Annotated in this window: 53 protein-coding genes, 1 tRNA gene and 1 riboswitch (2 of these 55 only partly in view); of the genes, 20 read left to right on the top strand and 34 right to left on the bottom strand. The window is 68.0% G+C overall.

All coding sequences use genetic code 11. From position 1 onward, the window contains the following. Positions 1 to 2,997 carry the 3' portion of an AAA family ATPase gene (locus ABNQ40_RS12975; protein ID WP_109050502.1) on the top strand. The gene continues 789 nt to the left of window position 1, outside the view, so only the last 2,997 of its 3,786 coding nucleotides appear in the window; its start codon lies beyond the left edge, outside the window; the stop codon is at positions 2,995 to 2,997. Between the two features lie 18 nt (positions 2,998 to 3,015). On the opposite strand, the gene ABNQ40_RS12980 is transcribed toward ABNQ40_RS12975, so the two are convergent. From ABNQ40_RS12980 to ABNQ40_RS13040, 13 genes are all read right to left on the bottom strand, one after another. Next, the gene (locus ABNQ40_RS12980; RefSeq protein ID WP_109050503.1) at positions 3,016 to 3,858 is read right to left on the bottom strand and encodes a MoxR family ATPase; all 843 of its coding nucleotides are present in this window, start codon (positions 3,856 to 3,858) and stop codon (positions 3,016 to 3,018) included. 26 nt (positions 3,859 to 3,884) lie between these two features. Beyond that, entirely contained in the window at positions 3,885 to 4,217 is a 333-nt protein-coding gene (locus ABNQ40_RS12985) for a DHCW motif cupin fold protein (protein ID WP_391346784.1), read from the bottom strand. 74 nt (positions 4,218 to 4,291) lie between these two features. Then, positions 4,292 to 6,961, bottom strand: a complete 2,670-nt coding sequence (gene alaS / locus ABNQ40_RS12990) for an alanine--tRNA ligase (protein WP_391346785.1) — start codon at positions 6,959 to 6,961, stop codon at positions 4,292 to 4,294. 170 nt (positions 6,962 to 7,131) lie between these two features. Further along, positions 7,132 to 7,920: a twin-arginine translocase subunit TatC gene (gene tatC, locus ABNQ40_RS12995; protein ID WP_109050505.1), complete on the bottom strand. Its 789-nt coding sequence runs from the start codon at positions 7,918 to 7,920 to the stop codon at positions 7,132 to 7,134. Between the two features lie 15 nt (positions 7,921 to 7,935). Beyond that, complete coding sequence (gene tatB, locus ABNQ40_RS13000) at positions 7,936 to 8,490, bottom strand: Sec-independent protein translocase protein TatB (protein ID WP_391346788.1); 555 nt, start codon at positions 8,488 to 8,490, stop codon at positions 7,936 to 7,938. Positions 8,491 to 8,565: 75 nt separating this feature from the next. Then, positions 8,566 to 8,805 carry a twin-arginine translocase TatA/TatE family subunit gene (locus ABNQ40_RS13005; RefSeq protein ID WP_391346790.1) on the bottom strand — a complete coding sequence of 80 codons (240 nt, stop codon included), beginning with the start codon at positions 8,803 to 8,805 and terminating at the stop codon, positions 8,566 to 8,568. A 161-nt stretch (positions 8,806 to 8,966) separates the two neighbouring features. Beyond that, the gene (gene scpB, locus ABNQ40_RS13010) at positions 8,967 to 9,584 is read right to left on the bottom strand and encodes an SMC-Scp complex subunit ScpB (protein ID WP_391346791.1); all 618 of its coding nucleotides are present in this window, start codon (positions 9,582 to 9,584) and stop codon (positions 8,967 to 8,969) included. Further along, positions 9,577 to 10,407 carry a segregation and condensation protein A gene (locus ABNQ40_RS13015; RefSeq protein WP_391346793.1) on the bottom strand — a complete coding sequence of 277 codons (831 nt, stop codon included), beginning with the start codon at positions 10,405 to 10,407 and terminating at the stop codon, positions 9,577 to 9,579. Before ABNQ40_RS13015 ends, scpB begins: the two co-directional genes overlap by 8 nt. An 11-nt stretch (positions 10,408 to 10,418) precedes the next feature. Continuing rightward, the gene (locus ABNQ40_RS13020) at positions 10,419 to 11,096 is read right to left on the bottom strand and encodes a site-2 protease family protein (protein WP_109049774.1); all 678 of its coding nucleotides are present in this window, start codon (positions 11,094 to 11,096) and stop codon (positions 10,419 to 10,421) included. Between the two features lie 16 nt (positions 11,097 to 11,112). Next, positions 11,113 to 12,228, bottom strand: coding sequence for a beta-N-acetylhexosaminidase (nagZ, locus tag ABNQ40_RS13025; RefSeq protein ID WP_391346796.1), 1,116 nt, complete (start codon positions 12,226 to 12,228; stop codon positions 11,113 to 11,115). Next, a complete protein-coding gene (locus tag ABNQ40_RS13030; protein ID WP_391346799.1) occupies positions 12,200 to 13,285 on the bottom strand; it encodes an SPOR domain-containing protein in 1,086 nt (361 codons plus the stop codon). The genes nagZ and ABNQ40_RS13030 overlap by 29 nt, the downstream gene beginning before the upstream one ends. Then, positions 13,282 to 15,042, bottom strand: coding sequence for an arginine--tRNA ligase (gene argS / locus ABNQ40_RS13035; RefSeq protein WP_109049777.1), 1,761 nt, complete (start codon positions 15,040 to 15,042; stop codon positions 13,282 to 13,284). The genes ABNQ40_RS13030 and argS overlap by 4 nt, the downstream gene beginning before the upstream one ends. A 58-nt stretch (positions 15,043 to 15,100) precedes the next feature. Continuing rightward, positions 15,101 to 16,300, bottom strand: a complete 1,200-nt coding sequence (locus tag ABNQ40_RS13040; RefSeq protein WP_109049778.1) for a deoxyguanosinetriphosphate triphosphohydrolase — start codon at positions 16,298 to 16,300, stop codon at positions 15,101 to 15,103. A gap of 190 nt (positions 16,301 to 16,490) precedes the next feature. Here ABNQ40_RS13040 and erpA point away from each other — a divergent pair, with 190 nt between their 5' ends. From erpA to ABNQ40_RS13060, 4 genes are all read left to right on the top strand, one after another. After that, complete coding sequence (gene erpA, locus ABNQ40_RS13045; protein WP_109049779.1) at positions 16,491 to 16,847, top strand: iron-sulfur cluster insertion protein ErpA; 357 nt, start codon at positions 16,491 to 16,493, stop codon at positions 16,845 to 16,847. A gap of 50 nt (positions 16,848 to 16,897) precedes the next feature. Then, positions 16,898 to 17,671 (top strand): exodeoxyribonuclease III, encoded by a 774-nt coding sequence (gene xth / locus ABNQ40_RS13050; RefSeq protein WP_109049780.1) that lies wholly within the window; start codon positions 16,898 to 16,900, stop codon positions 17,669 to 17,671. Between the two features lie 129 nt (positions 17,672 to 17,800). Further along, positions 17,801 to 18,373, top strand: a complete 573-nt coding sequence (locus ABNQ40_RS13055) for a hypothetical protein (RefSeq protein ID WP_109049781.1) — start codon at positions 17,801 to 17,803, stop codon at positions 18,371 to 18,373. A gap of 73 nt (positions 18,374 to 18,446) precedes the next feature. Beyond that, positions 18,447 to 18,536 (top strand) — tRNA-Ser (locus ABNQ40_RS13060). Positions 18,537 to 19,023: 487 nt separating this feature from the next. Here the strand turns inward: ABNQ40_RS13060 and tnpC are convergent. The 3 genes from tnpC to tnpA form a co-directional block, all read right to left on the bottom strand. Further along, positions 19,024 to 20,649, bottom strand: coding sequence for an IS66 family transposase (gene tnpC / locus ABNQ40_RS13065; RefSeq protein ID WP_109047195.1), 1,626 nt, complete (start codon positions 20,647 to 20,649; stop codon positions 19,024 to 19,026). Between the two features lie 82 nt (positions 20,650 to 20,731). Next, entirely contained in the window at positions 20,732 to 21,079 is a 348-nt protein-coding gene (gene tnpB, locus ABNQ40_RS13070) for an IS66 family insertion sequence element accessory protein TnpB (protein ID WP_109047194.1), read from the bottom strand. Next, positions 21,076 to 21,468 carry an IS66-like element accessory protein TnpA gene (gene tnpA / locus ABNQ40_RS13075; RefSeq protein WP_158285515.1) on the bottom strand — a complete coding sequence of 131 codons (393 nt, stop codon included), beginning with the start codon at positions 21,466 to 21,468 and terminating at the stop codon, positions 21,076 to 21,078. Before tnpA ends, tnpB begins: the two co-directional genes overlap by 4 nt. A gap of 310 nt (positions 21,469 to 21,778) precedes the next feature. On the opposite strand from tnpA, the gene ABNQ40_RS13080 reads away from it, so the two are divergent. From ABNQ40_RS13080 to pepN, 7 genes are all read left to right on the top strand, one after another. Further along, entirely contained in the window at positions 21,779 to 22,855 is a 1,077-nt protein-coding gene (locus ABNQ40_RS13080; RefSeq protein ID WP_391346804.1) for an IS5 family transposase, read from the top strand. Between the two features lie 218 nt (positions 22,856 to 23,073). Beyond that, positions 23,074 to 24,168 carry a helix-turn-helix transcriptional regulator gene (locus ABNQ40_RS13085; RefSeq protein ID WP_146255404.1) on the top strand — a complete coding sequence of 365 codons (1,095 nt, stop codon included), beginning with the start codon at positions 23,074 to 23,076 and terminating at the stop codon, positions 24,166 to 24,168. A 10-nt stretch (positions 24,169 to 24,178) separates the two neighbouring features. Then, the gene (locus ABNQ40_RS13090) at positions 24,179 to 24,649 is read left to right on the top strand and encodes a hypothetical protein (protein ID WP_109048176.1); all 471 of its coding nucleotides are present in this window, start codon (positions 24,179 to 24,181) and stop codon (positions 24,647 to 24,649) included. A 98-nt stretch (positions 24,650 to 24,747) separates the two neighbouring features. Beyond that, positions 24,748 to 25,272: a hypothetical protein gene (locus ABNQ40_RS13095; RefSeq protein ID WP_247879585.1), complete on the top strand. Its 525-nt coding sequence runs from the start codon at positions 24,748 to 24,750 to the stop codon at positions 25,270 to 25,272. A 14-nt stretch (positions 25,273 to 25,286) separates the two neighbouring features. Continuing rightward, positions 25,287 to 25,601: a response regulator transcription factor gene (locus ABNQ40_RS13100; protein WP_282187165.1), complete on the top strand. Its 315-nt coding sequence runs from the start codon at positions 25,287 to 25,289 to the stop codon at positions 25,599 to 25,601. A 111-nt stretch (positions 25,602 to 25,712) separates the two neighbouring features. Beyond that, a complete protein-coding gene (locus tag ABNQ40_RS13105) occupies positions 25,713 to 26,174 on the top strand; it encodes a response regulator transcription factor (RefSeq protein WP_109048173.1) in 462 nt (153 codons plus the stop codon). 322 nt (positions 26,175 to 26,496) lie between these two features. Beyond that, positions 26,497 to 29,154 carry an aminopeptidase N gene (gene pepN, locus ABNQ40_RS13110; protein WP_109048172.1) on the top strand — a complete coding sequence of 886 codons (2,658 nt, stop codon included), beginning with the start codon at positions 26,497 to 26,499 and terminating at the stop codon, positions 29,152 to 29,154. A gap of 122 nt (positions 29,155 to 29,276) precedes the next feature. On the opposite strand, the gene ABNQ40_RS13115 is transcribed toward pepN, so the two are convergent. The 3 genes from ABNQ40_RS13115 to ABNQ40_RS13125 all read right to left on the bottom strand — a co-directional run bounded on the left by ABNQ40_RS13115 (position 29,277) and on the right by ABNQ40_RS13125 (position 31,099). Beyond that, positions 29,277 to 29,657, bottom strand: a complete 381-nt coding sequence (locus tag ABNQ40_RS13115) for a cytochrome c family protein (protein ID WP_109048171.1) — start codon at positions 29,655 to 29,657, stop codon at positions 29,277 to 29,279. A gap of 129 nt (positions 29,658 to 29,786) precedes the next feature. Continuing rightward, on the bottom strand, positions 29,787 to 30,488 hold the full coding sequence (locus tag ABNQ40_RS13120; protein WP_109048170.1) for a carbon monoxide dehydrogenase subunit G: 702 nt from the start codon (positions 30,486 to 30,488) through the stop codon (positions 29,787 to 29,789). 158 nt (positions 30,489 to 30,646) lie between these two features. After that, the gene (locus tag ABNQ40_RS13125) at positions 30,647 to 31,099 is read right to left on the bottom strand and encodes a hypothetical protein (protein ID WP_109048169.1); all 453 of its coding nucleotides are present in this window, start codon (positions 31,097 to 31,099) and stop codon (positions 30,647 to 30,649) included. 218 nt (positions 31,100 to 31,317) lie between these two features. Here ABNQ40_RS13125 and folK point away from each other — a divergent pair, with 218 nt between their 5' ends. The 3 genes from folK to ABNQ40_RS13140 all read left to right on the top strand — a co-directional run bounded on the left by folK (position 31,318) and on the right by ABNQ40_RS13140 (position 32,809). After that, positions 31,318 to 31,851 carry a 2-amino-4-hydroxy-6-hydroxymethyldihydropteridine diphosphokinase gene (gene folK, locus ABNQ40_RS13130; protein ID WP_109048168.1) on the top strand — a complete coding sequence of 178 codons (534 nt, stop codon included), beginning with the start codon at positions 31,318 to 31,320 and terminating at the stop codon, positions 31,849 to 31,851. 124 nt (positions 31,852 to 31,975) lie between these two features. Beyond that, entirely contained in the window at positions 31,976 to 32,356 is a 381-nt protein-coding gene (locus ABNQ40_RS13135; protein ID WP_109048167.1) for a hypothetical protein, read from the top strand. A gap of 294 nt (positions 32,357 to 32,650) precedes the next feature. After that, on the top strand, positions 32,651 to 32,809 hold the full coding sequence (locus tag ABNQ40_RS13140; protein WP_167421726.1) for a hypothetical protein: 159 nt from the start codon (positions 32,651 to 32,653) through the stop codon (positions 32,807 to 32,809). A gap of 190 nt (positions 32,810 to 32,999) precedes the next feature. On the opposite strand, the gene ABNQ40_RS13145 is transcribed toward ABNQ40_RS13140, so the two are convergent. The 5 genes from ABNQ40_RS13145 to ABNQ40_RS13165 form a co-directional block, all read right to left on the bottom strand. Beyond that, positions 33,000 to 33,380, bottom strand: a complete 381-nt coding sequence (locus ABNQ40_RS13145; RefSeq protein ID WP_109490736.1) for a response regulator — start codon at positions 33,378 to 33,380, stop codon at positions 33,000 to 33,002. Between the two features lie 13 nt (positions 33,381 to 33,393). Further along, a complete protein-coding gene (locus ABNQ40_RS13150; RefSeq protein ID WP_109048166.1) occupies positions 33,394 to 36,534 on the bottom strand; it encodes an efflux RND transporter permease subunit in 3,141 nt (1,046 codons plus the stop codon). A 4-nt stretch (positions 36,535 to 36,538) separates the two neighbouring features. Further along, positions 36,539 to 37,693 carry an efflux RND transporter periplasmic adaptor subunit gene (locus tag ABNQ40_RS13155; RefSeq protein WP_109048165.1) on the bottom strand — a complete coding sequence of 385 codons (1,155 nt, stop codon included), beginning with the start codon at positions 37,691 to 37,693 and terminating at the stop codon, positions 36,539 to 36,541. Positions 37,694 to 37,796: 103 nt separating this feature from the next. Continuing rightward, positions 37,797 to 38,150 (bottom strand): hypothetical protein, encoded by a 354-nt coding sequence (locus ABNQ40_RS13160; RefSeq protein ID WP_109048164.1) that lies wholly within the window; start codon positions 38,148 to 38,150, stop codon positions 37,797 to 37,799. Between the two features lie 96 nt (positions 38,151 to 38,246). Further along, a complete protein-coding gene (locus tag ABNQ40_RS13165; RefSeq protein WP_109048163.1) occupies positions 38,247 to 39,083 on the bottom strand; it encodes a glycosyltransferase family 2 protein in 837 nt (278 codons plus the stop codon). 471 nt (positions 39,084 to 39,554) lie between these two features. Between ABNQ40_RS13165 and ABNQ40_RS13170 the strand changes: the two genes are divergently transcribed. Next, a complete protein-coding gene (locus ABNQ40_RS13170; RefSeq protein WP_109048162.1) occupies positions 39,555 to 40,181 on the top strand; it encodes an ATP-dependent Clp protease proteolytic subunit in 627 nt (208 codons plus the stop codon). A gap of 137 nt (positions 40,182 to 40,318) precedes the next feature. Beyond that, positions 40,319 to 40,756, top strand: coding sequence for a PRC-barrel domain-containing protein (locus tag ABNQ40_RS13175; protein WP_109048161.1), 438 nt, complete (start codon positions 40,319 to 40,321; stop codon positions 40,754 to 40,756). 69 nt (positions 40,757 to 40,825) lie between these two features. Here ABNQ40_RS13175 and ABNQ40_RS13180 read toward each other — a convergent pair whose 3' ends face one another. Together ABNQ40_RS13180 and ABNQ40_RS13185 are read right to left on the bottom strand one after the other, a co-directional pair. After that, complete coding sequence (locus ABNQ40_RS13180; protein WP_098737565.1) at positions 40,826 to 41,122, bottom strand: hypothetical protein; 297 nt, start codon at positions 41,120 to 41,122, stop codon at positions 40,826 to 40,828. Between the two features lie 67 nt (positions 41,123 to 41,189). Continuing rightward, complete coding sequence (locus ABNQ40_RS13185) at positions 41,190 to 42,377, bottom strand: OpgC family protein (RefSeq protein ID WP_109048160.1); 1,188 nt, start codon at positions 42,375 to 42,377, stop codon at positions 41,190 to 41,192. Between the two features lie 722 nt (positions 42,378 to 43,099). Here ABNQ40_RS13185 and ABNQ40_RS13190 point away from each other — a divergent pair. Continuing rightward, positions 43,100 to 43,735 (top strand): peptidoglycan-binding protein, encoded by a 636-nt coding sequence (locus tag ABNQ40_RS13190; RefSeq protein WP_109048159.1) that lies wholly within the window; start codon positions 43,100 to 43,102, stop codon positions 43,733 to 43,735. A 113-nt stretch (positions 43,736 to 43,848) separates the two neighbouring features. Here ABNQ40_RS13190 and ABNQ40_RS13195 read toward each other — a convergent pair whose 3' ends face one another. The 8 genes from ABNQ40_RS13195 to ABNQ40_RS13230 all read right to left on the bottom strand — a co-directional run bounded on the left by ABNQ40_RS13195 (position 43,849) and on the right by ABNQ40_RS13230 (position 53,321). Continuing rightward, entirely contained in the window at positions 43,849 to 45,690 is a 1,842-nt protein-coding gene (locus ABNQ40_RS13195) for a chloride channel protein (protein ID WP_109048158.1), read from the bottom strand. Positions 45,691 to 45,751: 61 nt separating this feature from the next. Beyond that, positions 45,752 to 47,152, bottom strand: coding sequence for a hypothetical protein (locus tag ABNQ40_RS13200; RefSeq protein WP_109048157.1), 1,401 nt, complete (start codon positions 47,150 to 47,152; stop codon positions 45,752 to 45,754). A gap of 126 nt (positions 47,153 to 47,278) precedes the next feature. Beyond that, complete coding sequence (locus ABNQ40_RS13205) at positions 47,279 to 47,980, bottom strand: ABC transporter ATP-binding protein (protein WP_109048156.1); 702 nt, start codon at positions 47,978 to 47,980, stop codon at positions 47,279 to 47,281. Further along, a complete protein-coding gene (locus ABNQ40_RS13210; RefSeq protein WP_109048155.1) occupies positions 47,977 to 49,692 on the bottom strand; it encodes an ATP-binding cassette domain-containing protein in 1,716 nt (571 codons plus the stop codon). The genes ABNQ40_RS13205 and ABNQ40_RS13210 overlap by 4 nt, the downstream gene beginning before the upstream one ends. After that, complete coding sequence (locus ABNQ40_RS13215) at positions 49,685 to 50,557, bottom strand: branched-chain amino acid ABC transporter permease (RefSeq protein WP_109048154.1); 873 nt, start codon at positions 50,555 to 50,557, stop codon at positions 49,685 to 49,687. The genes ABNQ40_RS13210 and ABNQ40_RS13215 overlap by 8 nt, the downstream gene beginning before the upstream one ends. Before the next feature lie 4 nt (positions 50,558 to 50,561). Next, positions 50,562 to 51,713 (bottom strand): ABC transporter substrate-binding protein, encoded by a 1,152-nt coding sequence (locus ABNQ40_RS13220; RefSeq protein WP_109048153.1) that lies wholly within the window; start codon positions 51,711 to 51,713, stop codon positions 50,562 to 50,564. Between the two features lie 81 nt (positions 51,714 to 51,794). Continuing rightward, a riboswitch (TPP riboswitch) is annotated at positions 51,795 to 51,909 on the bottom strand. 33 nt (positions 51,910 to 51,942) lie between these two features. Continuing rightward, positions 51,943 to 52,857: a DMT family transporter gene (locus ABNQ40_RS13225; protein ID WP_109048152.1), complete on the bottom strand. Its 915-nt coding sequence runs from the start codon at positions 52,855 to 52,857 to the stop codon at positions 51,943 to 51,945. Positions 52,858 to 52,988: 131 nt separating this feature from the next. Then, positions 52,989 to 53,321 (bottom strand): ferredoxin, encoded by a 333-nt coding sequence (locus ABNQ40_RS13230; protein ID WP_098737555.1) that lies wholly within the window; start codon positions 53,319 to 53,321, stop codon positions 52,989 to 52,991. A gap of 186 nt (positions 53,322 to 53,507) precedes the next feature. Between ABNQ40_RS13230 and ABNQ40_RS13235 the strand changes: the two genes are divergently transcribed. After that, positions 53,508 to 54,659 carry an ABC transporter permease gene (locus tag ABNQ40_RS13235; protein WP_109048151.1) on the top strand — a complete coding sequence of 384 codons (1,152 nt, stop codon included), beginning with the start codon at positions 53,508 to 53,510 and terminating at the stop codon, positions 54,657 to 54,659. A gap of 3 nt (positions 54,660 to 54,662) precedes the next feature. Next, on the top strand, positions 54,663 to 55,475 hold the 5' portion of the coding sequence (locus ABNQ40_RS13240; RefSeq protein ID WP_109048150.1) for an ABC transporter permease. 162 nt of this gene lie beyond the right edge of the window; only the first 813 of its 975 coding nucleotides appear in the window; it begins with the start codon at positions 54,663 to 54,665; the stop codon falls past the right edge of the window.

Genomic DNA, 55,475 nt, shown 5'->3' on the forward strand with positions numbered 1-55,475 from the left:
TGGCATGAGCGCGACAGCCAGCTCGCCGCAGCGGAAAGCAAGGCGGTCGAGGCGGCCGAAACGGCGGAGCGCGCGTGGAGCGACGCGGAGGAGCGGCGCAACACGGCTGTCGCGCTGCGCGGGTTGCAGTCGCTGCGGCCGGTGCTGGCGGACGCCGACCGCGCGCGCGACGAGGCGGCGGAGGCCGCGGCGGCAGTGGAGCGGGCGGAGACGGCCCTGGCCGCGGCGCGGTTGGCGGTGGATGAGGCGACCGGCCGCCATGGCGAGGCCCGGCGTCGCTTCGAGGCGGCATGTGCCGAGCAGGCCAGGGCCGAGCCCAATCTCGACCGCGCGGTCGACCTGGATGGACGGATCGCAACCCTGACCGGCGAGCAGGGGACCGCCGACGCGGCGGTGAAGGTCGCGGTCCAGCGCAGCGTCGCGCTGCGGAAGGCAATGCAGGACGTCGACGCCACGCTGTCCTCGGCCCGCACCGATGCCGCAAGGCTGGAGGTCTGGCTGCGCGAGCAGGCTGGCTTCGCGGCGGTGGCCGGACAGTGGGAGCGCTGGGACCGGCTGCTGGCGCGCATCGTCGCCGATGGACGGAGCGGAAAGGCCGCCGCGCTGGAGCGCCAACGGCTGGAGCGGGAGCTTGCGGCGACCGAAGCCGCGGCACACACCGTGGAAGGCCGGCAGGCCGAGGCGCGGGAGCGCTGCCGCTCGGCCGAGCAGGCGCTGGAAAGCTTGCGCGGCATAACGGTGCCGTCGCTGGAGGAGGCGCGGCAAGCGCGGTCGGAGGCCGGACGACGGCGTGACGGGCTGCTGGCGCTGCTGGCCACCGGAGAGGCGCGGCAACGGCTGGAAGCCGAGCGCACCGCCGCGGACGGAGAGCGGCTGCGGCTGCTGGGAGAGGCGGAACGCGACGGAACATCGGCGCGGGAGCTTGCCGAAAGCCGGGCCGGACGGCAGGCCGCGGTCGATGAAGCGGAACGTACCCTGCAACGGCTGCTGCTGGCCCAGCGCGAGGATGTCGAAAGCCTGCGCGGCCGGCTGGTCGAAGGCGAGCCCTGCCCGGTCTGCGGATCGGCGGATCACCCCTGGGCGGGCGCCGGAGCGACACCGCTGGGCCGGGTGACGCGGGATCAGGAAACGCATCTTGCCGGATTGCGCGAGGCCCTGGCCGCGACGGTGGCCCGGCATGCAGCACTGGAAGCGGCGGAACTAGCGGCGCGCAAGGGGGCCGAGGCGCTGACCGCGCGGCTGGCGGCGATGGCGCGGGAGGCCGACGGGCTTGAAGCGCGCTGGACCGTGCAGGCGGCGGCCGTCGATTGGGATGCCGAGGGCGGAACGCTCACCGACACACACACAGACATCCTTATGGCGATCCGAGGGCAAGTCGATGCGGTGGACCGCCGGATGGCCGCCATCGCACAGGATGAGGAGCGGGCGCTCGACCATCGCCGGCGGCTGGATGCGGCGCAGCTGGAGCATCGGCGGCTGGAAACCGCGGCCGCCGGTCTGGCAAGCGAGTGCGAGGCGACCCGGCAGCGGCTGGCCGACGGTCGGCAGGCCCTGGCCCTGGCGGCGGCGGCGCTGGAGCGGGCGGAGGCCGACCGGGACTCCGCGCTGGCCGAGCTGGCTGACGGTCTGGCGGGAGAGGCCGGGTGGCAGGCGCTGCTGGAGCGGGACCCGGAGGGCTACCGGGCCGCTTTGGCAAGGCGGGTGAGCGACTATCGCGAGAAGAGCGACGGTCTGGCCCGTGCCGCCCGGGAGGTCGAGCGGGCGAGCGGCGAGCGGGCGGTGCAGAGCGCCGAACTTGAGGCCGCGCAGCGGGCGGAGGAAGAGGCGCGGAATCGGGCAGCCGATCTCGCCGGACGGCTGGCGGAGGCCCGGACGGCGCGCGGCGCAGTGCTGGGCGGACGGCCGGTGTCGGAGGTGCGGACGGCATTGGCCGCACAGAAGCACGAAGCCGAAGCGCTGGTCGAGAAGGCCACCTTCGCCAGGCAGGACGCCATCGCCCGACTGTCGGCCGCGGAGCAGGAGCGAGAAACCCGCGGCGAGGCGGCGAGACGCTGCACCGATAAGGCCCGGACCGCCGGCGAGCGGCTGGACCGCGCGGTCGCCGAGCGCGGGGTCGGGCTGGAAGAGGTCCGCCGGCTGCTGGCGGCGCCCGAAAGCGAACTGGATGCGGAAGAGCTTGCGCTGGCGGTGCTGGAGCGGGCACGCGGCGATGCCGCTCTGGTGGTCGCCGAACGGCGGCGTCAGCGCGGCGACCATCATGCCGCGGGTCGTCCGGCACAGAGCGTCGAGGACGCTGCGGCTGCGGCGGAGAGCATCCGTGCGGTGCTTGAGCGCGACCGCGACCGCTTGGGCTCGACGCGCGGACGGCTTGAGGCGGACGATGCCAACCGGCAGCGGCTGGCCGGGCTGATGGCGGCCATCGACACGCAGCAGGCGCGCTGTGCACTGTGGGGCAAGATGGCGCAGCTGATCGGTTCGTCGACCGGGCAGAAGATGCGCAACTTCGCCCAGAGCCTGAGCCTGGACCTGCTGCTGACCCATGCCAACCGGCATCTGGAGGATCTCGCCCGCCGTTATCGGCTGGAACGGGTGGCCGGGGCCGATCTGGAGATCCAGGTGGTCGACCGCGAAATGGGCGACGAGCGGCGCGGCGTGCACAGCCTGTCGGGCGGCGAACTGTTCCTGGTCTCGCTGGCCCTGGCGCTCGGGCTGTCGGCGATGGCGGCGGGGACTTCCGGCGGGATCGGTACGCTGTTCATCGACGAGGGATTCGGCACGCTCGATCCCGACAGCCTGGACGTGGCGCTGTCCTGCCTGGAGGCGCTACAAGCCGGCGGGCGTCAGGTCGGCGTCATCAGCCACGTGCCGGCAATGGTCGAGCGCATCGGCACGCAGATCCGCGTGTTGCCGCTGGGCGGCGGGCGCAGCCGGGTGACGGTGCAGTCGGTCGCCGGAACGGCGCTGGGGCTGGCGCTGGAGGAGGTTGAGGGGGTTTGAAGAGCAGGCGGCAGCCCCTCACCGCCCCCGCTTGGCCAGGAACGCCAACCGTTCCAGCGTGTGCACGTCCTGCTCGTTCTTCAGCAGCGCACCGCACAGCGGCGGGATCAGCGTGCGGGCATCCTTGGCGCGCAGGGTCTCCGGATCGACATCCTCGACCATCAGCAGCTTGATCCAGTCCAGCAGTTCCGAGGTGGAGGGCTTCTTCTTCAGGCCCGGAACCTCGCGCAGGTCATAGAAGAGGTTCAGCGCCTCGCGCAGCAGGGCCGACTTCAGGCCGGGATAATGAACCTCGACGATGCGCTCCATCGTCTCGCGCTCGGGGAAGCGGATGTAGTGGAAGAAGCAGCGGCGCAGGAAGGCGTCCGGCAGTTCCTTCTCGTTGTTGGAGGTGACGATGACGATGGGGCGCTTGGCCGCCTTGATCGTCTGGCGGGTTTCGTAGACGTGGAACTCCATGCGGTCGAGTTCCAGCAGCAGGTCGTTGGGAAACTCGATGTCGGCCTTGTCGATCTCGTCGATCAGCAGGACCGGGGACTCCGGCGCTTCGAAAGCCTCCCACAGCTTGCCGCGGACGATGTAGTTGGCGATGTCATGGACCTTCGCCTCGCCCAGCTGGCTGTCGCGCAGCCGGCTGACCGCGTCGTATTCGTAGAGGCCCTGCTGCGCCTTGGTGGTCGATTTGACGTGCCAGGACAGCAGCGGCTTGTTCAGCGCCCGGGCGATCTCCACCGCCAGCACCGTCTTGCCGGTGCCCGGTTCGCCCTTCACCAGAAGCGGCCGCTCCAGCGTTATGGCAGCGTTGACCGCCACCATCAGATCGTCGGTGGCAACGTAGCGGTCGGTACCGGTGAAGCGCATGATCGGGCTCCCTCAAGCAGAAAGCTTCAGTCGACGATAAACAGGGTGGCGCCGATTTCGGTCGAGGAGCGGTGCGGATGGTCGCCGAAATCGGACACCTGATAGCTCATGCCCGCGGTCAGGACGAGGCGGCGGCCATCCTTCAGCTCGGTGATCAGCTCGCCGCTGACCACGAACAGCACATGGCCGCGGTCGCACCAATGGTCGGCCAGATAGCCCGGCGTGTATTCGACCAGCCGCACCCGCAATTCCCCGGCGTGGAAGCTGCGCCAGCGGGCAAGCCCGGTCTCGCCCGGATGTTCGGTGACGGGAACGGCGGACCAGTCGGTCACGGTGAAGGGAAGAGTCGGGAGTTCCATCGCCGGACCTTATCAAGACGGCACAAACAGAAAAACGGCCCCCGGAGCGATCCGGGGGCCGGTGTTCATCGCGATCAGGAGGTCTTCCTGGCCGCAATCGCCTTTTCGATGGCCTCGATGGCCGCCAGCGCCAGCGAGGCGTCGGGGCCGCCGGCCTGTGCCATGTCCGGCCGGCCGCCGCCGCCCTTGCCGCCCAGCGCCTCGGCGCCGACACGGACCAGATCGACGGCGCTGAGGGTCGCGGTCAGGTCGTCGGTCACGCCGATGACGATAGAGGCCTTGCCCTCGTTGGACGCGATCAGCACGACGACGCCGGAGCCGACCTGCTTCTTCAGTTCGTCGGCCATCGGCTTGAGGTCCTTGGCCGGCAGGCCTTCGACCACGCGGGCGGCGACCTTGACGCCGGCCACATCCTTGGCCTCGTTGCCGCCGTCGGCCTTGGCGCCGCCTCCCATGGCGACCTGACGGCGCAGGTCGGCCAGCTCGCGTTCCATCTTGCGGCGTTCCTCGACCAGCACGGCCACGCGGGCCGGAACCTCGTCGGGCTTGACCTTGAGGACGCTCGCCGCCTCGGTCAGCAGATGGTCGCGCTCGGACAGCCACGCCTTGGCGCCGGTGCCGGTCAGCGCCTCGATGCGGCGGACGCCGGCGGCGACAGCGCCTTCGGAGACGATCTTGAACACGCCGATGTCGCCGGTGCGGCGGACATGGGTGCCGCCGCACAGCTCGATGGAGTAGTCGCGATCCTGCTCGCCGTGCCGGCCGCCCATCGAGACGACGCGGACCTCATCGCCGTACTTCTCGCCGAACAGCGCCATGGCGCCCTGGGCGCGGGCCTCGTCCGGGGACATCAGGCGGGTGATGACCTCGCTGTTGGCGAGCACGCGGCGGTTCACCTCGTCCTCGATGGCGGCGATGTCGGCACCGGTCAGGCCGGTCGGCTGGCTGATGTCGAAGCGCAGACGCTCGGGTGCCACCAGCGAGCCCTTCTGGGTGACATGGTCGCCCAGGCGGTGGCGCAGCGCCTCGTGCAGGAGGTGGGTGGCGGAGTGGTTGGCGCGGATGGCGGAGCGGCGCCCGGTGTCCACGCGCAGTTCGACCACGTCGCCGACCTTGAGCGTGCCCTTGTTGACCGTGCCGACATGGGCCCACACGGCACCCAGCTTCTTCAGCGTGTCGGACACCGCGACCTCGGCCCCGCCGGCAGAGAAGATCACGCCGGCATCGCCGACCTGACCGCCCGATTCGCCGTAGAAGGGCGTCTGGTTGACGACGACCAACACCTGATCGCCGATGCCGGCGGCCTCGACACGGGCATCGCCCTTCACGATGGCGGTCACCTTGCCCTCGGCGACTTCGGTGTCGTAGCCGAAGAACTCGGTGGCGCCCAACTCATCCTTGATCTCGTACCACAGCTTCTCAGTGCCGACCTCGCCCGAGCCGGCCCAGGACTCGCGGGCCTTGCGGCGCTGCTCGTCCATCGCCGCCTTGAAGCCGGCCTCGTCGACGCCGCGGCCCTGGCCGCGCAGCACGTCCTGCGTCAGGTCGAGCGGGAAGCCGTAGGTGTCGTACAGCTTGAAGGCGACGTCGCCGGCCAGCGGCTGGCCTTCGCCCAGATGGCCGACCTCGTCCTCCAGCAGGCGCAGGCCGCGCTCCAGCGTCTGCTTGAAGCGGGTCTCCTCCAGCTTCAGCGTCTCGACGATCAGGGCGCGGGCGCGGTTCAGCTCCGGATAGGCGTCGCCCATCTGCTGGATCAGCGCCGGGACCAGACGGTGCATCAGCGGCTCGCGCGCGCCGATCATGTGGGCGTGGCGCATGGCGCGGCGCATGATCCGGCGCAGCACATAGCCGCGGCCTTCGTTCGACGGCAGCACGCCGTCGGCGATCAGGAAGGAGGTCGAGCGCAGATGGTCGGCGATGACGCGGTGCGACACGGCATGCGCGCCGTCCGGCGAGGTCTTGGTCGCCTCGGCCGACGCCATGATCAGCGCCCGCATCAGGTCGATGTCGTAGTTGTCGTGCTTGCCCTGCAGGACGGCGGCCAGACGCTCCAGCCCCATGCCGGTGTCGATGGACGGCCTGGGCAACGCCACCAGATTGTCCGGACCCAGCTGTTCATACTGCATGAACACGAGGTTCCAGATCTCGATGAAGCGGTCGCCGTCCTGGTCGGGGCTGCCCGGCGGGCCGCCGGCAATCGACGGGCCGTGGTCGAAGAAGATTTCCGAACACGGGCCGCAGGGGCCGGTGTCGCCCATGCGCCAGAAATTGTCGTCGGTCGGGATGCGGATGATGCGGTCGTCCGACAGGCCGGCGACCTTGCGCCAGATGCCCGCCGCGTCCTCGTCGGAGGTGTGGACCGTCACCAGCAGCTTGTCGGCGGGCAGACCGTATTCCTTGGTGATCAGGTTCCAGGCGAACGCGATGGCGTCGTCCTTGAAATAATCGCCGAAGGAGAAGTTGCCCAGCATCTCGAAGAAGGTGTGGTGCCGCGCGGTGTAGCCGACATTGTCGAGGTCGTTGTGCTTGCCGCCGGCGCGCACGCATTTCTGCGAGGTGGTCGCACGCTTGTAGGGCCGCGTCTCGGCACCGGTGAAGACGTTCTTGAACTGGACCATGCCGGCGTTGGTGAACATCAGCGTCGGGTCGTTGCGCGGCACGAGCGGCGACGAATCGACCTTCTGATGGCCCTGCTTGGCGAAGAAATCCAGGAACGTGCGACGGATGTCGTTGGCGGTCTGCATACGGTCAAGGCTCCGGGTACGCGGCTGAGGCCTTTTGTTGGCCGAACCGTGCTTTTAGCGCGAGAATGGCGGCATGTCCACGACGGACGGATTATTACCCTAGGTCACGGCGGGCATTTTGCCAGTGGCGAATTGCCCCTGGCAAAATGATGCGGGCGCGTTGCCGCCGATCACTCGGCTTCCGCTGCGGCCCGTGCCTTTTCGATCCGGCGCCCGATGATGATCGCGATCTCGTAGAGCGCGATCAGCGGCAGCGCCAGACTGACCTGGCTGATCACGTCGGGCGGGGTCAGCACCGCAGCGGCGATGAAGGCGCCGACGATGGCATAGCGCCGCTTCGACGCCAGGGCGTCGGTGCTGATGATGCCGACGCGGACCAGCAGGGTCAGCAGCACCGGCAGCTGGAAGGCGATGCCGAAGGCGAAGATCAGCGACATCACCAGATGCAGGTATTCGCCAACGCGCGCCTCGAACTCGATGGGCAGGGCGTTGCTGCCGTCCGGGTGGAACTCGAAGCCCAGGAAGAAGCGCCAGGCCATCGGGAAGATGAAGTAATAGACGATGCCGGCACCGGTCAGGAACATCACCGGGGTGGCGATCAGGAAGGGCAGGAACGCCTTGCGCTCGTGCTTGTAGAGGCCGGGCGCCACGAACATCCAGATCTGGCTGGCGATCACCGGGAAGGAGATGAAGCAGCCGGCCCAGAACGCCACCTTCACATAGGTGAAGAAGGCTTCGGTCAGGCCGGTGTAGATCATCCGGCGCCCCTGCCCCGCCAGGATGTCGGCCAGCGGCTGGACCAGGAAATTGTAGATCTTGTCCGAAACCGCATAGCACAGCAGGAAGGCGATCAGGATTGCGCCGATCGCCCACATCAGCCGGTTCCGCAGCTCGATCAGATGATCGATCAGCGGCATCTTGCTGTCTTCGAGTTCGTCCTGCTGCGTATCGCCGGTCATGGGCCGTCTTTGTCTTCAGGTCTGCTTGTCGGTCGGCTGGGCGGCGGCCACGGCGTCCGGCCGCAGGGCCGGAGCGGGCTGCGGCACCGGGGCCGGCGGAGCGGGTTCGGTGGTGATCGGAGCGGTCGTGATCGGCGACGGCGCGCCGGCCGGCCCCACGCTGTCCGTCACCGCCAGAGCAGCCGGGGTCGGCGGCTGCGGGGCCGGCGCCTGGGGCAGGTCCGGTTCCGGCGTGCTGCCGGCATGGCCATTTAGGCCCGAATCAAATCCCTTGGCGTCGAATTCCTTGGCGTCGAAGGCCTTGCCCACCTCCCCCTTCGGGTCGATGGTGTCCTCCATCATCTTCTTGATGTTCAGGTCGCGGGTCTTCAGCGCTTCCTTGCGAAGCTCGTCCAACTCGGTTTCCCGCATCATGTCGTCGATGTGGGTCTGGAACTCGCGCGCGACGACCCGCGCCTTACGCACCCATTTGCCGAGCGTGAAGATCGCCTTGGGCAGATCCTTGGGTCCAATGACCACAAGGGCGATGACGGCGATCACCATCAGTTCGGACCAAGCGATGTCGAACATGTTCTTCCGGCTTCACGAATGCGGTGGGCAGGGTGGCGTGCGGCGCTCGGGAAGAGGCGGCCGCGCGCCTGCCGGTCAGCTGCGGACCGCCTCGTCCTTCTTGGCCGTGGTCTCGGCCGTGTTGGCAGGCTGGTTCGGGATGGTCTTGGCGTTGGCTCCCGGGGCGGCATCATCGCTGTCGTCCTGCAGCCCCGCCTTGAAGGACTTCACGCCCTTGGCGAGATCGCCCATCACCTTCGGCAACTTACCGGCGCCGAACAGCAGAAGAACGATCAGAAGAACGATGATCCAGTGCCAAATGCTGAAAGAACCCATGGCGCGCCTATCACGTTTGAACGGCCTTTGCGGCGGGCCGGCACTATGGCAGAAAGGCCAGGGTGCCGCAACGTTCGCCCCACCATCCTTAACCGGTTGTCATTGAGGTTTCACGGGAATTCGCTCGGGCTCCGGAGAAAAACCGAGCTGCCGCCTGCGGCTTATGTCTCGTCGCCCGTCCCGAGCGCGCTGTCGTCGGCCGTCGCCCCCAGCCCCAGCAGCACCGGACGGCTGTCCAGCAGGCCGGCGGCGCGCAGGTCGTCGACGCTGGGCAGATCGCGCAAGGTCTCCAGCCCGAAATGGTCGAGGAAATGGTCGGTGGTGATCCAGGTCAGCGGCCGGCCCGGCGTCTCCCGCCGCTTGCCCGGCCGGATCCAGCCATGCTCCATCAGCAGGTCAAGCGTGCCCTTGCTGGTCGCGACACCGCGGATGGATTCGATCTCGCCGCGGGTCACCGGCTGGTGGTAAGCGATGATCGCCAGCGTCTCGATGGCGGCGCGGGAGAGCTTGCGCGACACCTCCTCCTCGCGCCGCAGTTCCGGCGCCAGATCGACCGCGGTGCGGAAGGCCCAGCCGCCGCCGGTGCGCACCAGGTTGACGCCGCGGGGGGCATAGTGGGCGCGCAGTTCCTCCAGCAGCAGGCCGACCTCCGGCCCGATGCGGCCGGCCAGCGTCTCCTCGTCCAGCGGCTCGGTTGAGGCGAACAGCAGGGCTTCCAGCAGGCGCAGCTTGCCGATGCGGGCCTCCGCCTCGTGGGCGTCGGTGACTTCCTTAATCATGCGATTGCGCTTCTTCCGAAATGTCGCCGTCCTGGGAACCGGGAGCCCGCCCGCGGACATAGAGCGGGGCGAAGGCACCCTCCTGGCGCAGTTCGACCCGGCCGGCCTTGGCCAGTTCCAGCGTCGCGGCGAAATGCGCGGCGAGCGCCGAGCGGGTCAGCAGCCCGCCGCCCTCGCCGCCCGGCAGGAAGCTCGCCAGCGTCGCCCAGTCCGGCATGCGGCCCAGCAGCGAGGACAGGCGCCGCACCGCCTCCTCCATCGAATAGAGGCGGACCGGGGCGATGTGCAGGACGCCCGATTCCTTGCGGGCGCGCTGCTGACCGTAGGCGCGCAGCAGGTCGAACAGCGTGACCTCGTAGACCGACTTGCGGCGCAGGTCCAAATCCTCCGGCGCGCCGCGCGGGTGGAGGTCGATGCCCAGCCGCGGGCGGGCGAACAGCTTTTCAGCGACACCCTTCATCGCTTCCAGCCGTTGGAGTTGGAAAGCGAGGGCGGCGGCCATGTCCTCGCCGGACGGCTCCTCCCCCTCCGGCTCGGGCAGCAGCAGCCGCGACTTCAGGTAGGCCAGCCACGCCGCCATCACCAGATAGTCGGCGGCCAGCTCCAGCCGCAATTTCCGCGCCTCCGCCACGAAGCGGAGATACTGGTCGGCCAGTTCCAGGATGGAGATGCGCGTCAGGTCGACCTTCTGGTCGCGCCCCAGCGCCAGCAGCATGTCGAGCGGCCCTTCGAAGCCGTCCAGAACCAGCAACAGCTGTTCGGACGCCGACTCCTCCGCGATTGCAGAGGTGTCGGCCTCGCGCTCGGCCAGCAGATCGGCCATTCGATACCCTATCAGTCGTTGCCGGTCAGGACGCGGATGAAGTCGATCACCGCATCGACGGGCGGACCCAGCACCCAATGCATGACGCTGAGGTCCATGCCGATCTGGCGCCCCAGCATCGGCAGCAGGAAGAAGGCCGCCATCAGGATCAGCAGCCCGAAGCGCTCCAGCTTCGCCAGCGGCACCGCCAGGACATCGGGCAGGATGCCGACCGCGACGCGCCCACCGTCCAGCGGCGGCAGCGGGATCAGGTTGAACACCATCAGGATGACGTTGACCAGGACCGAGACCTCGGCGGCGGAGCGGATCCACAGCTCGATATAGCTGTTTTCCGGATTGACCAGCCGCCAGATCACCGCCGACGCCACCGCCAGCAGGAAGTTGGTCCCCGGACCGGCCAGCGCCACCCACACCATGTCGCGGCGCGGATGGTCCAGCCGGGCGAAATTGACCGGCACCGGCTTGGCCCAGCCGAAGACGAAGCCGGTGGTGAAATACATCAGCGCCGGCAGCAGCACGGTGCCGAACGGGTCGATGTGGCGGATCGGGTTGAAGGTGACGCGGCCCAGCCGATAGGCGGTGTCGTCGCCCAGCCTCCAGGCGACGAAGCCGTGCGCCGCCTCATGCATGGTGATGGCGAGGATGGCCGGCAGGGCCACGGCCGTCACCTGGAAGATCCATTCCTCCATCGTCCGCTCCCGTCCGTCAGGTCTCAGCCGTGCCGAGAAGCTCGGCCAGCCGGTTCGTCAATGCCGCGATGTCCGCCGCCTCCGGCGCATGGCGCATCGCTTCCGCCCGCGCCCAGCGCTCCGCCGCCACACCGCTCAGCAGCGGAACGGCGCCAAGGATCGACCGCATCTCGGCCAGATCGCCGTTGCAGTGGAGCACGACATCCATGCCGGCCGCCAGCACCGCTTCGGCCCGCGCCCTCGGGTCGCCCCGCAGCGCGTTCATCGACAGGTCGTCGCTGAACAGCAGGCCGCCAAAACCGATGGACGGCCCGCGCACCACCTCGCGCACCACAATCGCCGAGGTGCTGGCGGGGGCGGTTGGGTCGATGGCCTTCAGCACCACATGGGCCACCATCGCCAGCGGCAGGTCGGCCAAGGCGCGGAAGGGGGCGAAGTCGGTGGCCTCCAGCGCCGCGCGGTCGGCCTCCACCACCGGCAGCTCGGCATGGCTGTCGGTGAAGGCCCGGCCATGGCCGGGGATGTGCTTGATCACCGGCAGCACGCCGCCGGCCAGCAGCCCGTCGGCGGTGGCGCGGGCGAGGTCGATCACCAATGCTGGGTCGCGCGAGAAGGCGCGGTCGCCGATGATGTCGTGTGCGCCCTCCACCGGAACGTCGCAGACTGGCGCGCAATCCACCGTGATGCCGACCTCCGTCAGCATGTGGGCGAGCAGCCGGCCGTTGATCCAGGCGGCCTCTTGGGCGGCTTCGCGCCCAGCGGCGGCATCGCGTTCGCCAAGCGCGCCGATCGCGCCCATCGGCGGATGGGCCGGCCAGTGCGGCGGGCGCATGCGCGCGACCCGGCCGCCCTCCTGGTCGATCAGGATGGGGGCGTCCGCCCGGCCGACGCTGGCGCGCAGATCGTCGACCAGCCGGCGCATCTGGTCGCGGCTGTCGCAGTTGCGGCGGAACAGGATGAAGCCGAGCGGATCGGCATCGCGGAAGAAGGCGGCCTCGTCGGCCGTCACCCCCAGCCCGGCGCAGCCGAAGACGACCGCGCGCGGGTGGGTGACCGGGGTGGAACTCACCGAATCGGAACCTAAAAAGTCAGGGCCAGAAAAATCAGGGACGGACAACCACACACCCCACATTTTGCGCGCGCAGCTGGGCACAGGCCGACTTGGCCCGCGTCTCGTCGGCGCCGGCGCCCTGCACCCGATAGAAGATGCCCTTCTCGCCCAGATCGACCTTGGCGACCTGCATCGACAGCCCGCCGAGCGCGTCGGGGTGGCGGCCGGCAAGGCGGCGCCATTCGGCCGCGGCCTCGCCCTCGCTGCGCACCGACGCCAGCTGGACACGCCAGCCGCCGCTGCCGCCGGCCGCCGGAGCGGAGGCGGGAGCGGACGCCGCCGCGGGCTTGGCCGGCTGGGGAGCGGCCTTGACCGGAGCGGCCGGCATCGAGGCCGCTTCCAGCTTGGCGATCAGCTGACCCATCGACGGGGCGGCATTCTGCTGCGCCGGCGGCGTTGCCGGCGGGGCGGGAGGCTTGGCGACCGAAGCGACCTGCTGCTGGGGAGCGGGAGCCGGCTTGGCCGGAGGCTGCTGCAGCTTGGCGGCGGCGCTGGAAGGAGCCTGAACCGGTATCGGAGCGGTCGCCACCGGGGCCGTCGTCGTGGGAACTGTCGCCGTGGAAGGGGGCAGACCCGGCACCGGTTCCGGCGCAGCCAGCGGAGCCGCCGCCGCGACCGCCGCGGCAACGCTGTCGCGCGGAACGGTGGCGGTCGCGCCCGGCGGCAGCTGGGCCACCGACGCCACCGAGGGCAGCGGCACCACGGCCGGCATCTGCGGCGTCACCACCGGGCGCGGCAGCGGCACCTCCGGCGGCGGCAGCAGCCGTTCCACCTGATTGCCGCGGCCGCCGTCATGGTCGCGCAGCCGCTCATAGGCCAGGATGTCCTGGTGCGGGACCTCCATCCCGCCCGGCTGGTCGGGACGGGCCTTGGACGGGCCGGCTTCCGCGGTCAGCAGCGGCGGCCCGTCACCGGACAGCCGCGACGGGCCCCGCAGCCCGATCACCGCCGCACCGGCGAACGTCACGACGCCGACCACGGCGAAGCCGAGCGCCAGCAGCCCGCGCCTGTTCGCGGACTGTCGGGGCGGCATCCCATAGGGATTGGCCGCGTAGTTGACGTCGCCGTCGTACTTCATGAACGCAATTCCTCCACCGGTTCCACGCCCATCACCGTCAGGCCCGAGGCGATGACCGTCGCCACCGCGGCGATCAGCGCCAGACGGGCCGTCGTCAGCTCCGCATCGCCCTCGATCAGGAAGCGCAGCGAGGCATCGTCGCGACCCCGGTTCCACAGAGCGTGGAAGTCGCTGGCGAGGTCGTAGAGGAAGAAGGCGATGCGGTGCGGCTCATGCGCCTCCGCCGCCGCCTCGACCACGCGCGGCCAGGTGGCCATCCGCTTGGCGAGCGCCATCTCCTCCTCGGCGTCCAGACGGGCGAGGTTCGCCGCGGCGGCGAGCGAGGCCGGCGTCTGGTCCAGCTGCGGCAGGGCGGTCGCGGCATGGCGCAGGACGGACCGGCAGCGGGCGTGGGCGTACTGCACGTAGAAGACCGGGTTGTCCTTCGACTGCTCCGTCACCTTGGCGAAGTCGAAGTCCAGCGTCTGGTCGTTGCGGCGGGTCAGCATGATGAAGCGGACGACATCCTTGCCGACCTGATCGATGACGTCGCGCAGCGTCACGAAGGTGCCGGCGCGCTTGGACATCTTCACCGGCTGGCCGTTCTGCATCAGATGGACCAGCTGGCACAGCTTCACGTCCAGCTCGGCCTCGCCGCCGGAGATCGCCCGCGTCGCCGCCTGCATGCGCTTGACGTAGCCGCCATGGTCGGCGCCCAGCACGTCGATCAGCGACGCGGCACCGCGCCGGTACTTGTCGTAGTGATAGGCGATGTCGTTGGCGAAATAGGTGAAGGAGCCGTCGGACTTCTTCAGCGGCCGGTCGACGTCGTCGCCGAAGTCGCTGGACTTGAACAGGGTCTGCGGGCGCGGCTCCCAATCGTCGGGCTTCTTGCCCTTCGGCGGCTCCAGCACGCCGGTGTAGATCAGGCCGCGTTCCTCCAGCGCCGCCAGCGCCGTCTGGACGGCACCCGCCGTCACCAGCGCGCGCTCGCTGCTGTAAACGTCCATCGTGACGCCGAGAGCGCCCAGATCCTCGCGGATCCAGCCCATGATCATGCCGATGGCGAAGTCGCGGCAGGCCGGCAGCCATTCGGACTCGTCGGTGCCGACCCAGCGGTTGCCGTCGCGTTCCGCCAGGGCCTGGCCGACCTCCTTCAGATACTCGCCGGGATAGAGGCCGGCCGGGATCTCGCCCACCTGCTCGCCCAGCGCCTCGCGGTAGCGGATGAAGGTGGAGCGGCCCAGCACGTCGACCTGCGCGCCGGCATCGTTGATGTAATATTCGCGGGTGACGGCATAGCCGGCCTTCTGAAGCAGCGCGGCCAGCGCGTCGCCGAACACCGCGCCACGGCCATGGGCGGCATGCAGCGGGCCGGTCGGGTTGGCCGACACATACTCCACATTGACCGGGGTCTTGGCCCCCAGCTCGCTGTCGCCATAGGCGGCGCCGGCGGTCAACACGTCGCGGATGCGGTCGCGCCAGACGTCCGGCGTCAGGCGCAGGTTGACGAAGCCCGGACCGGCGATCTCGACCGACGCCACGTCGGCGCGGCCCTTCAGCTTGGCGACCAGCAGTTCCGCCAGGGCGCGCGGCGCCATCTTCGCCGGCTTCGCCAGGATCATCGCGGCGTTGGTGGACAGGTCGCCATGCGAGGCCTCGCGCGGCGGCTCAACCGTCAGACGGCTGCTGTCCAGACCGGCGGGGATGGCACCCTCGGCGGCCAGCTCTTCCAGCAGCTTGCGAATATCGGTCTCGAAGGCCTTGAAAATATTCATCGTCTCAGGTCGTCTTTTCAGGAGGTCACAGGAGCCTCACGGCTCAGGTCTTCACGTTTCAGGTCTTTACATGCAGGTCGAACAGCCGGTCATGTTCGGCCAGCGCGTAGCGGTCGGTCATGCCGGCGATGTAGTCGGCCACATGACGGGCGCGCACCGCAAGATCGGCGTCGCCCCCATTTTTGGCGATATCGCGCTGCCATTCGGTCGGCAGGGTGTTGGGCTCGTCCATGAACAGCTGGAACAGGACGCGCACCACGCGCTTGCACTTGCTCATCTCGCGGTTCACGCGATAGTGCCGATACATGCGCTGGCGCAGGAAGGCGCGCAGGGGCCGCTGCGCCTCCAGCATCCCGTCGGAGAAGCTGACCATCGCCAGCGGCAGCGCGCGCAGCTCGGCGGCGCTGCCCGGCTTGTGCTCCGCCAGCCGCCGCCGCGTTTCCGTCACCAGATCGACAACCATGGCGTTGATCATTCGCCGGATCGTCTCGTGGATCAGGCGCGAGCGTTCCAGCCCCGGGTAGCGGTCGCAGACCTCGCGGACGAGCGGGCCGACCAGCGGCAGCTCCGCCACCTCGTCCACCGTGAACAGGCCGGCGCGCAGCCCGTCGTCGATGTCGTGGTTGTTGTAGGCGATGTCGTCGGCCAGCGCCGCCACCTGGGCCTCGGCACCCGGATTGGTGTGCAGTTCCAGATCCCACTCGCCCTGGAAGGCGGCGATGGTGGTCGGCAGGCGATGGCCGGGACGCAGCGGCAGCAGCGGGCCGTTGTGCTTGACCACGCCCTCCAGTGCTTCCCAGGTCAGGTTCAGCCCGTCGAACTCGGCATAGCGCCGCTCCAGCCGCGTCAGGATGCGCAGAGTCTGGTCGTTGTGGGCAAAGCCGCCGAACGGCTCCATGCAGGCGTTCAGCGCCTCTTCCCCGGCATGGCCGAAGGGGGTGTGGCCGAGGTCGTGGGCCAGCGCCACCGCCTCCGCCAGATCCTCGTTCAGCCCCAGCGTGCGGCTGATCGAGCGGGCGATCTGAGCCACCTCCAGGCTGTGGGTCAGCCGGGTGCGGTAATAGTCGCCCTCGTGATAGACGAAGACCTGCGTCTTGTGCTTCAGCCGGCGGAAGGCCCCGGAATGCACGATGCGGTCGCGGTCGCGCTGGAAGCACGAGCGCGTCGGGCTTTCCGGCTCCGCCACCAGCCGCCCGCGCGTGTCCGCCGGGTTGCAGCCATAGGGAGCCAGCCGATCGTGGGAACAGTCCGCCGTCATGGGGCGGACACTACCGGCGGGGAAACGCAGGTGCAACGGCGAAGGCGTGCTATGCCCAGGCGTTGGGCCAGCCGGCGGCGGAGCGTGCCAGATGCGCAACGCTTTGGCGCAAACGTGCCCACGCTTTGACGAAGGCACCGATCCCCCTTACATTTGTGGCAACTCCCGCACCGCACCAGAGGGGCCTTCCATGCCCGACACCGCACTCCCCACCAAAACCCGCGTCCTCGGCGTCAGCGAAAGCGCCGCCAAGCGCGTCGCCTTCCTGATCGAGCAGGAGGGCAATCCCAACCTGATGCTGCGCCTGACCGTGTCCGGCGGCGGCTGCTCCGGCTTCCAGTACGGCTTCACCTTCGACGAGACCGCGACCGACGAGGATCATGTCTTCGAGAAGGACGGCACGAAAGTGGTCACCGACGACGCCTCGCTCGACCTGCTGGCCGGCGCGACGCTGGATTATGTCGAGGACCTGATGGGCGCCGCCTTCCAGATCAAGAATCCGAACGCCACCGCGTCCTGCGGCTGCGGCAACTCGTTCGCGGTCTGAGGCCGCCGTCCGACCTCAGAAGACAAAAATAAAGAAGGCAGGCCTTTTTCGTGAAGATCGCCACCTGGAACGTCAACTCGGCGAAGGCCCGCCTTCCGCTGATCACCGACTGGCTGCGCACGGCGTCCCCGGACGTCGTGCTCTTCCAGGAAATCAAATGCGAGACCGCCGCCTTCCCGACTGCGGCCTTCGAGGAGCTCGGCTATCACGTCAATGCCGTCGGGCAGAAGGCCTACAACGGCGTCGCCTTGCTGTCGAAGGCCCCGGCGGAAGACGTGCTGACCCGCCTGCCGGGCGAGCCGGAGGACGAGCAGGCCCGCTATGTCGAGGCCACCGTGTCCGGCGTGCGCATCGCCTCGCTCTACCTGCCCAACGGCAACCCGGTGCCGGGCGAGAAGTTCGCCTACAAGCTGCGCTGGATGGACCGGCTGTACGACCACGCCCGGACTCTGCTGGCGCAGGAAATCCCGGTGGTGCTGGGCGGCGACTACAACATCATTCCCGAGGCGCGCGACGTCTTCTCGCCGCAGGCCTTCGCCGGTGATGCGCTGTTCCGGCCGGAGTCCAAAGCCAAGTTCCGCGCCCTGCTGAACCTCGGCCTGACCGAGGCCTACCGCGCCCTGCATGACGACGACCGCGCTTATACCTTCTGGGATTATCAGGCCGGCAGCTGGCCGCGCGACAACGGCCTGCGCATCGACCATTTCCTGCTCTCGCCGCAGGCCGCCGACCGTCTGGCCGGCTGCACCATCGACCGCGGCCCGCGCGGGTTGGAAAAGGCCTCCGACCACACTCCAGTGATCCTGGAACTGCGCGACGCCTGAGCGGCGCAGATGCGCCGGCTGTGGAAAGTCCGTGATGAAAGCATTTCGTTAAAAGTTTCGCTTCTACGATGACCGTGTCGCCCGGCCGAAAGCCGGCTTGACGCGGTCATCGGGGAGTGCGGAGCGGGCATGGCGTGGGGGCGCGACAACGGCCGGGAACGGGTGAAGTCTCTGCTGGCGGCATTGGAGCGTCAGGCGACCGAAGCCTCCCAGCTTGCCGACCGCGCCCAGCGCGACATGGGCGAAGACCGCTTCGCCTCTTTCCTCGACTTCCGCCGCAAGGTGGAGGAGATCCGCGCCCTGTTTACCCTGACCGAGGAGCATCTCCAGGGCGTGAACGAATCGCGCCTGACAGACCTGCGCGCCGAGTTCGAGCGGATGGATCTTCTGCTGGCCCGCATGCTGGCCCGCACGATGCGCAATTACTTCTCCAGCATGCGCGAGGATCAGGTTCTGCCGATTGGTGCCCGCGAGCTGTTCGAGCCCGAACTGCGCAGCATCGACCAGATCCGCACCCGCCTGCTGAGCCCCCGCTATGCCGACCGCGTGGCGCCGGAGATTCTGGACGATCTGGACGCCACGGCCGAGCTGATCCGCAAGACGATAGCCCGCGCGCCTGCCCTGCCCGACTTCTCCGACAGCCCCAGCCCGCCGAAACCGACCCGCCGCCTGCGCACGCTGGGCCGCCCGATCCGAAATTAAGGGGCAAATAGCAGCACCTTGCGCGCGACACTTGACCCACTGCGACGCATTCGCTACTTCCGTGGGCTGCGCGGGATGGGTGGCCGAGTGGTTTAAGGCAGCGGTCTTGAAAACCGCCGTAGGTGTGAGCCTACCGTGGGTTCGAATCCCACCCCATCCGCCATGCAATTGAGCTAGGACGTTGATTTATTTGATAAATCAGTCTTCACTCTTTCTCCTCCCCCACATTTGGTTTCCTCTGGGTACGATCTCCAAAGAACTATTACGGCTGATGCGGGTCTTCTGGCGAAGACAAACGCACGCCTGCGAACCATCAATATCACAGCCACTAGGCAACCACTTCAAAGCGATTATCGCGGTGTTTCTGCCGTAGACACCTTGAGGTCAGGCAATCCTGGGAGATGCGTCGGCAATCCGCAGGAGTGCCGTGGTGGGCTTCGATTCGACTGCACATCCGCTGCCAAACCGCAGCGGCATCGCCGCACGTCGACCGCACTTCAGCACCCCGGCGGCCGAGCAGATCAGCGGCACCATACCGGGGGCGATGCTGGCTTCGGCCAGTTGGCGGACGGCTGACGTATAGAATCGTCGCCAGCCACAACGGGAATGCCGTGCCGGCTTACGACGTAAGCATCCGGTGAGTGCCGCTGTCAGGCCACTTTCGTCTGCTCGCGGATTGCCTTCCAGTTCCAGGGCAGCAGTTCGTGCAGGCGGGTTTGGGGGATGTCGTTGATGCGGGCCAGCACGTTGGCGAGCCACACCTGCGGGTCAACGTCGTTGAGCTTGGCCGTGGTGATCAGGCCATACATGATCGCCGCCCGCTGCCCGCCGCGATCGGAGCCGCAGAACAGCCACGCTTTCCGGCCCAAAGCGATCCCACGCAGGCCGCGTTCGGCGGCGTTGTTCGTCAGGCATAGCCTGCCGTCGCCGAGGAACCGAGTGAAGCCGTCCCATCGGGTCAACATGTAGTCCATCGCCTTGGCCACGGGGGCATGGCGGGAGAGCCGGGCGCGCTCCGTCCGCATCCAATCCTCCAGCGCGGCTACCAGGGCGACGCCGTGCTCCTGGCGGGCCGCCAGCCGCTCGGCCGCCGGCTTGCCGTTCAGGGCGCGCTCGAGATCAAAGATGGCGTCGATGCGCTTCACGGCTTCCAGTGCCAGCGGTGAGAGCGGCGGGGCGTCCTTGCCGCGCCTGGTGTTCGCGGCGATGTCGGCCAGCTTGAAGAAGCCCCGCCGGGCATGCGCCCAGCACAGCACGTCGCGGATCGGCCCCGGCTTGCGGTCGGGTTCGTACAGCCGGTTGTAGCCGGCGAACGCATCGGCCTGCAGCCAGCCCGTGAAGCCGGCCAGGTGCCGTTCGGGATGCTCGCCCTTGCGATCTCGCGAATAGTGGAACAGTGCTGCCGGTGGGGCTTGGCCGGCAAACGGCCGGTCATCACGCACATACACCCACAGCCGCCCGGTGTCGGTCTTGCCCTTGGCCAGCACCGGCACCGGCGTGTCGTCTCCATGCAGGCGATCCGCCGCCATCACATGCGCGGCGATCAGGTCGTGCAGCGGCTTCAGCACCGCGGCGGCGGTGCCCACCTGGTCGGCCAGGGTGGACAGGCTGAGCGGCACACCCTCCCGCGCGAAGCGTTCGGCCTGCCGGTTCAACGGCTGATGCTGGCCGAACTTCTCGAACAGGAGGGTGGCCAGCAGGTGGGGGCCGGCCCAGCCCCGCGGGGTGGTGTGGAAAGGCGCCGGCGGCTGGCTGATCGTCTCGCAGGCCCGGCAGGAGAACCGCTCGCGCACCGTCTGGATCACCTTCCATTGGCGCGGGATCACCTCCAGCGTCTCGGTGATCGTCTCGCCCAGCTTGCACAGCTTGTCCGAGCCGCAGCACGGGCAGCTCACCGGAGCCGCCACAACGACGCGCTCGCGCGGCAGGTGGTCGGGAAAGGGCTGGCGCGACGGCCGCTTGCGGGTGAAGGCCGCCACCGCGGTGGTTTTGGCAGCGGCCTGCTCGGCCGCCAACTCGTCCTCGCTGGCCGTTGCTTCCAGCTCTTCGAGCTGGAACTCCAACTGATCCAGCAGGCGCGCCTTACGCTCGGAGCGCGTGCCATAGAGTTCGCGCCGGAGTTTCTCGATTTCCAGCTTCAGGCCGGCGATCAGCGCCTCGGTATTCGACGCTATCGCCTTGGCCCGCGCCGCTTCGGCTTCGGCCGCGTCCGCCCGCGCCTCGGCCTGCGCCAAGGCGGCGCGCAGGCTGGCAATGTCGTCGGGCAAGGCGTCCATAGGGCCGGATTATACCCTGAAACCCGTATCAATCCTTGCTCTTCCTGCCGGATGACGGCGGGCTGATTCACTGTGCCGCAGCCTATCCGGCCGAGCGTGGCCTCCAGGTTTGCTGGGGATTGCGCCAGTCGATTGCGTCGAGCAGATACGCGAGCTGAGACGCGGAAATGGCCACGGCTCCGTCAGCCGGACTGGGCCAAATAAAGCGGCCTCGCTCAAGCCTCTTCGCGTACAGCGACATGCCGAGCCCATCGTGCCACAGGCACTTCACCATGTCGCCGCGACGCCCACGGAAGACGTATAGATCGCCGGCATGAGGGTCCCGGCCAAGCCCTTCCTGGACCTTCAGCGCCAGCGAGTTCATTCCACAACGCATGTCGGTGACCCCGCCGGCCAGCCAGACCCGCACGCCTGACGGCACCGGGATCATGCTGACCGTCCCGACAACGCGGCGATCACCGTTCCGACCAGAGCCGGATCGGCCGGGCCGGTGATCCGCAGGCGGGCCGCAGCGAACTCAACCTCGATGATGCCGTCGGGCGGAGTGCAGGAGGCTGGGGTCGGTTCCGGCGCGTCCTCCAGCGACGGCTCATCGGTGGCGACGGTGATCGGCATGAAGGCCGGCAGCCGGGGTTGCGGACCGAAGAACTGGCGGCGCCAGCGGTACAGCAGGCTGACGTCCACGCCTTGGCGTCGGGCAACCTCAGTCGCTTTGACGCCGGGCTGGAACGCTTCTTCGACCAGCCGCAGCTTCTCCTCATCAGTGAACTGCCGCCGCTTCTCCAGACCCGTAATCACCTCGACGCGTTGGATAGTCATAGGGACTGCCATAGGGATAGCCATAGGGACAGGCCCCATGATTCAGCTTCCCCGCTCGGTCACAAGGCGGCGCTCGGCGGAGGGGTACCTTACGACACGGCGAAGATCACCATTATTCCCAAGACTCAGCGGAATACATGATGAGGCCGTATGCTGCTGTTTGTTGCGAGTCTCATGCGGGAACCCCTCTCGGAATATGCAACGGCATTAAAGAGTATGCGGAAGCTTAGCAGGGTGCGGAAAAAGGCTATGCCCGTCCTGCGGGCCGTGATTCTCTCCGTTCGAAGAGAATGCGGCCGACGAGGGGACGATGCGGGGATCGGACGAACACAGCGAGGGTCTGTTCAGCTATGTGAGCTGCGAGGCCCGTGTTCCTGCGAGGCATCCTCTACGAGCGATCCGGGCCATCGTGGATGAAGCGCTGGAGGTGATGTCGCCGGCGTTCGAGGGGCTGTACTCGACGACCGGTCGACCGTCGATCCCGCCGGAGAAGCTGCTGCGGGCACTGCTGCTCCAGGCCTTCTACTCGGTGCGCTCGGAACGCCAGCTGATGGAACAGCTCGACTACAACCTGCTGTTCCGCTGGTTCGTCGGCTTGTCGATGGACGCCCCGGTGTGGGACGTCACTGTGTTCACCAAGAACCGTGAGCGCCTGCTGGCCGGCGATGTGGCGGGCAAGTTCCTGGCCACCGTGCTGGGTCAACCCCGGGTCAAGGCGCTGCTGTCTGACGAGCACTTCTCGGTGGATGGGACGCTGATCGAAGCCTGGGCGTCGGTGAAGAGCTTCCGGCCCAAGGATGGCAGCGGCGAGCCGCCGGGGCCGGGACGCAACGGCGACCGCGACTTCCATGGTGAGAAGCGGTCCAACGAAACCCATGCCTCGACCAGCGATCCCGAGGCGCGGCTGTACCGCAAGGGCAACGGGCCGCCGGCGAAGCTGGCCTTCATGGGCCACGCCCTGATGGAGAACCGGAACGCCCTGGTGGTGGATGTCCGGCTGACGGCAGCCACCGGCTTGGCCGAACGCGAGGCGGCGGTTTCCATGGTCGAGGCGATCCCCGGCCGTCACCGCATCACGGTGGGGGCCGACAAGGCTTACGACACCAAGGATTTCGTGGCGAACATGCGCGAGTTGGGTGCCGCTGCGCACGTCGCGCAGAACACGAGCAAGCGCCGCTCGGCGATCGACGGCCGGACCACGCGCCACCCTGGCTATGCCGTATCCTTGCGCATCCGCAAACGGATTGAGGAGCTGTTCGGCTGGATCAAGGGAGCTGGCTTGCGCAAAACGCGTCATCGCGGCACGGCCCGTGTCGGTTGGATGTTCACCCTGACCGCTACCGCCTACAACCTGATCCGGCTGCCCAAGCTGCTGGCGGCGGCATAATCACGCCCGAAGTCCGCCTCAACGGCGGCTCCGGGCGTCTCGGAGCGCGAAAAAGCGCTCCATTCTGACAAAAGCGGTCGTCGGAAACGCCATTCTCAAGCCTCAGAAGAGGCAAAAAACCGGAATATGTTCGTTTTTCCGCGTCCTGTTAGGCCCCAAACTTTTAATGTGTTGCATAATAGCAACAGAACTCTCAGGTCCACAGCAGAATTGCACCAATGACGGAAATTCGACCGTTTCCTGATGACGCTTTAAAGTGGCGTTGGCAATATGGCTTCAACGCAACGAACAGTCATGGCGCCATGCCTGCAACCTGCATTCCCGAGAAATTGGCTGGTCTTATCGGTATGGCCTCAGAGATGCAGGCCGCGATCCTGATATACGAACGAGATGTTATCGTGTTCGCCAATTCAAGTGGGCGGGAAATATATGCATGCCAGGATTGGTCAAAACCTGTTCTGTTTGATAATTGCTTCCGTCGAGCGGTGGAGCTCGGTCGTATACAAGATGAAATAATATTATCAGATCCTGAGTCACACCTCGTTTATGCAAAGATGGCCAGAGCCAGAGAGGCAAGCTTTCAATTTCGCCGTTACTACGATGGGATTTTGTATGATCGCCATCACATCGGCCTGGACAGTGAATGGAATGCTCAAATATGGCTACCTGTTCGGCCGTCACTTGATGGCGCAGCAGACCAGAGAGCCATACCCGGGAACCTACTGGAGCAGATCGAGCGAGGCCGTGCGGCTGCCGTTATGGCGGCTATGCTCGAACGCATGGGTATTGCCGTATCGCTCGTAGGCTCGAATTCGAAAATTATCGAAAATTCCTCACTGATGGTGCGATGTCTTAGATCTGGCTCCGTGCTCGCAAGGGCGCCAGGTAACAGGCTGATATGCCCACACCCTTCTGATGACGAGCGCCTTCAGCAAGCGATAACAGCCGTCGCGTCGGGCCGGAAAAGTGAAGCGCTTGTGAAGTTGCCAGACGCACAGCTCGTCGCTGTTATGCCTGCGAATAACGGCGCGGCCATGGTGGTTCTGCAGAGTGTCGCTCCCACTGAGCCATTGCAGGAAATCCTCATTTCTACGTTCGGCCTCAGCCGACCGCAGGCAGAGGTCGTTGTGCGCATAGCGGCCGGCGAAACGGCCGAGCAAATCGCCATCGCCCTAGACCGAAAAATTCGAACTGTTCGGCAGCAAATCGAAACATCTCGGGCCAAGATTGCTGCGGGGCGTCAGCAGGACATCGCCCGCATCGTTACGCGGGCGGCAACACTATTCGGTGGCATTCCGCCATTGAATTCATAGAGGAAGCAATATGGCGAACCTTGAATATGTGAAGAACTACGATTTCTCGCACGTGATTGCTCACATGATGCGTGATGGCCTTTCGAAGGAAGAGGCGGCGCAGTCGGCCGATCATCTCCGGGCCTTCATGGTTCTGAATGCCATGCAGCTCGACTCGCCCACCTGTCTGGTGGCCTGGGAAGGTATGGAGCCGGCGTGGCACGCCTTCATCCTCGATACCCGCGCCTATGCATCGTTCTGCCAGCGGGCTTTCGGGCGCATGCTTCACCATTGGCCGGATGCCTATGGCACCGACGAGTTCCGCGCCGGCTGGTCGAAGACTGTCGAACTGGCCGCCAAGCATTTCGGAATCTTCCTGGATCGTGACCCGGAAGCACGTGAAACCGGCCGCGGCAAGCAGTGGAACATGGCTGCCCTTTGCAGCCGCCCTGTAGAAGAAGGCGAAGATCCCGAGTTTCCCATCATCCGGCAGGTAGCCTAATCGCGCCAGAAAGGCGCCCGCTTGGTGACACAAGCGGGCGCCCTTGGACAGATCGGTTACCCGATCCAGACGATCACCCGTAGCCGTAGGAAGCAACGATGATCAACCATAAGCATACTGCCGTACTGGGCAGGTGCAAGGGCGAGCACACGCCTGATGCACATTTGCCGTTTATCGATCATTTGTCCGTGGACCAGCTTCGCCGGCGGGCAGCGCATGATCGTGCTGATGCACTCGAAATGGTCGGCCACGCATCGGCCGATACCGTCTCCATGCTGTTGGATGATGCCGAACGATGTGAGGCGCGGGCAACGATGCTGGAGCAAGGATGTGGCGACACCATCGGTGCCGGCCTGGGCGAACTGACCGTAGAAACGGCCATCAGCCGCTTGACGCAGGCGGCGCGTGGTCGCGTGATCGGCTATCAGCCCGGCCGCCCAGCTTCGCGAATCACTGCCATCCAGGCGGACATTCGACGCCATGCAGACCATCGCACAGCCTTTGCCTTCGTGGCCCACTGCGCCGATTCGACCCGGTGCCACCTTCAGTCCGCTCCCCAACCGACCCTGGAAGCTGCCTATGTTGCCGCCGTCCAGTCTTTAGCGTCCTTGGCTGTCAGGTGATGGCGATGTCTTACATGGAATCTGCGACGCCGCGGGCCATCCAGGTTGGCGCGACGCTGACGGATGAAGGCGGCGCTTATCATTCCCGAGGGCGGGAAATCATGGCGCGCTTGGGCAAACTGACGGCCCGGGAGGTTGACGTGCTGGCGCTTCTGGTTGCTGGCAAGCGTTCCAAGACCATCGCCTCCGATCTCGGCATCAGCTTCAAGACGGTGGAGTGCCATCGAGCGCGCGTCATGGAGAAGCTGGGATGCGCCGGTCTCTTCGAGCTTGGCCGCGCCTGGGAGGCCGCAGTGCTGAGCAATCGACAGAAGATGGCGACACGATAGCGTCCGGTCGCGACACCGCAGACTGGAACATGCCCGGCTGGCACGTATAGCTGTCCGCCGTCAGTTTTGGTGGCCTGCGTCGGCGCGACACCACAGAGCCTGGAAAAATCCATGACAATTGACCGCAGGAAGTTTCCTTTCGCGACTCTGCATGAAGACACATCGATTTCAGACCCTCCGCTACCCGGCGAGCAGTCACCTGCGCTGACCTATGCCTTGAGTATGATGGATACATATGTTTCGGAGCAGTTCGGCGCGATGGCTGCCGAGACCGCCGTGCCATCCTCCCGTGTCACACAGCTGCTGCAAACGGCTGCCATTGGCGTTGAGGGCAGACGGCGAGACGCGATCAAGCGGCTCTCACAACTCACATCCCGAGAAGCTGATGTCCTGGGCGGGCTGGCTGACGGAAAAAATACTAAGTCGATAGCTTTCGACATGAATATCAGTCCAAAGACTGTAGAGATTCACAGGTCTCGGATCATGAAGAAGCTTGATTGCGACAGCCTGTTTGAACTCGGTCGAATCTGGGAAGCCGCACTCTCTGCCAACGATATCCGTACGGCTTTTTGATTTTTTGAGCAAATGATGCTCTAGCCGGTTAGCCAGGATCCGCATTCCTCCACCAGTGTAGCCTGCCGGCAGCGCCCCTACGTTGGCTGAAATGCCGGTGCGCCTCGGGCGATCTCGTCCAGCGACGTCCGCACCTCGGCAAGCGGCGCCCCGGGCTCGCTGATCGTGCCATCCGACCCCCGCATCACCTCGGTACGCCGACGGAGCCCACCCCCCATTCCCACCCACGACAGCCCGCCCCCGCCTTGCTACAGTCCCTGTTCCTCGGACCTGTCCCGAACGGCTTGATCCGCAAGACAGACACAGACCAGAGACAAGGCACATGGACAAAGGCACGCCGAAGGCCATCCGGCTTCAGGACTATCGCCCGCCGGCGCATCTGATCGACACGGTCGACCTGTTCGTCGACCTGGGCGAGGATGTCACCACCGTCCGCGCGGTGCTCGCGATCCGCCGCAATCCCGACCGGCCGGAGGCGGCGACGGAGCCGCTGTCGCTCGACGGGCAGAGGCTGGATCTGGTGTCGGTGGCGCTGGACGGCCGCATTCTGGGGCCGGACGACTACACCGTCACCCCCGATCACCTGATCGTGCCTGAGGTGCCGGCCAGTGGCACGCTGGAAACCATCGTCCGCATCAAGCCGCAGGAGAACACCGCGCTGGAAGGGCTCTACAAGTCCTCCGGCAACTTCTGCACCCAGTGCGAAGCGGAAGGCTTCCGCAAGATCACCTATTTCGCCGACCGGCCGGACGTGATGGCGCGCTACAGCACCACCATCACCGCGGACAAGGCGCGCTACCCGGTGCTGCTGTCCAATGGCAATCTCGCCGCTTCCGGCGATCTGGAGGGTGGCCGCCACTGGGCGCGCTGGGAGGATCCCTTCCCCAAGCCCTGCTACCTGTTCGCGCTGGTCGCCGGCAGTCTCGTCCATGGCGAGGACCATTTCCGCACCGCGTCGGGCCGCGATGTGACGCTGCGCATCTATGTCGAGCCGGGGAACGAGGACAAGATCGACCACGCCATGCGCTCGCTGGTCAAGTCGATGCGCTGGGATGAGGAGGTCTATGGGCTGGAATACGACCTCGACATCTTCAACATCGTCGCGGTCGGCGACTTCAACATGGGGGCGATGGAAAACAAGTCGCTCAATGTCTTCAACACCAAATACATCCTGGCCAAGCCGGAAACCGCGACCGACACCGACTTCCTCAACATCGAGGCGGTGGTCGCGCACGAGTATTTCCACAACTGGACCGGCAACCGCGTCACCTGCCGCGACTGGTTTCAGCTGTCGCTGAAGGAAGGGCTGACCGTCTTCCGCGACCAGGAATTCTCGTCCGACATGCATTCCCGCGCGGTGAAGCGCATCGCCGACGTCCAGGGGCTGCGCACCGTGCAGTTCCAGGAGGATGCCGGCGCCATGGCCCATCCGGTGCGCCCGGACAGCTATGTCGAGATCAACAACTTCTACACGCCCACCGTCTACAACAAGGGTGCGGAAGTCATCCGCATGATCCACACCCTGCTGGGGCCGGAAAAGTACCGCAAGGGCACCGACCTCTACTTCCAGCGCCATGACGGGCAGGCGGTCACCTGCGACGATTTCGTCGCCGCCATGGCCGATGCCAGCGGCGTCGACCTGACCCAGTTCCAGCTGTGGTACCGCCAGTCCGGCACGCCCGAACTCGACATCGCCGGCAGCCATGATCCGGCGGCGAAGACCTTCACCCTGACTGTGAAACAGACGGTGCCGCCGACGCCGGGCCAGCCGACCAAGCAGCCGATGCACATCCCGCTGGTCGTCGGGCTGCTCGGCCCCGACGGCCAGGACCTGCCGCTGCGCCTGGAGGGCGAGGAGGCCGCCGCCGGCACCAGCCACATCCTGCACGTCACGGCGGAAAGCCAGAGCTTCACCTTCCGCGACATCCCGGCCCGGCCGGTGCCGTCACTGCTGCGCGGCTTCTCCGCCCCGGTGAAGCTGAAGACCGACCTGACCGACGCCGACCTCACCTTCCTGATGGCGCACGACAGCGACGCCTTCAACCGGTGGGAAGCCGGGCAGATCCTCGGCACCCGCATCCTGCTCGGCCGCGTCGCCGACCGGCAGGCCGGACGCGAGCTGGTTCTGCCGGAGGGCTATGCCGACGCCTTCGCCAAGATCCTGGACGATGCGGAGCGCGATCCCGCCTTCGCCGCCCAGGCGCTGGTGCTGCCGACGGAGGCCTATCTCGGCACCCAGATGCCGGTGGTCGATCCCGACGCCATCCATGCGGTGCGGGAGTTCGCGCGCAAGACGATGGCCGGCCGCCTGCGGGCGCGCTTCCTCGACCTCTACCGCCGCAACAGCAGCCAGGAACCCTTCTCCGTCGACGCCGACGCCATCGGCAAGCGGGCGCTGAAGAACCTCTGCCTCGCCTATCTGATGGCGCTGGAGGACGACGAGGCGCTCGACCTCTGCCTGACGCAGTACCGCACCGCCCAGGGCATGACCGACGAGATCGCGGCGTTGCAGTTCCTGTCCAACGCCGCCTCGCCGGAGGGGGAGACGGCGCTGGCCGACTTCTACGCCCGCTGGAAGGGCGAGGCGCTGGTGGTCGACAAGTGGTTCGGCGTGCAGGCGATGTCCAACCGCGCCGACACGCTGGCCCGCGTCACCGCCCTGCTCGGCCATCCGGCCTTCGAGATCCGGAACCCGAACAAGGTCTATGCGCTGATCGGCGGCTTCGCCAACGGCAACCCGGTCCGCTTCCATGACGCGAGCGGTGCCGGCTACCGTTTCCTCGCCGATCAGGTGCTGCGCCTGGACCCGATGAACCCGCAGGTTGCGGCTCGTCTGATGGGTCCCTTCTCCCGTCTGCGGCGCTATGACGCGGCCCGCCAGGGGCTGATGAAGGCCGAACTGCAGCGGATCGTCGCCACGTCGGGCCTGTCGCCGGACGTTTACGAGGTCGCGAGCAAGAGCCTGGCCGCCGCCGGCTGAGACTCGGGACCAAAGGACTATTCCCAAACGCAGGGGCTCAAAAGCAAAGGGCCGGTGGCATCGCCACCGGCCCTTTCGCCGTCCGCAGCGTCCCCCGGCCGCCGGACTGGGGGACAACGGCCTTACTTCTGCTCAGACAGGAAGGCGATCAGGTCGGCGCGCTTGGCGTCGTCCTTCAGGCCGGCAAAGGCCATCGTGCCGCCCGGGACGATTTCCTTCGGCGCCTTGATGTAGGCGTCCAGGTTTTCCGCGGTCCAGACCAGACCGCCGGCGCCCTTTTCCTTCATCGGGGCGGAATACTTGAAGCCCTCGATCGAGGCGGCCGGACGGCCGACGACGCCGAACAGCGACGGGCCGACCTTGTTCTTGCCCTGCTCGGCGGTGTGGCAGGCCATGCAGACCTTGAAGACATCCTTGCCGGCGGCGGCATCGGCCGCCTGGGCGGCACCGGCACCCATCACGACCGCGGCGATGGCGGCAACGCCCATCAACAGCTTCTTCATTCTTCGGCTTCCCTTCCGATGGATCCACCGGCCGACGGCGCCGACCGGAATCGCGCGGCAGCATACACATTCCGAAAGGGTGTCAAACCCCTTTGATGCAGCCGTACGACCAATGAACAATCTGCCACGTCAACTCATCCAAGCAAGCGATGCGAGCAGGACCACAACCACAAGAAGTGCAGCCCACGGCACGTAGAAATTGCCGCCGCCAACACCCGTGCCGCGCCCGACCGGCAGCGGCAGCGGGATTTCCGGCGGCACCTCCGCCATGCGGGCGGCGGGCTTCGGCGTGGCGGAGGCCGGTGCGGGATCGGAATAGACCGCCGGACGGACAGCCGGCTGGGGCGCCGCTTCTGTCGGAGCCGTTTCGGCGGGGACAGCCTCGGCCGGGGCGGGGCCGACGATCTGGGTAAAGCGGGCGAAGAACTCCTCCGCCATCTTGCGGGCGGTGGCGTCGACCAGCCGCGAGCCGATCTGCGCCAGCTTGCCGCCGACCTGGGCCTTGGCGGTGTAGCTGAGCAGCGTGGCGCCGTCCTCCTCGGCCAGCGTCACCGTGGCGCCGCCCTTGCCGAAGCCGGCGGCACCGCCGGAGCCTTCGCCGGTGATGGTGTAGCCGTTGGGCGGGTCGAGGTCCGACAGGGTGACCTTGCCGGCGAATTTGGCGCTGACCGGGCCGACCTTGGCGACGACCTTGGCCGTCATCTCGGTGTCGGACTGCCGGACCACCTCCTCGCAGCCGGGAATGCACTGGCGCAGGATGTCCGGATCGTTCAGCGCCGCCCAAACCGCGTCGCGGCTGGCCTCGATCCGGTGGCTTCCGCTCATGTCCATGGTTCGTGGTTCCTCCAACCCTGTTGGCAACCCTGATGCGGCCCTTTGCGGCCGTCTGTTCCCCGGCTTGCGGCCGGGGTTACGGTCGAGGATATGGCATAACCGGGCACCGCGACAGCCCCGGCCGCCTCATCTCAAAGTCTTACTTGCCGGCATCCTCAGCCGCGCGGCGCCATGCAGTTGCTGACGATCGGCGTGCAGGACGACAGCGAGGCGCCGGCCGGGTAGCTGACCTGCTCCACCGTGCCGCGCGGGCCGATCACCACCGTCGCCTCGCATCCCGGAGCCGTACCGCCGCCAACAGGCACCCCGAAGCCGAGGCCAAGCCCGACGCCGCCGCTGCCGCCGAAGCTGCCGGCCCCGATGCCGATGCTGCTGCCGGGGCTGTAGGCCACCGCCGGATGGGCGACATAGGTGTAGTATTCGCGCCCCGACGCCGTCGCCTGCCGGTCCGGCACGCCGGCGCAGGCCAGCAGGTCGGCCTTGGGCATGCCGACCATGGCGGTCTGGGCGCGGCGCGCGATCTCCGGGTCGGGACCGGTGGCGCAGCCGGCAAGGAGGACGGCCGTGCCGACGAGAAGGATCATCGCAACGCCCACGGTCCTTGCCATACCCTTGTCTCGGCCCATCTCTCTTCCTCCACCAGAATATCGTGTCATCGCCGGGTTCTTCTCAACCGGTTGATACAGTGCTGAAACCCCGCCGCTGCCCGTCCGTTCCCGAAGGATGCCGGGCGATGCGGACTTACGGCCCGGAAGTGACGGGCGGGTCCGGATTTGCTAGGAGTTCCGTCCCCAGCCCATACCAGCATATCGGGACCGCCGACGCCATGGCCGAGCTTACGCCCCCCTCCCCCTCCTCATCGACCGCCGCCGCTACGGTGTATCTCGCGCTCGGCGGCAATATGGGCGACCGCGCCGCCAACCTCGCCGAGGCGATCCGGCGGCTGGGCGGGGCGGTGCGGATCGACGCGCAGTCCGCCCTCTATGAGACCGCGCCGATGTATGTGACGGACCAGCCGGCCTTCCTGAACATGGCGGTGCGCGGCACCACCGAGCTGGAGCCGTCGGCCTTGCTGCGCGTCCTGAAGGAGATCGAGGCCTCGCTGGGCCGCGACCTGGGCGGCCTGCGCTTCGGCCCGCGGCCCATCGACGTCGACATCCTGCTCTACGCCGACCGGGTGGTAGCGGAGCCGGATCTGGAGATCCCCCATCCCCGCATGGCGGAGCGCGCCTTCGTTCTCTGCCCGCTGGCGGACATCGCCGCCGGCATCGTCCACCCGCTGCTGAACCGGCGGATCGGCGAACTGTGCGACGAGGTGCCCGGTCGCGAAACCGTCGTCCGCATCGCCGAAGCGCTGTAGCCGGGCGGCCCAAGCGCGGTGGCATGCGGCCTCCGCACCGCTTATAGTGCCGGCCTGAATGCAACGCCGGCGCCCGCTCGCCGGCCGGGAGAGTGTGTTGTCGGACGATAGCGTGAAACGGACCATGCTGGTCCAGCCGGGCGGTGCGCCGCTCACCTACACCATCCTGGTGCGCGGCTTCGCCGCCGCGGTGGCGCTCGCCGGCCGCACCGACCGGCCGGAGGTCAGTTTCGACCTGACGTTGACCGTCACCCATCCCGGCCCGGGCTTTCCCGACGACATCGCCGCGGTGATGTCTTACGAGGATATTGTTGAAGACTTGCGTCGTCTTTGTGGCGAATCCAATGTACCCGGTGCCGATTATTTGGCGGACTGCGCCGCGGATTTGTGCCTGTCCCATGCCAAGGTGCGGCGGGTGCAGGTCGATGTGGCCATTCCTGCGGCCGACTCGGGCGGCCCGACCGCCGGCGCCAGCCTGACGCGGGCACGGCCGGGGCAGAGTTGAGCGGCCGATCCCCCGGCCGCGCGCCCTAATACTGGAATACACAAAGATATAGCTGACGTTGACAAAAGGACGGGTGACAATACCACTCCGTCTGAGTTATGGTCGCCATATTGTATTTCAGACCCACAATCCGGACCGAAGGGGGTATATCCCCAGAGGCAATCCGGACACCGAAAGCCGAGACGAGCGCGCAGCAGGGATTAGGCCAATCGCCATTGCCGGCTTCGTCCGTCCGCCGATCCCCCTTCAGGGACGGCAACGGCACCCGGAGGCCGGACACTAAGGGAGGGACGCATGGACCGAAACACGACGCCGACCCTTTCCGAACTGCTCGAAGATCCGATCGTGATCGCCGTTATGGTGCGCGATGGGATCAGCCCCGACAGTGTCCAGCAGCTTTTCGAGCGCCTCCGCCGGAGCCGTCGAGTACAGGAAGAGCGGCTCGCCGCCTGACCTGCGGGAATCCTGACCCCTGCGGGCATCCTGACCTGGGCGTGACGGACGCCCTGAGATAGATGCGTCACGGACGCCCCTGCATAGGCGCCGGATAAGGCCCGGTCAGGCAAATCGGCTGGAAGCCACGACAGCGAAACGCCGCCCTCCCCTGGGAGAGCGGCGTTTCGCATTTCCCGGGACAGGCGCTTCACCCCTCCAGAACCGCGCGCACAACCTCCATCACCTCGGCCGGGGTGAAGGGCTTGCGCAGGGTGCGGTGCGCGCCCAGCGCCTCCGCCACCGGCAGCACGTCCAGCGACGCACGGGCGCCGCCGCCGGAAATCGCGATGATCTTCAGCGACGGCGCACCGCGCCGCAGCTCCATGATCGTCGCCAGCCCTTCCTGATTCGGCATGAAGATGTCGGTGATGACGAGGTCGAGCGGGCTGTCGGGGGGACGGTTGCGGAACCGCTCCATCCCCTCCACCCCGTCGCTGGCACCGACCGCCTCATGGCCGGCCATCGTCAGCGTGCGCAGCAGAACCGCACGCGCAACGTCGTCGTCATCGATGATCAGAACATTCGCCACCACACCGCTCCCGTCATTCGGCCGGATGGGGCGCACCGTGGCCCTGCCCGCCACTATGCCCACCGCCATGTCCACTGGCCGCCTGCTCCGCCTCGCCGGTGTCATCCGGCATCGGCTTCTTGCGGGCAAGATAGCTGTAAACGGTCGGCACGACGAACAGGGTCAGCAGCGTGCCGAGCGTCATGCCGCCGACGATGACGGCGCCGATGGCCTGCCGGCTTTCGGCACCGGCCCCCTTGGCATAGGCCAGCGGCACCGCCCCCAGCACCATGGCGCCGGTGGTCATCAGGATCGGGCGCAGGCGCAGCACGGCCGCCTCCTCCACCGCCTTGCGGATGTCGGTCCCGGCGCGCTGGAGCTGGTTGGCGAACTCCACGATCAGGATGCCGTGCTTGGTGATCAGCCCGACCAGGGTCACGAGGCCGATCTGGCTGTAGACGTTCATCGTCCCGCCGCTCATCTGCAAGGCCGCCAGCGCGCCGGTCATCGACAGCGGCACCGTCAGCATGATGACGAACGGATCGACGAAGCTCTCGAACTGTGCGGCCAGCACCAGATAGATGAAGGCCAGCGCCAGGATGAAGACGAAGTAGAGCCCGGTGGCCGATTCGCGGAACTCGCGGCTCTGCCCGGCATAGTCGGTCTGGGCGGTTGCCGGCAGCACCTTGTTCGCCGCCGCCTGCATCACCGCCAACGCCTCGCCCAGCGAGGTCCCCGGTGCCAGCGTCGCGGTGATGGTGGCGGAGCGCAGCTTGTTGAAGTGGTTCAGCTCCTTCGGCGCCACCCGCTCCTCGACCTTCACCAGATTGGCGAGCGAGATCATCTGACCCGCTCCACCGGTCGCGCTGGTGCCGCCGCGCACATAGATGCCGGCGATGTCGCCCGGGTTGCGGCGGTCGACGTTGGCGACCTGCACGATCACGTCGTACTGCTTGCCGTCCTTCTTGAAGCGCGTCACCTGCCGGCCGCCCAGCAGGGTTTCCAGCGTGCGGCCGACGGTGTCGACATCCACCCCCAGGTCGGCCGCCTTGTCGCGGTCCAGCGACACCCGGAGTTCGGGCTTGTTCAGCTTCAGATCGGTGTCGAGATTGGTCAGGCCGGGGAAGTTGCGCGCCTCCGCCATCATGGCGTTGACCATCGCCTGCAACTCCTCGAAGGGCAGCGAGGTCTGGATGACGAAATTGACCGGCTTGTCGATCGGGCTCTGGCCCAGCGACGGCGGGTTGGTGACGAAGCCGAGGATGCCGGGGATGCCGAACATCTTGGGGAACAGCTGGGCGGTGATCGCCTGCTGCTTCACCTCGCGTTCGTCCCAGTCGATCAGGCGGACGAAGGCGATGCCCTGGTTGACCACCGGGAAGCCGACGACGACGAAGAACTTCTCCAGCACCGGGATCTGGCGGAACAGCGCCTCCATCCGCTGGGCATAGCCCATGGTGTAGTCGAGCGTGGAGCCTTCCGGCGCGATGGCGATGCCGACGATGGTGCCGCGGTCCTCGACCGGCGACAGCTCCGACTTCAGGCCGGTGAACAGAAAATAGCTGGCGGCGGCGACGCCCAGCCCGATCAGCAGCACCAGCGGCCGTGCCCGCAGCGACAGGCGCAGCAGCCGGCGGTAGCCGTTGGTCATCCCCTCCAGGAAGCGTTCGATGGCGCGGTAGAGCAGCCCGTGCTTGGTCTCGTGCTTCAACAGCTTGGAGCACATCATCGGCGACAGGGTCAGCGCGACGAAGCCGGACACGATCACCGCGCCGGCCAGCGTCAGGGCGAACTCGGTGAACAGCCGCCCAGTGCGCCCGGTCATGAAGCCGATAGGGGCGTACACCGCCGCCAGCGTGATGGTCATGGCGATGACGGCGAAGCCGATCTCGCGCGACCCCTTCAGCGCCGCCTGGAAGGGGTTCATCCCCTCCTCCACGTAGCGGAAGATGTTCTCCAGCATGACGATGGCGTCGTCGACGACGAGGCCGATGGCCAGCACCATCGACAGCAGGGTCAGCGTGTTGATGGAGAAGCCCAGCGCGTACATCAGGGCGAAGCCGCCGATCAGCGACACCGGGATGGTCACCAGCGGCACCAGCGTCGCCCGCAGCGAGCGCAGGAAGAAGAAGATGACCAGAACGACCAGGATGATCGCTTCGAAGATGGTGTGGAACACCGCGTCGATCGACTTGGCGATGAAGACGGAGCTGTCGTACCCGACATCCACCCCCATGCCGTCCGGCACCGCCGCGCGGATCTTGGGCAGCGCGTCGTTGACCGCCTTCGACACGTCCAGCGGATTGGCGGTGGACTGCTTCACCACGCCGATGGCGACGGCGCCGCGGCCGTTGAAACGGGCGCTGACCCGCTCGTCCAGGGCCCCCAGCTCTGCCCGGCCGACATCGCGCAGACGGACCAGATATCCGGCATCGTCGCGCAGGATGATGGCTTCGAACTCCGCCGGGCTGCGCAGGTCGGTTTCCGACACCACGGTGAACTCGCGCGCCACGCTTTCGACGCGGCCGGCCGGGATTTCCACATTCTGCCGGCGCAACGCGTTCTCGACATCCTGCGGCGTCACCCGGTAGGCGGCCATCCGCTGCGGGTCGAGCCACAGCCGCATGGCGAAGCGGCGCTCGCCGAAGATGCGCACCTGCGCCACGCCGGGCAGGTTCTGCAACCGGTCCTTGACGTAGCGGTCGGCGAAATCCGTCACCTCCAGCGGCGAATGCCGGTCGGAGGAGAAGGCGAGATAGATGATCGGCTGGGCGTCGGCCTCCACCTTGGCGATCACCGGCTCGTCGATCTCGCTGGGAAGCTGGGCGCGGACACGGCCCACCCGGTCGCGCACGTCGCTGGCGGCGACATCGACGTTGCGATCCAGCCGGAAACGCAGGGTGATCTGCGACTTCTCCGCCCGGCTGATCGAGGACATCACGTCGATGCCCTCGATGCCGGCGAGGCTGTCCTCCAGCGTCTGGGTGACCTGGCTTTCGATGATCTGGGCCGAGGCGCCCTTGTAGGTCGTCTCCACCGTGACGACCGGCTCGTCGATCTTGGGATATTCGCGGACCGACAGGCGCTGGTACGACACGATGCCGATCAGCATCAAAGCGAGGCTCATCACCGTCGCCAGGACGGGACGGCGGATCGAAATGTCGGACAGGACCATGGATTTAACTCCCGGCCGGCTTGGCCGGCAGCACCGTCACCGGCACGCCGTCGCGGATCTTCAGCTGGCCGGCGGTGACCACCATGTCGCCGGGAGCGAGGCCCTTGGCGATCTCCACCTCCGCATTGCGGCGTTCGCCCAGCACGACGCGGGTCTGGACCACCTTGCCGTCCACCACCTTGAAGACGAACTGGTCCTTGCCGAAGGCGACGATGGCCTGTTCGGGGATCAGCACGGCGTCGGGCACCGTGGTCAGCGTCAGCGACACGCGGGCGAACAGGCCGGGACGCAGCGAGCCGTCGGGATTCGGCACGCGGGCGCGGATCGCCAGGGCGCGGCCGTTCACATCGACCAGCGGATCGATGGCGTACACCGTGCCATCGAAGCTGCGCCCGCCGAAAGCGTCCACCGCCACCCTCACAGTCTGGCCGACCTTCACCGCCGGCAGGAACATCTCCGGCACGCGGAAGTCCAGCTTCAGCGTGTCGATGTCCTCCAGATTGACGATGTCCTTGCCGGCCTGGACGAAATCGCCGACCGACGCCTTGCGCAGGCCGAGAACCCCGTCGAAGGGGGCGGCGATCACCTGCTTGTCGAGCTGCGCCCTGGCCAGCTGCACCGCCGCCTCGTCGGCCAGCAGCTTGGCCGAGGCCTGCTCCCGGTTGCGCAGGGGGCCGGTGTTCTGGCGGACCAGCTGGTCGGCTCGCGACAGCTCGGCGCGGGAGAAGGCGATGCTCGCCTGCGCCTGGGCCAGGGTGGCGCGGGCGATGGCGTCGTCCAGCCGGACCAGCACCGTGCCCTTGGTGACGCGCTGCCCCTCCTTGAAGGCGATCTCGCTGATGCGGCCGGCGATCTCGGGCCGGACGATCACCGATTCGTTGGACAGCAGCGAGCCGACGGCGGTCACCGTCCGCTCGACCGTGCCGACACGGACCTGGGCGGCCTCCACCGGCATCGGCGGGGCGCCCCCCGGCGGCTTGGAGGCCCCGGCGGCGCCACCGGAGGCGCCGCCCTGGGCCGGCGCGCCGCCGGAAATGGCACCGTTCACCATCGCCGTCAAACCGGCAACGGTCCCGCCCTGCTTCACGAAATACCAGTAGGCCCCGCCGGCGAGTGCCGCCAGGACGAGGAGTACAGCGATGCGAAGCGTGTGGCGCATGGGGCCGGGATCCGGGCGGGTTTCGCTTTGCCGCAGTGCAACCGACGGGGGCACCGGGCAAACTGAACTATATCGTTCAGTTCACATCCGGAGTCGAGAAGGTTCAGCGATCCGAACCGTCCCTATGCACCGCATCTTTATGACCGCCTATCTCCTCGGTCTTTGCGGTTTCGAGCTTTCCCGCCCGCATCGGCACCGTCCGGCCGCCGCACAGCGTCACCCACAGGTCGGCCGGATCGCCGGCCATGACCGGAGCATCAGCGTCCATTCGCCGCACCTCGCCACTGTCGAGGTCGAGCCCCGGTGCGCAGCAGGGCGACTCGCCGGCCGGCACCAGGGCGCGGACCCGGCCGTTCTCGATCCGGATATCGCGCAACCCGTCGTGAACGCGCGCGTTCTTCAGCCAGAATTTTCCATTGGCAGGGATGCGGGCGAGGCAGCAGGTCGGGGCATTCATGGGAGTTTACCCGTGTCCGGTCCGGCGATGTGCGACGCAACAAAGCTGACACAGAATGGTAAAGCAAAGCCAGCGGGAGCTTGGCGACTCAGGTCTTTACCCCCACTCCAGCACCAGGAATTCCTGGAAATTGGCGCAGTGGCCGGCCTTGAACGCAGCCTCATAGGCGGCGTTGCGGGCGCGCTTGGCGGCGATGGCCTGGGTGAAGCGCCGGCGAAGCCCGTCGTCCCGGATGCCCAGCCCGTCGCCGTCCAGCCGGTCCAGCACATGGCGGTAGCAGCGCTCCGCCCGCCCGCCGCTGTCGGCGGAGAAGGTGATGGAGCCGGCGCGCTGCCGGTATTCATAGAAGGGCGTCGCCACCAGCGGCACCGGCCCGGTGGCGTCGAGAAGCCGGACGTTGAAGACCACGTCGTCGCAGAAATCCACGTCGTCGTCCCAGCCCGGCACCAGATCGCGCCGCACCACCGGGAACATCGGCACGGAGGTCGCCAGGAAGCCGTCGCCATCCAGCAGGGCCGGCGCCTGCCCGTCCTCATACAGGTGCTGCAACGGCGAATCGTCCTCGTCGCGGACCACGGCGACATTGTCGAAGGCGGCGCCGTTGCCGAGCGCCAGCGGCGCCAGCGCGGACAGCCGGCCGGGACGGAAACGGTCGTCGGCATCGAGCGGTGCCACCAGCTCCAGCCGCGCCGCCGCCAGCCCGGCGTTGCGCGCCACGGGCGCCCCGGCGCCCACACGGCCGGTGCCGGTGAAGACCAGCCGCGGATCGTCGATCCCGGCGGCCCGCAGCGTCGGACGGTAATCGGTGCTGTCGTCGCTGACGATCACCGCCTCCCATGCCGTCCAGTCCTGCTCCAGCAGGCTTCGCACCGCGCGGGCTATGGTGTCGTGGGCGCGGTGGGCCGCGATGATGACGGAAACGCCTCCCGACATGCCCCCGGAGACACCCCCGGAGACTCTTGCCGATCCGCCCAAGGAGGCACCCTGCCCCGGTCCAGTCCCGCCCATGGCACCGCACTCCAGACCTGTCCGCCGGGGGAGTTTGGCGTCGCCATGCAACCGGCGTCAATGCCCCGGGGCGGATTTAGAACCTCCCCTTACCGGCGGCGTTGCCGCATGGTAGGAAGGGTCGTCGTACCTGCGATGCCGGAGGGCAGCCTCATGTTCGAGGGATGGCACGGTGGAACATCGCCGGGAAACTGTTGCACGGCGTTCCAAACGTCCCATCCGGCCGCAGCCCGACCCATCGATTTTGGCCCGGCGGACGTTGAACATGAAGCCCGGACGGGCTATGTGGTGAAGCAGGCAAGGCGCATGCGGCAGCGGGACAGCAGTCGGGGCATTCCTCCGGCGGCGAATCCCGGTCCCGATACCCCGCTTCCGATACCAGGGAGAAGAACATCAATGGCGCAGGTCGGATACACCCGGTTCGACGATGAACCCGAAAAGGAACCGGACGAGAAGTCGAAGGAAAGCGCCCAGCCGCAGTTCGCCGCCGTGCAGCAGAGCCTGTTCAAGGCGCGCACGGTCCTGATCTTCGGTCAGATCGACATGAAGCTGGCGCAGGTCGTGTCGGCCCAGCTGCTGGCGCTCGCGCATGAGAGCGACGACGACATCACCGTCGTGGTCAACTCGCCGGGCGGCCATGTCGAGGCGGGCGACACCATCCACGACATGATCCGCTTCATCAAGCCGCGGGTGAAGATGCTGGGCACAGGCTGGGTCGCCAGCGCCGGCTGCCACATCTATCTGGCGGCGAAGAAGGAAGACCGCTTCTGCCTGCCCAACACCCGCTTCCTGATCCACCAGCCGCTGGGCGGAACGGGCGGCCGGGCGACGGACATCGCCATCGAGGCGAAGGAAATCATCCGCATGCGCGAGCGTCTGAACAAGATCATCGCGCGTGAGACCGGGCAGACGTTCGAAAAGGTCGCCAAGGATACGGACCGCAACTATTGGATGATGGCCGACGAGGCCAAGGAATACGGCATCGTCAGCCACGTCATCGACACGATGGACGAGCTGAAGTAAAAGTTCCGTCTCAGCCGGAAGAAACCGGGCCTTTCTCCCAATGGGAGGAAGGCCCTTTTTCTTTTGGAAAATGGGAAACTTATCGGTCGGCGGCGGCGTTGATCCGCCACAACATCCACGAAAGATGGAGCCAACCGATGAAACGCTATCTCGTTCTGGGCTGCACCGCCGCGCTGCTCGCCGCCACCCCCGCGCTCGCCGCCTCGGACCACAGCGTGACCAAGTCGAACAACCCGTCGGTTGCGGCGATTGACGACAGCGTCGACCCGGCTCTGATGAAGCTGCACGTCGACCAGCTGAAGGGCAAGGACATCTACGGCGCCAAGGGTGAGAACATGGCGGAGATCGAAGACATCGTCCGCTACGACAACAAGCTCTACGCCGTGATCGACGTCGACCACACCATCGACGTCAGCGACAAGGACGTGGTCCTGCCGCTGAACAAGCTGCACATGAAGGGCGTCCAGCTCACCCTCGACATGACCGAGCAGCAGCTCCAGGGCCTGGAGAAGTGGCAGAAGGGCCGTTACGAGACCGTGAAGGGCAAGGGTCCGCTGAGCGAACTGTCGCGCTAGTCTGCCCATGGAAAAGGCGGCGGAGGGAACGCCCTCCGCCGCCTTTTCCTTATTGGAGCGAGGCGTGCCCTATACAGACAGGTTCAGCAGGGAACCGCGCGGCTGGTAGCCCTGCGCATTCACCCGGGCGGCGAGCGTACCCGCGGTGGTGTCGACGGCCTGATTGCCCTGGGTGGCGGTGCGAGCGTCGCGGGTCTGGTCGGACTTGCCGGCCGCCTGGGGGGCCGCGACGGTCTGCGTCCGCACCGCAGGCGCGGTCTGCTGCGCCGCCTGGACCGCCGGGGACATGGCGACCTGCGCCGCGGGGGTCAGCTGCGGGGTTGGCTTCAGCGTCTGATAGGACGGTATGGCCGGGTTGACTTGCATGGTCGAATTATGCGCTCACCCGGCGCAGGATTCAAGACGCCCAGCCGTAGCTTGGCTCCGCTGGGCTCTAGGGCGTTTCGGGCACCCCGGACGGCGTCGAGGCCGCGGACGGCACCGCCGGCTTCGATTGCTTCGACGGCTGCCGGCTGGTCCGCCGCCGCTCCAGCACCAGCGCCAGAGCCAGCAGCGCGGCAACCCCGACCAGATTGACCGCCAGTACCATCAGGGCACCGTCCTCCGCCACCAGCAGGGCGGAACCGGCAATGGACAGCACCACGCCGACGCAGAAGACCGGCAGCGAATGCCGGCCGCAGGCGACCAGCAGGCGGGCGGGGGCGGAGCGCAGCCATCCCGCATCCCGCGGCACCAGCAGGGCCGCCGCACAGGCCAGCGCCAGGAAATGCAGGAGCCGCATCGGCCCCAGCGTGTCCTTGTCGGCCCAGGGGATCGTCTCCTCCGGCAGCCAGCCCCGGAGCGCCGCCGGCGTCACGGCATGACCGATGTCGGAGGCGGCGAACTTCCACACCGCCATGCCGCCGAGCAGCGCCAGCACTGCCGTCAGCAGCCAGCGCGACTGCGGCAGCCGAACCCGCCCGCCGCGCACCACCAGCGCCAGGGCGGTGCCGAGGAAGAACACGCATTGCCAAGCCAGCGGGCTGAAGTTCCAGTCCTCGTCCCACAGGTTGGGCGGCACCAGCCCGGGGGCCGCCTGCGCGACCAGATAGAGCAGGACCGACAGCGCGACCGCCGCATAGCCGAAGCGGGCATAGCTCCACAGGAACAGCGGCGCCACCGCCACCAGCAGGATGTAGAGCGCCAGGATGTCGAAGGCGAAGGGCAGATACATCAGCACCAGCGTCCACGCCATCGCCGTGACCGGGGTGTCGAACAGCGGCGCGAAGCTTTCCAGGCGGTTCGACGCCTCCATCGGCAGGTCGCCGATATACACGGCGAAGGCCACCACCAGCGCGCTGACCAGCATGGTCAGGATGTTGGCGACCCAAAGCTGACGGCAGCGGTCGAGCGCCTTGCGCTGGCAGGCCGCGAACCCGCGCTCCGCCAGCACCGGGCCATAGGCCAGCGCGATGGCATAGCCGGAGATGAAGACGAAGATCTCGGCCGAATCCGACGGTCCGAAGCGGGCGGGCATCAGCTTCGCCAGCGGATTCCCGCCGACATGGTTGATGAAGATGATCAGAAGGGCAACGCCCTTGAAAAGATCGAGCCGGGCGTCGCGTGTCTGACGTTGCTGCATGCAGCCCTCGCCTCTCCTGCTGTCGCGGGCTCCTGCGCCCGTGTGGAAGCGGCCCCGATGGGGGTCAGCAGACGAATCGCTACGGTGCCCGACTACCTTGGGTCCGGCACCGCCACGACGGATGTAGCCCAACCATGGTCAATTTCGCCGCCCGGGTGTCCAACGCGATGGGGGAATCCTTCCAACGCGGCGCCGGAGGGGAAAAGCGTTAAGCCCTTCTCGGGAGGGGTGTGGAAACCAACCCGTTATCGGGGGAGGCAGGAATCGCGGGCGGATGAGGAGGGCGAAGCACATCGCCGCACCTCTCTCATTTTCATCGCGCTGGACAAGCCATTCCCCCGCGGCGCAAAAGGATGAACGCGGAAGAGCAGTTCCTTCCCGCTTCCTTCGCCCGGTCGCGGAGCCGTCACGCGGCCCAAGGGCCGGCGTGGCCCCGGCGCCGTGCAAAAAGCCTGTTGCTGCAACGGCCAAAGCCACTCCCCGGCGTAGGTTCGGGCGAGCAGAGCGAGGCCGTGGCGGAGTATTACTCCTGCCGAGGCTCCGTTTGCGCCATGGTGAACGGCGTATGCGGAAAATCGTGAGGCGACGTCAGGGAACAAGAAGGCCCGCTGTTGATTGTTCTTCACATGACCCAGCTGTCGCTTGCCGTGCGGCAGGACAGTACAGGCCGCACCGGGCGGCGGGTCGCCAACATCGAAGCGTAATCGAGAAGGATGGCAACCATGCGTGGGATTTCGAAGATCGTCATGACCGCCACTGCGGCCGGCGCCCTGTTCGCGCTCAGCGCCTGCGGCAGCACCGAAACCTCGCGGACGGCCACCGGCGCCGGCTCGGGTGCAGTGGCCGGTGCCGTCGTCGGCGGTCCGGTCGGTGCGGTGGTCGGCGGCGTCGGCGGCGCGGTGGCCGGCAACACCATGGACGAGAGCCTGAGCAAGAAGACCGACCGCGTGACCGACCGCGCAACGGCCGAAGTGAAGGACGAGACCTCTGGCAGCTCCACGCGCCGGTCGTCGGCCAACCATTCCGGCAGCATGGCCTCCAGCACCCGGCTGAGCCACGATCAGGTCCGCGAGCTCCAGCAGGCGCTGAACGACCGCAACGACGGGCGTGACATCGCCGTCGACGGCGTCTGGGGCGCCGGCACCCGCAGCGCCCTGATGAAGTTCCAGCGTGACAACGGCCTGCGCGTCACCGGCCGCGCCGACCAGCAGACGATGTCCGCCCTGAACATGGGCAGCACCGGTCAGGCCACCTCCGGCAGCACGACCGGCAACACCACGGGCAACACCACCGGGACGACCGGCACGATGAACAACACCACGCCGGGCGCCACCGGCACGACCGGCACCCAGCAGTAACGGCAGCTCAAGGCCGCAACCGCATCGCCGGTTCCGGGGCATCGCGACGGCAGGCAGCCGCCGCGGCGTCCCGGAACCGGCGATGTCGTTTTACCGGTGCTGTCATTTTCCGGTCAGTCCCGGCCCCAGAGCCCCCGCTCGCCCAGATCCTCGCCACGCTGGCGTTCCAGCGCCTGGGAATAGCGGCGCAGCGCGAAGGACTCCGTCACATAGCCGATGATCCGCCGGTCGGTGGGGGAGGACAGCACCGGCAGGGCTTCCACCTCCTCGCTGCCGAAGCGGTTCAGCACGGTGCGGGCGTCATCGCCCGGCATCAGGACGGCATCGGACTTGCTGGCGAGCGAGCCGACGCGGGTTTCGGTGGCGCCGGTGTCCTGTTCCGGGTCGTGGACGACCGACATGTCGACCATCCCGGCATAGCGGCCCATCTCGTCCACCGCGAAGACCGCCTTGGTAGAGCCCAGCGGGTAGAGACGGCGCAGCGCCTCCACCGTCAGGGTGGCCGGCACCGTCTTGGCGTCCCGGCGCATCAGCCGGAAGGCCGTCAGCTCCGACAGCCAGCCGACATCGTAGGCCCCGCGGATCGGCACGCCGCGCAGGTGGAAGCGCCAGGTGGCGAAGGAATAGCCGAAGGCCTGCCGCACCACTGTGGTCGACAGCACGACCCCGATCAGCACGCCCGACGCCGCCCACAGATCCTGGGTCGTCTCCAACACCAGCAGCACCATGGTGACCGGCGCGCCGACGACGCCGGCGGCGACCGACCCCATGCCGACCAGCAGCAGCAGGCCGCCGTCGATCCCCAGCCCGGGCAGGAAGGTCGCTATGGCCTGTCCCAGCAGGCCGCCGAACAGCCCGCCGATGAACAGCGAGGCGCTGAACAGGCCGCCGCGGAACCCCGAGCCAAGCGACACCGCCGAGGCCAGGATCTTCGCCGCCAGCGTCAGGGCCAGCGCGAGCGCGCCGCCCGCCAGCTCCGGGGGCACCGCGCCGGGGCCGCTGCCCATCACCGCCGGAACCGCCAGCGCCAGCGCGCCCACCATCAGCCCGCCGATGGCCGGGCGCATCCAGCGCGGGACCGGCAGGCGGTTGAAGCCGCGTTCGGCCATCGTCACCGCCTGCATGGCGAGGATGCTGAGCCAGCCGGCCAGGAAGCCGACGACTCCGCAGGCGGCATAATCCCAACCGGCGATCTCCACCGGCCGGCCGAGCGCCAGCGGCACCTCGCCGCCGGTCAGCAGGGCCGACGCCGCCACCCCCAGCGCCGCCGCCGCCCCGACCGGGGCCAGCACCGCCAGCGTGTAGCCGCCCAGCACCAGTTCGAAGGCGTAGAAGGCTCCCGCCAGCGGCGCATGGTAGGCCGCGGCGATGGCCGCCGCCGCCCCGCAGCCGACCATGGTGCGCAGATCGGCCCGGCGCAGCCGCAGCCGCTGGCCCAGCGACGAGGCCAGCCCGGCGCCGGCCTGGGTATAGGCCGCCTCCATGCCGACCGACGCGCCCGACGCGTTGGACAGGGCGGTGGTCACCGTCAGGCGCAGGCTGTCGATCAGGGACATCTTGCCGCCATAGAGCGCGTTCGCCTCCACCGCGTCGACGATGGCGTTGGGGCGCCAGCGACGCACCAGCAGCGACAGGATGCCCAGCAGCAGCCCGCCCACCGCCGGCACGCCGAGGGTGCGCAGCAGGTCCGGCGCGCCCTGCCCCAACCGCTCGCCGTCGGGCAGATCGAAGGCCAGCGTCTGCATCAGCAGCACCGCCTCATGCAGCAGACCGACCGCCAGCCCGACCGCGCCGCCGACAAGCGCTGCCAGCACGACCACGGCGAGCGCGCTGTTGCGCACGCTCCAACGCTCGGACACGGTGGTGGCGGCGGACGCATCGAGCGTCGCATAGGGATCGCTTCCGGCGCGGGCGTTGTCGCCCACGCCGTCGATGGACGCGGAGTTGTCAGGCATGGTCACGCTGATTGATGGCCCTTCCGTATGGGGTCAATGGGCCGGAAGGGCGTGAGTTCCGTCAGGGCTTCGACGGTTGCGGTTTCGATTGAGGCTTCACCGTCGGCGGAACGGGGGCCGCGGGGGTGGCCGCAGGAGCAGCGGGAGCCGGTGCGGGAGCAGGTGCCAGAGCAGGTGCCGGAGACTGGGCTGCCGGTGCCGGTGCAGGCTGGGCCGAGGCAGGTTGACCGGGTGCAGGCTGGGCAGGCGCCGCGTCGGTGACGGCGGGTGCCGGGGCGACGCCGGCACGGCGCAGAACTTGGGCAAGGTTGTCGCGCACCTTGTCGGCCAGTTGCACGTCGGGCTCGCCGGCCTCGTGGAAGATGACGGTGAACAGGCGGCGCTGGGACAGCAGGAAGTTCAGCGTGACATGCAGCTTGCCCTGCGGCATCGCGCATTCGACCGATCCGGTGCGCAGCCAGACGGCCCCCGCCTGCTCGGACTGGTTCAGGACGACGGTCGGCGTGCCCTCGCAACGCTGCTTCATCGCCTCGGCGAAGCTGTCGGACAGCTCGTCGATCCTGGCGCCTTCGCCCACCGCTCGCTCGCGGATGCCGCCGACAATCGGGCCGAAGCGCCAGGCGACGTCGGCCGGGCGGCGGTCCTGCGGGACCTTGTCCATCGGCACCAGTTCGGCGTCATGGACCCCGGCGGCGGTCAGCAGGCTGTCCAGCCCTTCCGGCAGGCGGTTCTTCCTGTCCTTGTCCGCCGGGCGGCCGGCGGCGACCTTGATCGGCGGGACGTTGCCGCCCTTGTCGACGCAGGTCTTCAGGTCGCCCAGCACCTTCTTGGTGCCGGCAAGCTTGAAGACGATGCGGTCGCTGGCCGACGACACCACCAGCTCGTTGCCGCCCATCAGGGCGTTGATCAGTTCTTCGTCTTTGCCGTTGGAAACCACCAGCATGTCCGGCTGCGACGCGACGGCGGTCCGCTCCCGCTTCAGCTTCTTGTCGACCTCGATGGTCACCGGCCACTCGCCGCCCTTCGGCAGGTCGGCGCCGGGAATGCCGATGCCGATGTTGGTCTCGCCCTTCGGGCTGCGCGCGAACATCAGCACATGGCCGGAGGTGAATTCCCCCTCCGCCACGCAATAGGCGAAGCTGCCGTCCTTCTTCTTGGCGGCCCCGCCGTCCCAGCTTTCGATCAGCTCACCCGGCCCGTCGGGCTTGGCCGGGGCCGACGCGGACGGGCTGGCGGCCGGTTTGCCCGGCGCACCGTTCGGCGCAGTATTCGGCACGTTGCCCGGTTTGGCGTCCTGCACCGGACCGCCGGGAACGACGATCTCGGCCTCCGGCTCGGGTAGTCCGTAATAGGCGGCGGGAGGAATCGTCGGCTGCACCGGCACCAGTTCGGCCATCGCCGGAGCCGACGCCACCCCCAGCAGGAGAAGCGCGGACAGCGATGCGGCGAAGCGGGCGGTCATGACGAGGTAATCCGTGGATGGTTGTGGCGGCGAAGCTATCCGCGCCTGCCCCCGTCCGCAAGCCCAACCGCCCGTCCTGTTGCACGGAGCAGACACCTGTTGCAAAGGACACGCATAAGGAAGCGCCTAGCCGCCGAAGAAGGTCTCGCGCAGCCTCTCGTCCGACAGCGCCGCCACCGGCCCGTCGCCGACGACCCGCCCCAACCGCAACAGCACGGCGCGCGGCGCGACCGCCAGGGCGCGGGCGGCGCTCTGCTCGGCCAGCAGCACAGCCGTGCCCGTGTCGGCGATGCGGCGGACGGCGGCGAACAGCTCGTCGGCCAGCTTGGGCGACAGACCGAGCGACGGCTCGTCCAGCAGAAGCAGGCGCGGCCGGCCCATCAGCGCGCGCCCCAGACTCAGCATCTGCTGCTGGCCGCCGGACAGGCGCCAGGCGCTCTCGCGGCTCTTCAGGGCAAGGTCGGGGAACAGGGCGAAGACGCGCTCGACATCCCGTGCACGGTCGCGGGCGGCGGGCAGGCCGGCGACCTCCAGATTGTCGCGCACGCTCATGCCCGCGAAGACCCGCCGCCCTTCCGGCACATAGCCGATGCCGCGCCGGACCCGCAACTCGGTGGCAAGGCCGCCGATGTCGGCCCCATCGAAGCGAAGGTCCCCCCGCGCCGGCACGAGGCCGAGCAGAGCCTTCAGCAGGGTCGACTTGCCCGCCCCGTTGGCGCCGAGCAGCGCCACCGTCTCCCCCGCCGCGAGGCTCAGCGACACGTCGTCGAGCGCGTTCGCCCCGCCATAGCCGGCGGTCAGGCCGCGGATGGACAGCAGCGCGCTCATGCCGGCACCGCCCGGCCCAGATAGGCGGCGACCACCGCCGGATCCCGGCGCACGCCGCCGGCCGGCCCGTCATAGATGACCCGGCCGCGGTCGAGGCACAGCACCCGGCCGGTAAGCGGCAGCAGGAAGCCCATGTCATGCTCCACCAGCAGGATCGCCACGCCCTCCTCCGCCAGTTCTCGCAGCAGGACCGCAAGTTCCGCCTTTTCGCCGTCGGTCAGACCGGCAGCAGGTTCGTCCAGCAGCAGCACCGCTGGCCGGCGGACCAGCGACCGGGCCAGTTCCACCCGACGCCGCAGCGCCGCCGGCAGCCCGTCGCAGCCCTGGCCGGCGAGGTCGCCGACGCCCAGCCGGTCGAGCGCCCAGCGGGCATGCGCCTCCGCCGTCCGGGCGTCGGGATCGACGGCAAGGCGAGCGGCGGCGACCGCCTCCAGCACGCCGGCCCCAATCGGCAAGACCGCCGCCTGGAAGCTGCGGGCCAGTCCGGCGCGGGCCAGCCGGTCGGCGCGCAGCCTGGTGACCTCTTGTCCGCCGAGCCGCACCCGCCCGGTGTCCGGCCGCTCCAGCCCCGACAGCAGGTTGATCACCGTGGATTTGCCGGAGCCGTTCGGCCCGATCAACCCGGTGATGCTTCCCGGCCGCAGATCGAGCGACACGCCGTCCACCGCCCGCACACCGCCGAAGGACTTGCGCAGATCCTCCACGGACAGTCCATCCGGCGAATTTAGCGGACGCGGCGGCTCCTTCGCCTCGACCGAATTGCGCGGCTTGCTGCCGAACAGGCGGGCCGCGATGCGGTCGAGCAGGCCGGTCAGCCCGTCCGGAGCCAGCACCACGGTCGCCAGCAGCGCCACGCCATAGACGACCAGATAGCCGCGCTCCAGAAAGCGGAACCATTCCGGCAGATGCAGCAACAGCACGGCGCCCAGCACCGCTCCGGCCATCCGCCCCCGACCGCCGACGATGGCGATGGTGAGGATGGAGACCATGACCGGGAATTCCAGCACCTCCGGGGAGACGACGCGCTGGGTGTGGACGGCCAGCGCCCCGGCGGCTCCGGCGAACAGGGCACTGATGCCGAAGGCGGCCAGCCGCAGCCGCCCGACATCGAGCCCCAGCGTTGCCGCCGCCAGCGGATCGTCGCGCAGCATCGCCAGCGACCGGCCGAGCCTTCCCCGCGCCAGTCGCCAGCCGATCAGCCCGCCGAGAGCGACCAGCGACCAGACCAGCCCGGCCATCGGCAGCCCGCGCGGCACCGCCCAGCCGAACAGCACCGCCGCCGGCACTCCGGCCAGCCCGTTGGAGCCGCCGGTCAGCTCCGGCAGGTTGACCGCCAGCAGATGGAGGACCTGGGCAATGCCGAGAGTCGCCAGGGCGAAGTAATGCGATTCCAGCCGCAGCACCGCCAGACCGACCGGCAGGGCCAGCAGCAGCGGCACCAGCATCGACAGCGGGAAGGTCGTTTCGAAACCGAGGCCGTAGCGGCTGCCGAGGATGCCCGTCACATAGGCGCCGACGCCGAAGAAGGCGCCCTGCGCCAGCGACAGCGCGCCGCCGAGGCCGAAGACGATCTGGAAGCCGAAGGTCGCCAGCGCATAGACCCCGGCGACGGTCAGGACGCGCAGGCCGTAGGGGGACGCGAAGGCCAGCGCATAGACCAGCAGGGCAAGCGCGCCGGCAATGAGAATGACGGCCGGCCGACGTTCACCCACGGCGCCGCACCGCTTCGCCGAACAGCCCTTGCGGGCGCAGCACCAGAATCGCCAGCAGCGTCAGGTACAAGGCCCCCAGCGCCGCCGGATATGAGAGCACCGACGATACGCCCACCTCGAACAGCGCGATCAGCAGAGCGCCCACCACCGCACCGGGCACGGAGCCCCAGCCGCCCACCGTCACCGCGATGTAGGCCTTCAGGATCAGGTCGCCGCCCGAGGTCGGCGTGACGAAATAGCGGTTGGCCAGCAGCAGCCCGGCCGCCCCGGCGCAGGCGGCCCCGATGGCGAAGGTCACCAGGATCATCGCGGTGACCGGCACGCCGCAGGCCCGCGCCATCTCCGGGTCCTGCGCGGTGGCGCGCAGCCGGCGGCCGAGCTGCGTGCGGGCGAACACCCATTGCTGCGCGCCGATCAGCAGACCCGCCACCGCGACGATGGCGAGCGACTGCTCGGGCACCGCCAGCCCGGCGATGTGCAGCGTGTCGTCGCCGAACAGCGGCGGTGCGGCGCGCGGCTCCGGCCCGAACAGGATGGCGGCCCCATTCTGCAGGATGATGCCGACCGCGATGGTGCTGATGAAGACCGAGACCGGCGGCCGGCGGCGCAGCGGCAGATAGGCCGCCAGCGCCAGCAGCAGCCCCAGCGACGCCATCAGCAACAGAACCACCGGCAGCAGGACGATGCCCGGCAGCGGGATCAGCGGCGCCGCCGCCACAGCCAGGAGCCCGCCGGCCATGACGAGATCGCCCTGGGCGAAATTCACCGCCGAGGTGGCGTTCAGCACCAGCACGAAGCCCAGCGCCACCAGGGCATAGGCTGCCCCCAACGCCACCCCGTTGAGCAGCAGTTGAAGCGCCGCCATCCGCTCACTTCGCCGCAAGCGTCGGGTCGTCGTACCGCTTCACCAGCGCCGGCACCCGGCTGGTTCCGTCATAGCAGACGATGACGGCGGAATGGGCCATGTTGCCCTTGCCGTCGGACTTGTAGGTCATGGCGAGGCCCTGGAACGTCCCGGCGGACAGCGCCTTGCGAATGGCGTCCGGCGACCGGGCGCCGGCCTTCACCGCCTCCAGCACCATGGTCATGCCGTCATACTGGCCGAGCGCGAAGGCATCCGGCTCCTTGCCGAAGGCGGCGCGGTAGGCGTCGGTGAAGGCCTTGACCTCCGGCGTGCCGCCCGAAATCGGCGAGGCCGCGGTCTCGGCACAGACGCCCTTCAGTTCCGCCGGTTCCAGCAGGGCGGCGGTGCTCGGCTGATGCATGGCGGAGCCGGCGACGATGGGCAGGGTCACGCCGCTGGACGCCGCCTGCCGCAGCAGCAGCGCGGTCGGGCCGGAATGCAGGTGCAGGACCAGCACGTCCGGCTTGGCGGCGAGCGCCTTGGTCAGCACCGGCAGCAGATCCTTGGCCGCCGGGTCCACCCCCTCCTCGAAGACGGGCGTGACGCCCAGCGCCTTGAAGGCGGCGTCGAGATGGGCCTTGCCGCTCTGGCCGTAGGCGGTGGTCTGGTAGATGACGGCCGGCTGCCGCTTGCCCAGCTCCTCCACCACATAACGGGCATGGGCGGCCTTGGTGACCGCGTCGCCGGGGAAGAAGCGGAAGACCCAGGGATTGCCCTGCTCGGTGATCGAGGCGGTGCCCGACACGGTGACCAGCGGCAGCTTCAGCTCGCCCGCCAGCGGCAGCATCGCTAGCATCTGGGTGCCGAGCATGCTGGCGGCGACCGCCCCGACCGTGCCGCGGCCGGCCGCGCGCTCCAGCGCCGTCACCGCCGCCTCGGGCGAGGTGCCGGTGTCGACGACCTCCGAGGCGATGGCGACGCCGGCCGGCGTCTGCTTCAGCGCCAGGACGGCACCGTTGCGCTGGCTGGTGCCCTCCAGCGACAGGAAGCCGGTCAGCGGCACCAGCACCGGGAAGGACAGCGTGTCGTCGGCACGGGCGGCGGACGATAGACAGACGGAGGACAGGCAGGAGGATACGGCCAGCAGGCCGATCAGGAGGGGAAGCGCGCGCCGCATGACCGATACTCCTCAACACGCGCCGGCGGTTGGGGCGACGCGGAGGAGACGGGGCGCTTCGCAGCAGCTTTCAGCGGGTCCGTCGGGTTCCGGTCGGCTCCCTTCGCCGGCATGACCCGGATCAGGTTCGATGGGTGTTGTCTCAGCCCATGCGGTTGCCGAACCGGCATCCGCACAGGCACCCCAGCCGTGAACAGGCGGCGAGAGTGTCGCCGCCGGCCCCGTCCTGTCAAGAACCCAACCGGCGGCGCGCCACCATGGTTTCACGATGCAGGATGTAGAGCCCGCTGCCGATGATGACCATGGCGCCGGCCAGGACCGGCACCGTCGGCAGATCGCCGAACACCAGCCAGCCGAACAGGCTGGCCCAGACCATGCCGGTATATTCGAAGGGCGCCACCACCGCCGGCGGCGCGCGGCGGAAGGCCTGGGTCAGCAGGACCTGCGCCCCGGCGCCGATGGCGCCGACCAGCGCCATCAGCCCCAGCGCGAAGGCGGTGGGCGCCGTCCAAACCGGCACCGCCAGCGCCCCGCTGACCACCGTCGTCGTCAGCAGCAGGTAGAGCACGATGGACGCGCTGGTTTCGGTCCGCGACAGGCCGCGCACGGCGAGCGCGGCCAGCGCATAGAACAGGGCGGCGCACAGTCCGACCAGCACCGGCACCAGCGGCGCCCCGGCCGACGGCTGCGCCATCACCACCACGCCGCCGAACCCGACCACCACGGCGGCCCAGCGGCGCCAGCCCACCGGCTCGCCCAGCAGCGGCGCCGACAGCGCGGTGATGAACAGCGGACCGGCGAAGCTCAGCACATAGACGTCGGCCAGCGGCAGCTCGCGGAACGCATAGAAGAAGCATCCCATGGAGATCAGCCCGGCGAAGGCGCGCCAGACATGCCCCAGAGGCCGCCGCGTCCGCATAGCCGCGATCCCGCCGCCGCACGTCAGGGTGTAGCCGCCCACCAGCAGGAAGGCGACCAGCGAGCGCACGAACATCAGCTGCGGCACCGGGTAATCGGCGGTCAGGAATTTGATGAGCGTGTCCATCGCCGCGAACAGCAGGATCGCGCCCAGGAAGCAGCCGACGGCATAGGGAACCGAATCGGCCTCGGCAGGCAGCAGGTCGGCGGTTTCGGCGTCGGTCATGGACTCGGTTCGGAACGGCAATGGCTGGGGCTGCCCACATTATGGGCAAATGCGCCCGCGTCCCAATGCCGCAACCGCAGGTCTGCTAGGCGCAGCCAAGGTCAAGGGTCGGCTCATGCGCCGACCTCGCCTCACCGCGTCAATACCATCACCAGCCGCTCGACCGGCGCATCGTTCACCAGATGCGAGTCGACGATCTCGTCGATGTCCTCCGGGGTTTCCGGCCGGTACCAGATGCCTTCCGGATACACCACCATCAGCGGCCCGGCGGAGCAGAAGCCGAGGCAGCCGGTCATCGCCATGCCGACATCGGTCAGGCCCTTGCCCTGGATTTTCTGATCGAGCCGCTGCCACAGCGGATGCGCACCCTTGGCGGCGCAACTGCCGCGCGGATGGCCGGGCGGGCGCTGTTGGGCGCAGCAGAAGACGTGGTGGCGGAAGGTCTGCGGGATGTCGAGCGGCATCGGTCATGCTCCATAGCCATAAAATTTCTATGGGTAAGAAGCATGCCAGAATGCTGCGTTGCGGCAAGACTTTTTGTAATCCTTCCAACTCCCGGCGGCGGTTGGATTCCCCGCACCATGAAATGCTTGGTCGCCAGAGCATTGACGGTTAAGAATCCCCGGCAAGGGGCAATCCAGGAGACGCCGGTGCTGCTGAGCGGATCGGGGAAGGGCCAGCCGGGCGCCGTGCCGGGCTGGGTCGGGTATGCGCTGCTGCCGGTTCTCAACCTCGTCGCGGCCTTCGTGCTGTCGGGGCTGGTGATCCTGGTGATCGGCGAGAACCCGGTGGACGTGCTGTCGCTGCTGCTGTCGGAGGCCCTGGGATATCCCGAGGCCATCGGCTACACCCTCTATTACACCACCGACTATATCTTCACCGGGCTGGCGGTCGCCATCGCCTTCCATTGCGGGCTGTTCAACATCGGCGGCGAGGGGCAGGCCTATCTGGGCGGGCTCGGCGCCGGGCTGGTGGCGCTGGCGCTGACCGGCTGGCCCTGGCCGGTGGTGGCTGTGCTGGCGGTGCTGGCATCGGCCCTTTTCGGCGCCGCCTGGGCCTTCATCCCGGCCTGGCTCCAGGCCAAGCGCGGCAGCCACATCGTCATCACGACGATCATGTTCAACTTCATCGCCGCGTCGATCATGACCTGGCTGCTGGTGGACGTGCTGATCCGCCCCGGCAGCCAGTCCCCGGAAACCCGCGAGTTCGATCCCGGCGTCTGGCTGCCGTCGATGGACCGGGCGCTGGGCTGGTTCGGCATCGCGATTCCTGCCTCGCCGCTGAACCTGTCCTTCCTGTGGGCGCTGGCCTGCTGCCTGCTGTTCCACATCTTCCTGCGCCGCACCCGCTGGGGTTACGAGCTGCGCACCGTCGGCCGGAACGAGCGGGCGGCGGTCTATGCCGGCATCTCGCCGGCACGGAATATCATCATCGCCATGCTGATCTCCGGTGCGCTGGCCGGCTTCGTGGGCGTGAACGAGATCCTGGGCGTGCAGCACCGGGTGATCCTGAACTTCACCGGCGGCGTCGGCTTCGTCGGCATCGCCGTGGCGCTGATGGGGCGCAACCATCCGGTCGGGATCATTCTGGCGGCACTGCTGTTCGGTGTTCTGGCGCAGGGCGGCGGCCAGCTGTCCTTCGAATACCCCACGATCAACCGCGAACTGGTGATGGTCATCCAGGGTCTGGTCATCCTGTTCGCCGGTGCGATGGAAAACCTGTTCAAGCCGCAGGTGGAGGCCCTGTTCCGCCGCCGCGGCGGTGCTGCCGCCGCGGATGCCGCAACCGGGGGGAGGGGCTGAGCGATGGAAGACGCGCTGCTTCTGGCCTTGCAGCTGCTGGGCGCCACCATCCGCGTGGCGACCCCGCTGGTGCTGGCCGCCTTCGCCGGCATGTATTGCGAGCGGGCCGGCGTGGTCGACATCGGGCTGGAAGGCAAGATGCTGGCCGGCGCCTTCTTCTCCGCCGCCGTCGCTTCGGCAACGCTGAACCCGTGGCTGGGGCTGCTGGCCGGCATCGCCGCCGGGGTGGCGCTGGCGCTGGTCCACGGCTTCGCCTGCATCACCCACAACGGCAATCAGGTGGTGTCGGGCATGGCGATCAACATCCTGGTCGCCGGGCTGGCGCCGACGCTGGCCTATGCCTGGTTCCAGCAGGGCGGCCAGACCCCGCTTCTGCCTAACCAAGCGCGCATCCCCGCGGTGGAGTTGCCGGGGGCCGACGCCCTGTCCGGCGTTCCGGTCCTTGGGCCGGTCTACCGCGAGCTGCTCAACGGCAACAATGTGCTGATCTGGGTGACGCTGGTCCTGGTGATCGCCACCCATTGGGTACTCTACCGCTCCCGCTTCGGATTGCGGCTGCGGGCGGTGGGCGAGAATCCGGCGGCGGTCGACACCGCCGGCCTGTCGGTGGCGAAGCTGCGCTATCAGGCGCTGCTGGTCACCGGCGTGCTGACCGGCATGGCCGGCTCGTATCTCTCCACCGGCCATGGCGCCGGCTTCGTCCGCGACATGACCGCCGGCAAGGGCTATCTGGCGCTGGCGGCGCTGATCTTCGGCAAATGGCGGCCGGGGCCGACCCTGTTCGCCTGCCTGCTGTTCGCCTTCACCGACGCGGTG

It is taken from the genome of Azospirillum sp. A23, assembly GCF_042938965.1.
GTDB lineage: Bacteria > Pseudomonadota > Alphaproteobacteria > Azospirillales > Azospirillaceae > Azospirillum > Azospirillum melinis.

What these genes read in the sequence shown, in the direction of transcription:
- ABNQ40_RS12980 (WP_109050503.1), bottom strand. Translation starts at nt 3,858, where the DNA reads ATGCGCTTCACCGGTACCGACCGCTACGTTGCCACCGACGATCTGATG.
- ABNQ40_RS12985 (WP_391346784.1), bottom strand. Translation starts at nt 4,217, where the DNA reads ATGGAACTCCCGACTCTTCCCTTCACCGTGACCGACTGGTCCGCCGTT.
- alaS (WP_391346785.1), bottom strand. Translation starts at nt 6,961, where the DNA reads ATGCAGACCGCCAACGACATCCGTCGCACGTTCCTGGATTTCTTCGCC.
- tatC (WP_109050505.1), bottom strand. Translation starts at nt 7,920, where the DNA reads ATGACCGGCGATACGCAGCAGGACGAACTCGAAGACAGCAAGATGCCG.
- tatB (WP_391346788.1), bottom strand. Translation starts at nt 8,490, where the DNA reads ATGTTCGACATCGCTTGGTCCGAACTGATGGTGATCGCCGTCATCGCC.
- ABNQ40_RS13005 (WP_391346790.1), bottom strand. Translation starts at nt 8,805, where the DNA reads ATGGGTTCTTTCAGCATTTGGCACTGGATCATCGTTCTTCTGATCGTT.
- scpB (WP_391346791.1), bottom strand. Translation starts at nt 9,584, where the DNA reads ATGATTAAGGAAGTCACCGACGCCCACGAGGCGGAGGCCCGCATCGGC.
- ABNQ40_RS13015 (WP_391346793.1), bottom strand. Translation starts at nt 10,407, where the DNA reads ATGGCCGATCTGCTGGCCGAGCGCGAGGCCGACACCTCTGCAATCGCG.
- ABNQ40_RS13020 (WP_109049774.1), bottom strand. Translation starts at nt 11,096, where the DNA reads ATGGAGGAATGGATCTTCCAGGTGACGGCCGTGGCCCTGCCGGCCATC.
- nagZ (WP_391346796.1), bottom strand. Translation starts at nt 12,228, where the DNA reads ATGTGGGGTGTGTGGTTGTCCGTCCCTGATTTTTCTGGCCCTGACTTT.
- ABNQ40_RS13030 (WP_391346799.1), bottom strand. Translation starts at nt 13,285, where the DNA reads ATGAAGTACGACGGCGACGTCAACTACGCGGCCAATCCCTATGGGATG.
- argS (WP_109049777.1), bottom strand. Translation starts at nt 15,042, where the DNA reads ATGAATATTTTCAAGGCCTTCGAGACCGATATTCGCAAGCTGCTGGAA.
- ABNQ40_RS13040 (WP_109049778.1), bottom strand. Translation starts at nt 16,300, where the DNA reads ATGACGGCGGACTGTTCCCACGATCGGCTGGCTCCCTATGGCTGCAAC.
- erpA (WP_109049779.1), top strand. Translation starts at nt 16,491, where the DNA reads ATGCCCGACACCGCACTCCCCACCAAAACCCGCGTCCTCGGCGTCAGC.
- ABNQ40_RS13055 (WP_109049781.1), top strand. Translation starts at nt 17,801, where the DNA reads ATGGCGTGGGGGCGCGACAACGGCCGGGAACGGGTGAAGTCTCTGCTG.
- tnpC (WP_109047195.1), bottom strand. Translation starts at nt 20,649, where the DNA reads ATGGACGCCTTGCCCGACGACATTGCCAGCCTGCGCGCCGCCTTGGCG.
- tnpB (WP_109047194.1), bottom strand. Translation starts at nt 21,079, where the DNA reads ATGATCCCGGTGCCGTCAGGCGTGCGGGTCTGGCTGGCCGGCGGGGTC.
- tnpA (WP_158285515.1), bottom strand. Translation starts at nt 21,468, where the DNA reads ATGACTATCCAACGCGTCGAGGTGATTACGGGTCTGGAGAAGCGGCGG.
- ABNQ40_RS13080 (WP_391346804.1), top strand. Translation starts at nt 21,779, where the DNA reads ATGCGGGGATCGGACGAACACAGCGAGGGTCTGTTCAGCTATGTGAGC.
- ABNQ40_RS13085 (WP_146255404.1), top strand. Translation starts at nt 23,074, where the DNA reads ATGACGGAAATTCGACCGTTTCCTGATGACGCTTTAAAGTGGCGTTGG.
- ABNQ40_RS13090 (WP_109048176.1), top strand. Translation starts at nt 24,179, where the DNA reads ATGGCGAACCTTGAATATGTGAAGAACTACGATTTCTCGCACGTGATT.
- ABNQ40_RS13095 (WP_247879585.1), top strand. Translation starts at nt 24,748, where the DNA reads ATGATCAACCATAAGCATACTGCCGTACTGGGCAGGTGCAAGGGCGAG.
- ABNQ40_RS13100 (WP_282187165.1), top strand. Translation starts at nt 25,287, where the DNA reads ATGGAATCTGCGACGCCGCGGGCCATCCAGGTTGGCGCGACGCTGACG.
- ABNQ40_RS13105 (WP_109048173.1), top strand. Translation starts at nt 25,713, where the DNA reads ATGACAATTGACCGCAGGAAGTTTCCTTTCGCGACTCTGCATGAAGAC.
- pepN (WP_109048172.1), top strand. Translation starts at nt 26,497, where the DNA reads ATGGACAAAGGCACGCCGAAGGCCATCCGGCTTCAGGACTATCGCCCG.
- ABNQ40_RS13115 (WP_109048171.1), bottom strand. Translation starts at nt 29,657, where the DNA reads ATGAAGAAGCTGTTGATGGGCGTTGCCGCCATCGCCGCGGTCGTGATG.
- ABNQ40_RS13120 (WP_109048170.1), bottom strand. Translation starts at nt 30,488, where the DNA reads ATGGACATGAGCGGAAGCCACCGGATCGAGGCCAGCCGCGACGCGGTT.
- ABNQ40_RS13125 (WP_109048169.1), bottom strand. Translation starts at nt 31,099, where the DNA reads ATGGCAAGGACCGTGGGCGTTGCGATGATCCTTCTCGTCGGCACGGCC.
- folK (WP_109048168.1), top strand. Translation starts at nt 31,318, where the DNA reads ATGGCCGAGCTTACGCCCCCCTCCCCCTCCTCATCGACCGCCGCCGCT.
- ABNQ40_RS13135 (WP_109048167.1), top strand. Translation starts at nt 31,976, where the DNA reads ATGCTGGTCCAGCCGGGCGGTGCGCCGCTCACCTACACCATCCTGGTG.
- ABNQ40_RS13140 (WP_167421726.1), top strand. Translation starts at nt 32,651, where the DNA reads ATGGACCGAAACACGACGCCGACCCTTTCCGAACTGCTCGAAGATCCG.
- ABNQ40_RS13150 (WP_109048166.1), bottom strand. Translation starts at nt 36,534, where the DNA reads ATGGTCCTGTCCGACATTTCGATCCGCCGTCCCGTCCTGGCGACGGTG.
- ABNQ40_RS13155 (WP_109048165.1), bottom strand. Translation starts at nt 37,693, where the DNA reads ATGCGCCACACGCTTCGCATCGCTGTACTCCTCGTCCTGGCGGCACTC.
- ABNQ40_RS13160 (WP_109048164.1), bottom strand. Translation starts at nt 38,150, where the DNA reads ATGAATGCCCCGACCTGCTGCCTCGCCCGCATCCCTGCCAATGGAAAA.
- ABNQ40_RS13165 (WP_109048163.1), bottom strand. Translation starts at nt 39,083, where the DNA reads ATGTCGGGAGGCGTTTCCGTCATCATCGCGGCCCACCGCGCCCACGAC.
- ABNQ40_RS13170 (WP_109048162.1), top strand. Translation starts at nt 39,555, where the DNA reads ATGGCGCAGGTCGGATACACCCGGTTCGACGATGAACCCGAAAAGGAA.
- ABNQ40_RS13175 (WP_109048161.1), top strand. Translation starts at nt 40,319, where the DNA reads ATGAAACGCTATCTCGTTCTGGGCTGCACCGCCGCGCTGCTCGCCGCC.
- ABNQ40_RS13180 (WP_098737565.1), bottom strand. Translation starts at nt 41,122, where the DNA reads ATGCAAGTCAACCCGGCCATACCGTCCTATCAGACGCTGAAGCCAACC.
- ABNQ40_RS13185 (WP_109048160.1), bottom strand. Translation starts at nt 42,377, where the DNA reads ATGCAGCAACGTCAGACACGCGACGCCCGGCTCGATCTTTTCAAGGGC.
- ABNQ40_RS13190 (WP_109048159.1), top strand. Translation starts at nt 43,100, where the DNA reads ATGCGTGGGATTTCGAAGATCGTCATGACCGCCACTGCGGCCGGCGCC.
- ABNQ40_RS13195 (WP_109048158.1), bottom strand. Translation starts at nt 45,690, where the DNA reads ATGCCTGACAACTCCGCGTCCATCGACGGCGTGGGCGACAACGCCCGC.
- ABNQ40_RS13200 (WP_109048157.1), bottom strand. Translation starts at nt 47,152, where the DNA reads ATGACCGCCCGCTTCGCCGCATCGCTGTCCGCGCTTCTCCTGCTGGGG.
- ABNQ40_RS13205 (WP_109048156.1), bottom strand. Translation starts at nt 47,980, where the DNA reads ATGAGCGCGCTGCTGTCCATCCGCGGCCTGACCGCCGGCTATGGCGGG.
- ABNQ40_RS13215 (WP_109048154.1), bottom strand. Translation starts at nt 50,557, where the DNA reads ATGGCGGCGCTTCAACTGCTGCTCAACGGGGTGGCGTTGGGGGCAGCC.
- ABNQ40_RS13220 (WP_109048153.1), bottom strand. Translation starts at nt 51,713, where the DNA reads ATGCGGCGCGCGCTTCCCCTCCTGATCGGCCTGCTGGCCGTATCCTCC.
- ABNQ40_RS13225 (WP_109048152.1), bottom strand. Translation starts at nt 52,857, where the DNA reads ATGACCGACGCCGAAACCGCCGACCTGCTGCCTGCCGAGGCCGATTCG.
- ABNQ40_RS13230 (WP_098737555.1), bottom strand. Translation starts at nt 53,321, where the DNA reads ATGCCGCTCGACATCCCGCAGACCTTCCGCCACCACGTCTTCTGCTGC.